We start from the raw sequence: 57,671 nt of genomic DNA, 5'->3' as shown, positions 1-57,671 counted from the left end.
AGCCGGTCGAAGCGCAGCTCACGCATCAGGCGTTCGGCACCGCCTTCGTCGAGGCAAACGAACTCGGCGCTGGCGCTCTGCGGCTTGCCCTTGGCATAGCCGGCCACGCCCAGGTGCGCGGCGTGTTCGCTGATTTCGGCGCAGACCTCGCCCTCGAAGCCGGGCCGGCAATGCATGAACAGGGTATTCATCTCTTACTCCACATCACTGGCGCAGACAGCGCCAGGGCGGCGAATGATAAAGGAAGTTCGGAACCTGCGACATGCCCCGCAGGTCCAGAACAACGTCAGGCCCGCCAAAGCGGTCTAACCTGATTGTTCAGCCTGGCCCGTGCCGTGCGGGCCGATATAGAGCGGTGATACCGGTAACCACGACTGCCGGGCACCGGAGCACAAGGAGTTGGCAATGCCCTCGCTCGATAGCCTGAAAACCCTCAAGACCCTCCAGGTGGCCGACCGCGCCTACCACTATTTCAGCCTCACCGAGGCCGCCAGCCAGTTGGGCGACCTGCAACGCCTGCCCATGTCGCTCAAGGTCCTGCTGGAAAACCTGCTGCGCTGGGAAGACGGTGAAACCGTCACCGGCGACGACTTGCGAGCCCTGGCCGGCTGGCTGCAAGAGCGACGCTCCGACCGCGAGATCCAGTATCGACCTGCGCGGGTACTGATGCAGGACTTCACCGGCGTGCCCGCCGTGGTCGACCTCGCCGCCATGCGCGCGGCCATGGCCAAGGCTGGCGGCGATCCCCAGCGGATCAACCCGCTGTCGCCGGTTGACCTGGTGATCGACCACTCGGTAATGGTCGACCGCTACGCCACCGCCGAAGCCTTCGAACAGAACGTCGACATCGAGATGCAGCGCAACGGCGAACGCTACGCCTTCCTGCGCTGGGGCCAGAGTGCCTTCGACAACTTCCGCGTGGTGCCACCGGGCACGGGGATCTGCCACCAGGTCAACCTGGAATACCTTGGCCGCACCGTGTGGACCCGCGAGGAAGACGGGCGCACCTACGCCTTCCCCGACACCCTGGTCGGCACCGACTCGCACACCACCATGATCAACGGCCTGGGCGTGCTCGGCTGGGGTGTCGGTGGCATCGAGGCGGAGGCGGCGATGCTCGGCCAGCCGGTGTCGATGCTGATCCCCGAGGTGATCGGTTTCAAGCTCACCGGCAAGCTGCGCGAAGGCATCACCGCCACCGACCTGGTGCTGACGGTCACGCAGATGCTGCGCAAGAAGGGCGTGGTCGGCAAGTTCGTCGAATTCTATGGCGACGGCCTGGCCGACCTGCCGCTGGCCGACCGCGCCACCATCGCCAACATGGCGCCGGAATACGGAGCCACCTGCGGCTTCTTCCCGGTCGATGACGTCACCCTCGACTACCTGCGCTTGTCCGGTCGCCCCGACGAGACCGTGCAACTGGTCGAAGCCTACTGCAAGGCCCAGGGCCTGTGGCGCCTGCCTGGCCAGGAACCGCTGTTCAGCGACAGCCTGGCGCTGGACATGCACGAGGTCGAAGCCAGCCTCGCCGGGCCAAAGCGCCCGCAGGACCGAGTGGCGCTGTCCAAGGTCAGCCAGGCCTTCGACGGCTTCATCGAACTGCAGCCCAAGCCCTTGGCCAAGGAGGTCGGACGCCTGGAAAGCGAAGGGGGTGGCGGTGTTGCCGTGGGTAACGCCGACCAGGCCGGCGAGATCGACTACACGCACAACGGCCAGACCCACAAGCTGCGCGACGGCGCCGTGGTGATCGCGGCCATCACCTCCTGTACCAACACCTCCAACCCCAGCGTGATGATGGCCGCCGGGCTGGTCGCCAAGAAAGCCATCGAGAAAGGCCTGGCTCGCAAACCCTGGGTCAAGAGTTCGCTGGCGCCAGGTTCGAAAGTGGTCACCGACTACTTCAAGGCGGCCGGCCTTACCCCCTACCTCGATCAGTTGGGCTTCGACCTGGTCGGCTATGGCTGCACCACCTGCATCGGCAACTCGGGCCCGCTGGACGAGGCCATCGAGAAAGCGATCGGCAGCGCCGACCTGACCGTGGCGTCGGTGCTGTCGGGTAACCGCAACTTCGAAGGCCGGGTGCACCCGCTGGTCAAGACCAACTGGCTGGCCTCGCCACCGCTGGTGGTGGCCTATGCTTTGGCCGGCAGCGTGCGCGTGGATCTCACCCAGGATGCCCTGGGCACTGGCAAGGACGGCCAGCCGGTATACCTGCGCGATATCTGGCCCAGCCAACAGGAAATCGCCGACGCGGTGGCCAAGGTCGATACCGCCATGTTCCACAAGGAGTATGCCGAGGTGTTTGCCGGTGATGCCCAATGGCAGGCCATCGAAGTACCCCAGGCCGCTACCTATGTCTGGCAGGACGACTCCACCTACATCCAGCACCCGCCGTTCTTCGACGATATCGGCGGCCCGCTGCCGGAAATAGCCGACGTGCACGGGGCGCGCATTCTCGCGCTGCTCGGCGACTCGGTGACCACCGACCACATCTCTCCAGCCGGCAACATCAAGGCCGACAGCCCTGCCGGTCGCTACCTGCGCGACAAGGGCGTGGAGCCGCGCGACTTCAACTCCTATGGTTCACGTCGCGGCAACCACGAAGTGATGATGCGCGGCACCTTTGCCAACATCCGCATACGCAACGAAATGCTCGGCGGCGAGGAAGGCGGCAATACGCTGCATGTGCCCAGCGGCGAAAAACTGGCGATCTACGATGCCGCCATGCGCTACCAGGCGCAAGGCACGCCGCTGGTGGTGATCGCCGGGCAGGAATACGGCACCGGCTCCAGCCGCGACTGGGCCGCCAAGGGCACCAACCTGCTGGGGGTCAAGGCAGTGTTGGCCGAGAGCTTCGAGCGTATCCACCGCTCCAACCTGGTAGGGATGGGCGTTCTGCCCCTGCAGTTCAAGGCTGGCGACGATCGCAAGCGCCTGGGCCTGACCGGCAAGGAGCGCATCGATGTGCTGGGGCTCAGTGGCGCGCAGATCCGCCCGGGCATGAACCTGCAGTTGCGCATCCTGCGCGAGGATGGCCAGCAACAGGAGATCGAGGTGCTGTGCCGGATCGACACGCTCAATGAAGTCGAGTACTTCAAGTCGGGCGGGATTCTGCACTACGTGCTGCGACAACTGATCGCCGGTTGAAGGGAAGGCATCGCGGGTTCGCCCGCGATGCCTCTGCAACGTGTCCTGGCGCCCTCGGGGTGAGTCAAAGCATCATATCGATTTGCCACCTACCGGATTTCCGATGTCGCCTGCCCACTGGATCGCCCTCGCCCTGCTTGGTCTGGGCTATGCCCTCGCCCTGTTCCACGGCCACCTGGGACTCGCCGCCCTGCCCGCCTTGCTCGCCCTGTGTTGTACCGCACTGCTGGTGCGACGACCCGCAGGCTGGCAACGAGTGCTCGGGCACGGCTTGTTCATCGTCCTGGCCCTTGCCCTGGCGCTGCACTGGTTGCCCGGTTTCCAGGGGGCAAAGGTCATCGACAAGGTGGTGTTCAGCGAGGGCGCGCTGCCGTTCTCCATGTACCTGAACCTGGACAAGCCGCTGATCGGCTTCTGGATTCTGCTGGCTTGCCCCTGGATCCTGAGCCTGCGCGGGCGCGGTCTACTGCCAAGCCTCGGGCTGGTCTTGCCGCTGACATTGCTGGCTTGCCTGGGTGGCGCCTGGTCGCTTGGGATAGTGGGTTGGGCGCCGAAATGGCCGGAACAGACCTGGATCTGGGCCCTGAACAACCTGCTGCTGGTCAGCCTGACCGAAGAGCTGCTGTTCCGGGGTTATATCCAAGGTGGGCTGCAACGCCTGTTCAGGCACCAGGGGCTTGCATTGATCGTGGCCGCGCTGTTGTTCGGCCTGGCGCATCTGGGGAGCGGCTGGCAGTGGTTCTACCTGGCAAGCCTTGCGGGTATCGGCTACGGCCTGGCGTATCGACTCGGCGGCTTGAGCGCTGCGGTCGTGTGCCATTTCGCTGTCAACCTGACCCATTTCGCATTGTTTACTTATCCGATGCTGGCCCCAGGCTGAACAACGAGTCATGATCGGACCATAACGTCATAAATCGTTAAAAATGCTGACATCTTGAGTGCAAATGCAACCAACGATCCGCTTCCCTAGCTGATGGCTCATGGCCACTTATTGCTCCAGATCAAGCAAGTTAAATATTCATTCAATAAAACCATGGGCTTGCCGATACCTGTCGAAAGCCTTGCGGATTGAACAGCCAATGCGTAACAACCAGCCGATTACCCAGAGAGAACGGACTTTCCCTGCCCAGCAGCGGTTGATTTCCACCACCAACGCCAAAGGCGTGATCACCTACTGCAACGATGCTTTCATCGAAATCAGCGGTTTCTCACGCGAAGAGCTCACGGGAGCGCCACACAATCTGGTACGCCACCCTGACGTGCCCCCAGCAGTGTTCGCCCACATGTGGCAGACCCTCAAGCAGGGCCTGCCGTGGATGGGGATCGTCAAGAACCGCTGCAAGTCGGGCGACCATTACTGGGTCAATGCCTACGTCACGCCGATCTTCGACAACAACCAGGTGGTCGGTTTCGAGTCGGTGCGGGTCAAGCCCACGGCCGAACAGATCCGTCGCGCCGAAGCGCTTTACCAGCGTCTGAACCAGGGCAAGCCGGCGGTGCCGCGTCGTGACAAGTGGTTGCCGGTACTGCAGGACTGGCTGCCGTTCATTCTCATCAGCCAGATCGGCTTCCTCATCGGCAACTGGCTCGGCCACTCCTGGGGCTTTGCCCTGGCTGCTGCCGTTTCTGTCCCCCTCGGCCTGCTTGGCCTCACCTGGCAGCAGCGCGGCCTCAAGCGCCTGTTGCGCCTGGCCGAACAGACCACTTCCGATCCGCTGATCGCGCAGATGTTCACCGACAGCCGTGGCGTGCAGGCACGCCTGGAAATGGCCATGCTCAGCCAGGAATCCCGCCTGAAAACCTGCCTCACCCGGCTGCAGGACAGTGCCGAGCACCTGAGCGAGCAGGCGCGCCAGTCCGATGTGCTGGCGCACAAGAGTTCTTCGGGGCTGGAACGCCAGCGCGTGGAGACCGAGCAAGTCGCCGCTGCCGTCAACCAGATGGCTGCTACCACGCAAGAAGTGGCCAACCACGTGCAGCGCACCGCCGATGCCACCCAGGAAGCCAATCGCCTGACCAGCCAAGGCCGTCAGATCGCCGGGGAAACCCGCGAAGCCATCGAACGCCTCTCCGCAGCGGTGGGTGAAACCGGCCAGACCGTCACCCAGTTGGCCAAGGACAGCGACGAGATCGGTGGTGTGGTCGATGTGATCAAGGGCATCGCCGACCAGACCAACCTGCTGGCGCTCAATGCTGCCATCGAAGCGGCCCGCGCCGGGGAAATGGGCCGGGGCTTCGCCGTGGTTGCCGACGAAGTGCGCCAGCTGGCGCAACGTACCGCCGAATCCACCGGACAGATCCACGGCCTGATCGCCAAGCTGCAGCAGACTGCCAGCAATGCCGTGCAAACCATGGAGACCGGCCACCGTCAGGCCGAGGAAGGCGTCGAGCGAGTGATGCAAGCCGACCAGGCGCTGGTAGGGATCAGCGAAGCGGTGGCCAACATCACCGACATGGCTACCCAGATCGCTGCTGCCACGGAAGAACAGACTGCAGTGGCGGACGAGATCAGCCGCAACATCAGCACCATAGCCGATCTGGCCGACCAGACGGCAGAGCAGGCGCAGCATTCGGCACTGCTCAGTGAAGAACTGACCAGTACGGCTGGAACGCAGTACTCGCTAGTGGAGCGGTTCAACCGCTGAGTGACAAAAAAGGGGCTGCCTGAGGCAGCCCCCTTTTTTTTACCAGTCCAGACTCAAACGGCTCTGGAAATACCGCTTTTCACCCGTCAGCGGATCGTCGAACCCTAGACTTTGCGCCAGCAGTTTCAATGGCCGCTCGTAGTCGTCCTCGCCCTCGAGCAATGTCGGATAGAACGGGTCGTTGCTGATCGCGGCGCCCAGTGCCGCCATGTGCACTCTCAACTGATGGGTCTTGCCGGTCACGGGCGAGAGCCCGTAACGCCACAGGTTACCGTTCTTCCCCAGGACTTCGGCCAGGGTCTCGCTGTTCGCCACCCCTTCGACCTCACGCATGCGAAAGAACGGCTCACCATGCTCCAGCCGACTACGGTGCACCAACGGAAACTCCCGCGTCGGCAGCGCAGCAGCGATGGCCTGGTAGCGTTTGTCGATGCGTCGCTCGGGAAACAGCCGCTGATAGGCGCTGCGCGACTGCGGACTGGACGAGAACAGCACCAACCCCGCCGTATGCCGGTCGATGCGGTGCAGCGGCACCAGATGGGGATTGTCCAGACGACGGATCAGGCGTCGAAGCAGGGTGTGCTCGACATACTCGCCCGTGGGTGTGACTGGCAGGAAATGCGGCTTGTCCGCCACCACCAGGTGCTCATCGCAATGCAGGATGGTTTCCTGGACGGGAATGGGCCTTTCATTGGGGACTTCACGAAAGTAATGCAGACGCATGCCACGGCGGTAAGGCAGATCGGCCGCCACTGCCCTGCCCTCGGCATCGAGCACTCGCCCTCGACTGAAGCGATCGAGCCATTGGTCACGACCAATGCCCTTGAAGTGATCGCACAGGCAATCGAGGACCGTGATCCAATCGCCAGGCGGCAAACAAACGGTACTGGCTTGCTGGTGAGCTGGGTCGAACGGCGTGGACATGGCAGGCTCTGTAATCAATGAGCGGGCATTATCGCCAATGCCCGCTCACTCAACCAGCCTCGCCAACTTGCTCACAACGCGACTTGAGCCAGCGCAACACCTGCACCGCCTCCCAGCGTCCGGCATCATAAAGGGCGTAGACCACCCCCTCGTAGCCAACGACATCCAGCGGGCGATGAAAGCCTGCGCGCTGGAACAGCGCCTCGATCTCGGCAAAGCAGGTATTGAAATGGACCTTGCCGAACGGAGTACGGTCGTCGGTCACCAAGCCCTCCATGCGCAGCTCAAGCACCGCATCGCACACCGCTTCCGGGGGCATGCGGTTGACGCTGTACTTCAGTTGCTCGACATTGTGCATCGCCTCACCCCAAATACTGTATCTTTATACAGCATACGAATACCGTGGCCATTCCGTCAATTCGCAACAGCTCATTGCAAGCCTGGCAGGTGGCCGGTCCCCTTGCGAACAGTCATTACCTGGCGCCTGGGGTTGTCGCGTGAAATGGCCAGGTGAACCCAGGTGTCGAACTCCAGGATCAGTTGATCGAACACAATGGAACTGTCGCGAATGCATTCGGCCAGTTGCCGGGGCGTCATCGTTTTTACGCACATGTCGGCGGCCAGGCCGAGGCAATGCGCACTGTTGCGCACGCCGCCCACAAGCTGGTTGACGGTTTCATTGCGAAAACCGCTGGTGATCTGGATCGGGGAGTCGATCAAGGCTCGCACCTCTTCGAGCACCCCGCACAGCAAGCGCAGATTGGCCAAAGCCTCGGGATCGGGATCGTTGGGTATAGCGTTGTGCGCGGCGGCCAGCGAAAACGTCATCTCTTCGAGCGTGAAGTTCGGCGTAAGAAACATGATGTGTCCCCGGGTGATCGGCTGTATCGGGCCAGCATCATCGACCAGGACCACACCGGACGGGATGAAGGAAACGCTCCCCCCTACCTGTCACTTGAGGAACGCCGCCACCTGCTGCGCGTCGAACGGCCAGAGCAGTTCGGTGCCGCTGTCGCAGCGACGCAAGACAGGGATGATCAAGCCGTAACGCTCGAACATGGCTTCATCATCGGCGATATCAACCAATTCGACCCACAGCCCGTGCTCGACGAACGGCATCAACACAGCCTCGGCGACTTCACACAAATGGCACCCCAAGGTGCCGAACAATTGGCATTCAGGCAGCATTATCAGTTCCCGGGCCCAGTGAAGAGACGCTCATTCTAGGCCCGCCGGGAGCCGCCTGCATCTGCTGCTCAATCCTGACTGGTAGCGCCGATACGGTGCAGGGACAGGTCCGCCCCCTGGAACTCCTGCTCATGGCTCAAGCGCAAACCATGTACCGCCTTGACCAGCCCGTACACGGCAAAGCCACCAGCCAAGGCCACCAGTACGCCTGCCAGGCTGCCAAACAACTGGCTCGCCAGGCTGACACCGCCCAGCCCTCCGAGCGCCGACTGGCCGAAGATACCGCACGCCAAACCGCCCCAAACGCCGCATACACCATGTAGCGGCCATACGCCAAGTACATCGTCGACTTTCCAGCGATTCTGCGAGGCAGTGAAGCACCCCACGAACAGTGCTCCCGCCACCAGCCCGGTCACCAGCGCGCCAACCGGGTGCATGAGATCGGAACCGGCACACACCGCCACCAATCCGGCCAGTGGGCCATTGTGCAGGAAGCCCGGGTCATTGCGCCCGACCAGCAAGGCCGAGAGCGTGCCGCCGACCATCGCCATCAGCGAATTGATCGCCACCAGGCCGCTGACACCCTCCAGGGTTTGTGCACTCATGACGTTGAAGCCGAACCAGCCGATGATCAGGATCCACGACCCCAGCGCGAGGAACGGAATACTGGAAGGAGCGAAAGCCACCAGCCGTCCATCACGGTACCGTCCTCGACGGGCACCGAGCAGGATGACGGCAGCCAGCGCCAGCCAGCCGCCCATGGCATGCACCACCACCGAACCGGCAAAGTCATGGAACGGTGCGCCAAACCGGGCTTGCAACCAGGCCTGGACGCCCAGGTTGCCGTTCCACACCGCCCCTTCGAAGAAGGGGTAGACGAAGGCCACGATCAGCGCGGTGGCACATAACTGCGGGGCAAAACGTGCACGCTCGGCGATGCCTCCGGAGATGATTGCCGGAATCGCCGCAGCGAAGGTCAGCAGGAAGAAGCACTTGACCAAGGCATAGCCATGATCGCTGGCCAACTCCGCAGCCGGCTGGAAAAAGCTGACGCCGTAGGCGATCCAGTAGCCGATGAAGAAATACACCAGCGCCGAGACGGCGAAGTCGCTGAGAATCTTGCACAGGGCATTGACCTGGTTCTTGTGCCGCACGGTACCGACCTCGAGAAAGGCGAAACCCGCGTGCATGGCCAGGACCAGAATGGCCCCCATGAGGATGAACAGGGTGTTGGAGCCATGGACGAGTGAGTCCATCGCGCTATGCATGTTTTCCATGGAATGGGCAGACCTGCTGAAAAGTGCACCAGGACAGTTCAGAAACCTTGCTCGCGCACCTGATCGGTGCCTGCCGTGCGCCCCGTTTTGGGGGAGCGGCTACATAGGGAGTGGTTTTTTCTTGGGTTTGTCGTGGATTGGGTTAAGGTTTATCGGTGTCGGCCAGGGCCTTGCGCGCATATGGGGCAGCGCCCGGCATCGACGCCCCGCGACCCGGCAGAACAAAGCAAACGCCGTACCAGCGACAAGTGGTGAACCTTCCGCCACACTCATCACTCGAAATAGCCACACACATCGACAGGGAGAGACCCCATGGCCAGCAAATCGGCAAAGACTGCACAAGAGATCTTGATGGCTGACTTCCAGGCACTGGTGCGCGACACCGAGAAATTACTCGCCGACACTGCCAATCTGGCGGGCGACCAGGCCGACGAGCTGCGTGGCCAGATCCACGACCGCCTGCAGCAGGCCCGCGAAAGCCTGCAACTGACCCAGGACTCGGTCCGCGAGCGCGGTCAGGCAGCGCTGGGCAGTGCCGAGGAGTACGTACAGGAAAACCCATGGCAGGCCATCGGCATCGCAGCCGGTGTCGGGCTGCTGGTCGGCCTGCTCGCCAGCCGCCGCTGAGGAGGACGCATGGACAACGATGCCATCGGCGCCGGCGTTTCCGGCAGACGCCTCGGCGCGGCCATCCTGGGGCTGCTGCACAGCCACATCGAACTGTTCGGCATCGAATTGCAAGAGCAGAAAGGCCGAACCCTTCGCCTGCTGCTGTTCGCAGGCCTGGCACTGGTATTCGCCCTGCTCCTGCTGACCGCGCTGTCCGGGCTGATCCTGGTACTGCTGTGGGACAGCTACCGATTGGCCGGCATCGTCGGCCTTTGCGTGTTCTACAGCGCCGCGGCACTCTATTGCGGCCTGCGCCTGAAGGCCGCAGTGTTCGATGAATCTTCACCGTTCAACAGCACCCTCGAAGAACTCGCCAAGGACCGGGAGCGCCTGTTGCCATGAGCCTGCCTGAACTGCCTAATACCCGTAATCCTCGCGAACTGCGCAAGGCGCTGCTACGCCTGCGTCTGGAAATGCACCGCCAGGAGATCCGCCACGAGTCTCGTCAACTGCTCGAGCCGGTCCAGCGCCTGCGCGGCATGGGCGCATCGGTCCAGGACGGCCTCGGCATCAAGCACGCTCCGCTGTGGGGCCTGGGTGTCGTGGTCGCCATGGGCTTTCTGACCGGAAAGGGCGTGCGCAGCGGCAACCTGGCGCGCCTGGTGCGCCTGGGTGGCAGCCTGGCCCCTCTGGTGCGCCTGTTCCTGCAGAACGGCCGTCATCGCTGAAACGAGGCGCCCGCCGCTTGCGCGGGCGCCCGTGACACGGGAAGCTATGGCCACCATCTGACGGGAGATCGAGCCTTGGACTGGCATACCCTGCTCAACCGCGAACGCCTCGGCAAAGCCTTGTACAGCCCCGAAGAACTGGGCCGCAGCCCATTCCACAAGGACCATGACCGCATCATCTTCTCCGGCGCCTTCCGCCGCCTGGGGCGCAAGACCCAGGTCCACCCGGTGTCCAGCAACGACCACATCCACACCCGCCTCACCCACTCCCTCGAAGTCAGTTGCGTAGGCCGCTCGCTGGGCATGAGGGTCGGCGAGACCCTGCGCGCCAACCTGCCCGACTGGTGTGCACCAAGCGACCTGGGCATGATCGTGCAATCGGCCTGCCTGGCTCACGACATCGGCAACCCACCGTTCGGCCACTCCGGTGAAGACGCCATCCGCCACTGGTTTCAGCAGGCAGCGGGCCGTGGGTGGCTCGACGACATGAGCGACGACCAACGTGCCGACTTTCTCAACTTCGAAGGTAATGCCCAGGGTTTTCGCGTGCTCACCCAGCTGGAATACCACCAGTTCGACGGCGGCACCCGTCTGACCTACGCCACCCTCGGCACCTACCTCAAGTACCCATGGAGCGCCCGTCATGCCGACGCGCTGGGGTACAAGAAACACAAGTTCGGCTGCTACCAGAGCGAACTGCCGCTGCTGCAGCAGATCGCTCACAAGCTGGGCCTGCCACAGCTCGAGGAACAACGCTGGGCTCGTCACCCGCTGGTGTACCTGATGGAGGCCGCGGACGACATCTGCTACGCGCTGATCGACCTGGAGGACGGCCTGGAGATGGAGCTGCTGCAGTACGCCGAGGTCGAGGCGCTGCTGCTGGACCTGGTCGGTGACGACCTGCCCGACACCTATCGGCAACTGGGCCCGGCGGATTCTCGTCGGCGCAAGCTGGCCATTCTGCGCGGCAAGGCCATCGAGCACTTGACCAACGCCGCCGCCGAGGCCTTCGTCGAACAGCAACAGGCACTGCTGGCCGGGCATCTGGCAGGGGACCTGGTCGAGCACATGCACGGACCGGCCAAGCACTGTGTGCTGCAGGCCAAGGATATCGCGCGCAAGAAGATCTTCCAGGACAAGCGCAAGACCCTGCACGAGATCGGCGCCTATACCACGCTGGAGATCCTCCTCAATGCCTTCTGCGGCGCAGCGCTCGAGCAACACGGTGGGCGCACGCCGTCATTCAAGAGTCGGCGTGTGCTGGACCTGATCGGCAACCACGCCCCCGACCCACACGGCACCCTGCACAACGCCTTCCTGCGCATGATCGACTTCATCGCTGGCATGACCGACAGCTACGCCAGTGAAATGGCTGGAGAAATGACAGGACGCTCCAGCCCTCATTGACAGACAACGAGGGACGGTCAGCCCCGGCTTGCCGTCCCTCTTGAAAGAAACTTCCTACGCAACCACTGCGCCATTAAATACTCAGAAGAATAATTTGAGATTTAGTGACTTTCTCGTCTTGACTCCTTACAAAACTCATACATATCCAAGCTGCGTGTAGTACTTGGACGTAGGTCTTTTCCCATATATGGCGTTACGCCTAGCCTCTCATGCGCGAAGGCGGTCAACTGCGATAAGGTTTTGTTTGCATCTGACAATCGCCGACTGGGAAGTTGATATGAGCTCCATATTTATTGTTGATGACCACCCCGTGATTCGCCTGGCCATTCGCATGTTGCTGGAAAATCAGAGCTACAAGGTCATTGGCGAATCTGACAACGGCGTCGAGGCCATGCAGATGATCCGTGAGACCCAGCCTGACCTGGTGATCCTCGACATCAGCATCCCCAAGCTCGACGGTTTGGAAGTCCTGGCACGTTTTCAGACCATGGGGCTGCCACTGAAAGTGCTGGTACTGACGGCACAGTCGCCTGCGTTGTTCGCGATCCGTTGCATGCACTCAGGCGCTGCCGGATTCGTATGCAAGCAGGAAGATCTGAGTGAATTGCTCAGCGCAGTCAAGGCCGTACTTTCTGGTTACAACTACTTCCCCAGCCAGGCAATGAACCCCCACCAGGAAATATCCGCTCGTGACATGGATCTTTTCCGACACGTTAACGACAGAGAGTTGATGGTTCTTCAACTTTTCGCACAGGGGCGCAGCAACAAGGAAATAGCCAAAGGCATGTTCCTCAGCAACAAGACTGTCAGCACCTACAAAAAACGCCTGATGCAGAAGTTAAGGGTCGATACCTTGGTCGACCTGATCGAAGTGGCCAAGCGCAACGCGCTGGTCTGAGGTGGATCATGCCGAGGTACATCGCCTGCGTGCTGCTGACCCTGCTCAGCCTGGGTTGCCAGGCTCAAACGAAGCAGGAGCCCGCCCCCAGGAAGCTCAACCTGCTGGTCCGCTCCACCTCCGAAGCAACCGTGCCAGCTTTTTCGACCGCGCAGCAGCAATGGCTGCAATGCCGCACCAGCCTGACACTGGGAACCTCCGCGCCCAACAATCCGCCCTTCGACGTTACCAATGGCAGCGAATATCAAGGCTTGACAGCGGAGTATGCCGGCCTGATCGGCAGGGCACTGGGGCTGGAAATAAAGGTGCTGCGCTTTAATCATCGCCAGGACGCAGTCCAAGCACTCAAGGCCGGGCGCATCGATCTGCTTGGCAGTGCAAACGGCTATGAGGCCGCGGTCGAGGGGGTGGCGCTGTCCAAACCCTACGCTGTAGATCGCCCCGTTCTGGTCACCCGCGAAGACGAGACACGCCCCCTCGACCTGGGGCTCGCCGACTTGCGCCTGAGCACGCTCTATCATTACCTGCCGCTCGAGGATATACATGCGCTTTACCCGCAAGCCCAGCTGAAAACCTTCGGTTCCACCTCCGAAGCGCTGAACGCTGTCGCATTTGGCCAGGCCGACGTCTTTCTCGGCGATACCATTTCGACTCACTTCCAGCTTACCCGCGGTCATCTGCCACAACTGCGCATGAGCAATTTCGGCAAGCACGAAGCCGTGGGCTTCAGCTTTGCCGTGCGTGCCCAGGATCAGCTGTTGATGGGCCTGATCAACACCATCCTGGACAGCCAGCCGGCCAGCGTCAGGAATTCGATCTTCAAGCGCTGGAGCGCGGGCAGCGACCTGCTGCTTACCGATCGTCGGCTGCAACTGACGCCGCGCGAGCAGCAATGGCTACATGATCACCCGAGCATGCGCGTGGTGGTAAACGATACCTCGGCTCCCCTGTCATTCTTCGACGGCAACGGCCATTTCCGCGGTATCACTGCCGACCTGCTGGAGCTGGTTCGACTGCGCACCGGCTTGCGTTTCGAGATCCAACGCGCTACCGGGATAAAGGAAATGATCCAGTCACTCGCGCAGGGCAGTGCTGACCTGATTGCTGCACTTGCCATCGCATCGCCTGCCCGAACAGACCTGCAACTCAGTCGCCCGTATCTCGAGAGCCCCTATGTACTGGTTACCCGCAGCGGCCGACCGTACACGTCGCTGGAACATCTGAATGGCCGCCGGGTCGCCGTTACACGACATACCTCCCCCTCCGTCCTGCTGGCGACGGCACACCCGAAGATCCGACTGATCGAGACCGAAAGCACTTTCTACTCCATGGCCCTGCTGGGCAGCGGCGCCGTGGACGCAGCCATCACCACGCTGCTGGATGCCAACCACGCCATCGCCGCCAACAACGATCTGGTGATCCGCAGCACCGTCGGCAACGACCCGGCCACCTTCTCCATGGCCAGCGTCAAGGACGCCAGCCCGCTGGCCTCCATCCTCGACAAAGCCTTGCTGAGCATCACGCCTGAAGAGCTGGGTGTCATCAACAGTCGCTGGCGCGGTTATGCATTGCACGATGGTGGCCAATGGCGCGAGTACCAGCGGCTGGTGCTGCAGGTCGTGCTGGGGATCGGCATCCTGCTGTTACTGGCGCTGGCCTGGAACGCCTACTTGCGACGCCAGATACGGCAGCGTCGCCGGGCAGAACGCGCCTTGAACGATCAGCTCGAGTTCATGCGCGCCCTGCTCAATGGGACCCCTCACCCGATGTACGTACGCGATCGCGAAGGACGGTTGCAAAGCTGTAACGACAGCTATCTGGAGGCCGTCGACGCGAGTGCCGACGCGGTCATGGGCAAACTGCTCCATGAAAGCCTGTTCAGCAACTGCGACTATACCCGGCAGATCCAAACCGACTATCTGCAAGTAATGGAAGCAGGCACGCCGCTGATCATCGACCGCCCCCTGCGCCTTAAAGACCGCGAACTGACCATCTACCACTGGATCCTTCCCTACCGCGACTCGCTGGGCGAAGTGCAAGGCATCATCGGCGGCTGGATCGACATCAGCGAACGCCGCAAGCTGATCCAGGACCTGCGCCTCGCGAAACAGCAGGCCGACGATGCCAACCGGGCCAAGAGCACCTTCCTGGCGACCATCAGCCATGAAATCCGCACGCCGATGAACGCCGTCATCGGCATGCTCGAACTCGCGGCCAGACGCGCCGATCAGGGGCAGTTGGACAAAGCGTCGATCGAGGTCGCCTATCATTCGGCCAGGGACCTGCTCGGGCTGATTGGCGATATTCTCGACATCGTCAGAATAGAGTCCGGGCATATGTCCCTGAGCCCCGAACCGATCGATCTGGCATCCCTGATCGAATCGGTACGACGGGTATTCGAAGGTCAGGCCCGAGAAAAAGGCCTGCTGCTGGAAGTGGTCATAGATCCCTCGGCACGTTGCCACGCCCTGCTCGATCCACTGCGTTTCAAGCAGGTGCTCTCCAACCTGGTCAGCAACTCGATCAAATTCACCAACGATGGCCATGTACGCATCAAAGCCTCGGTGCAGGAAAGCGAGCGCGACATGCTCGAGCTGGAAGTGCGCGACAGCGGGATCGGCATTCACGATGACGACTTGCGACGGTTGTTCACCCCCTTCGTACAGGTCGACCCACAGAGCGAAAGCGCCCGTGCCGGCACTGGGCTGGGCCTGGCGATCTGTCGCACCCTGTGCGAAATGATGGGCGGCCAACTGGCGATCAAGAGCCTGCAGGGCGTGGGTACCCAGGTACGACTGCTGATGCCGCTGCAGCGCGTGGCACCGCCCCCGGACAGCGTCGTGCGGCCCCCGCACATAGAGGCACCCGACACGCGGCTCAGGGTTCTTGTCATCGACGACCATCCCGCCAACCTGCAGTTGATGGCCCAGCAACTGACCTACCTGGGGCTCTGGCATGACAGCGCCCGCGACGGTCAGGAAGGGCTGGAAAAATGGCGGCACACAGACTTCGACGTGCTGATCCTGGACTGCAATATGCCGCGCATGAATGGCTACCAGCTGGCAGAAGTCCTGCGCAGTGAAGAACGTCAACGGGGCAAGACGCCTTGCACCATTCTCGGCTACACCGCCAACGCCCAACCGGAAGTGCGCCAGCGTTGCCTGAACGCCGGCATGGACGACTGCCTGCTCAAGCCCATCAGCCTGCAAACCCTCGGCTTGCATCTGGCCAGCGTGAGCCCCTCGCAACGGCGGCAATCACAAGAACCTTTCGACCTCGACGCACTGGCGAAGATCGTCGGTGACCGCTGCGAAGACCGGGCAAGAATGCTGGCTACACTGCAACTGAGTCTCGAGCAGGACCTCACTCTACTGATGGCCCTGGACCCCGAGCACGACGCACAGGCCATCGTCGAACAGGCGCACAAGATTCTTGGCGTGGCACGCATGTTGGATGCAAAGGGATTGATGGAGGCTTGTCAGGCGCTGGAAACAGAGGGTCTGTCGTCGACGCAACTGAAACTGCGTCGCCAGGCACTGGCGCGGCAGATGCGCCGCATAGAGAAGGCCTTGGCCGGTCAGCGTTGCCGACCAGCCAAGGCACAGTGACGCGGGATCAGGAAGCCGAGTTGATCGGCTTGTCCGGATACCAGGCATCCAGCAGCGGGCTGACTTCGATCTTGGTGAGCTCGCTGCGGCCCTTGAGCCACGCCTCGACAGTGGCGCGCTGCTCTTCGCTGACCGAGCCACGCTTGGCCAGGCAGACCAGGCCGAAGTCATCACCACCGACATAGTCCAGGCCGTTGGCGTCCATGGCTTCTGCCAGGAAGGCGTCGAGGAAGGCATCGATGGCTTCGTCGGACAGGTCTTCCTTGAAGTCCAGGTTCAGTTCGAAACCCAATTCCTGGAATTCATCCACGCACAGCTTCTTGCGCAGACGACGGGAACGGTTGGTAGCCATTGAAACAATCCTCTTGAGTAATTACGCGCGGCACTTTACCAGTTTCCGCGCCAGAGCGGCGCTTTTGTGTCGAACCTGCCCACAAACAGCACGCTTGGGGCATAATGCGCACTATATTTCGCCAAGGGGCCATCATCTCTTACAGCCCCGTCGTCCCTTTCCCTCGCCCGCAGGGTTACAGCACTCATGATCAAGACGCTTCGCCCACTGCTTTTCGCCGGCCTGCTCCTTCCCATCGCCTTGCCCAGCCAGGCTGCCGCCGTCAACACCAGCTTGCCACCGAAGGTGCAGCAGGCACTCAAGACCAACAAGCTGCAGGACAATGCCCTGTCGCTGGTGATGCTGCCACTCGATGGACCGGGCACGCCGACCATCTTCAATGCCGATGTCTCGGTCAACCCGGCCTCGACCATGAAGCTGGTGACCACCTACGCCGCTCTCGAATTGCTCGGCCCGACCTTTCAGTGGAAGACCGAGTTCTACACCGATGGCACCCTGAACAACGGCGTGCTCAACGGTAACCTCTACCTCAAGGGTGGCGGCGATCCGAAACTGAACATGGAAAAGCTCTGGTTGCTGATGCGTGACCTGCGTGCCAACGGTGTGCGCACCGTCACCGGGGACCTGGTACTGGACCGCAGCCATTTCGTGCAACCCACCCTGCCGCATTTCGACGACGATGGTGGTGACGTCAACAAGCCCTTCCTGGTCAAGCCGGACTCGCTGCTGGTCAACCTCAAGGCCCTGCGCTTCGTGGCCCGCAACGATGGCGGCAAGGTCGTGGTTTCGGTCGAGCCGCCCATCGCCAGCATCCGCATCGACAATCAGGTCAAGGCCGTGGCCTCGAAGCAATGCACCGGCGATGTACGCTACAACCCCGTGGTTCAGCCCGATGGCGTGAGCGTCACGGTCAGTGGCCAGCTCGGCGACGGCTGCAACTCGCAAACTTATCTGGCCCTGCTCGACCACCCCGCCTATGCGGCCGGTGCGGTCAGAGCGATCTGGAACGAGCTCGGCGGCAGCATCCAGGGCCGTGACCGCATCGAAAACGTGCCCAAGAGCGCACGCCTGCTGGCCCGGGCCTTCTCGCCAGACCTGGTCGAGGTGATCCGCGATATCAACAAATACAGCAACAACACCATGGCCCAGCAACTGTTCCTCAGCCTGGGCGCGCAATTTCGCACCGATGCCGACGGCGACGATGCCCGCGCGGCACAGCGTGTCGTGCGCCAGTGGCTGGCCAAGAAAGGCATCACCGCACCGCACCTCGTGATGGAAAACGGCTCTGGTCTGTCACGCGCCGAACGTGTCAGCACACGTGAAATGGCGGCTTTGCTGCAAGCCGCGTGGAAGAGCCCCTATGCGGCCGAATTCATCAGCTCGATGCCATTGGTGGGCATGGATGGCACCATGCGCAAGCGCCTGAAGCGCACCGCCATGACCGGCGAGGCGCACATCAAGACCGGCACCCTCAATACCGTACGCGCGATCGCAGGCTTCAGTCGCGACAGCAACGGTCATACCTGGGCCGTGTCGGCGATTCTCAATGATCCAAAGCCGTGGGGCGCCTCCCAGGTACTGGATCAGGTGTTGCTGGAGCTCTACCGCCAGCCCAAGGTCGGCACCGGGACTGTCGGCGTAGTGCCCTGACAGAAACGGACAAACCGGGGCTGTCACGCAGCCCCGACCACCTCAAGGCAACTCCGCCTCCACGCGATCGCGTCCGGCCTGCTTGGCCGCATAGACCCCCGCATCCGCTCGCAGCAACAAGGCATCGGCCCCTTCACCGACACGCCATCCCGCTACGCCGAAACTGGCCGTCACTCTGCCGACCCCCTCGACCGGCACACCGCGCACTCCCTGCCACAGCTCCAACGCAAGCTTGCGGGCCTGCTCGGCATTGCTGCCCGGGCAAAGCACCATGAACTCCTCGCCTCCCAGCCGGCAGAACACATCGGTCCGCCGCAAGCGATGGCCAATCCGCTGGCAAAGGCTGCGCAACACGCGATCGCCGACAGCATGGCCAAACTGGTCGTTGATGCATTTGAAGTGGTCGATATCGAGCATGATCACTGCCAGGTCCAGATCATCACGCTGGGCCCGCTCCAACTCGACCTTGAGTCGCTCCTGGAAGTAACGCCGATTGTGGATGCCGGTAAGGACATCAGTCACCGACAATGCACGCAACTCCTCCTCCACCCGCTTGAGATCGGAGATGTCCGTCAGATAGCCATGCCAAAGGGTACAGCCCTCCTCCCCGATCTCCGGCGTTGCCTCCCCACGCACCCAACGCAGACCGGCGCGGGGCAGGCAGACGCGGTACTCCTCGCGCCAGGGCGTCAGGCGCACGGCCGACTCGCGCACCGAACGGCGCACCCGATCAAGATCGTCCGGATGAATGCGCTCGAACACCTTCGATGCGTCTTGGCGCAGCAGCTGCAGATCCACTTCATAAATGTCCAGCAGCCCGGCGCTGGCGTAGGGAAAACACGAATGGCCGTCGGCATCCAGACGATATTGGTAGATGCCACCCGGGACCTCGGCACTGAGCTTCTCCAGCAGCCGATCACGGGCGGCCAACGCTTCATGAACACGACGACGCTCGGTGACATCGATGCAGATGGCCAGGTAACCCACCCACAAGCCTTGCTCGTCGAGCACCGCCGTCACCAGCATGTTGGCCAGCAAATGACTGCCGTCCTTGCGCACCAGGGTCCACTCACCGGGCTCCCCTGCACCCTCCTGCACGGTTTCGGCGAACATCGCCTGGCCTGCAGTGATCTCGCGCCCGTAGCGCAGGCTCAAGGCATGGGCACGCTGGCGCAGTTCGTCCGGCTGGACCAGATCCTCCAGCGCCAGGTGACCGAGCGCTTCGTCGGCCGAGTACCCCAGCATGCGCTGGGCTCCTGCATTGAAGGTGCTGATAACGCCCCGCAGGCTGGTGGCAATGATTGCTACCTGGGTCGCGGCATCCAGCACGCTGCGTAGCTGGTTGTGAGTCTCACGCAGCGACTGCTCGCTCACGCGCAGTGCCGCCGTGCGCTGCTCTACCAGGGTCAAAGCACGCTGACGCTGGCTGAACAGGCTGTAGAGCAAGGCGCTGAGCAACAGGCTCAACAAACCACCGAGCAGCGTCACGGTGAACACCGCCGAGGAACGGTTGGCCTGGAGGAAGGCTTCGCTGGGGCGAATATCGAGCTGATAGTGATGGTCGGCCAGATGCAGCAACTGGCTGCTGGTCAAAGGCAATGGCGCGCCAAGGTTGCCCGAATCGTACAACGTCTCATGGCCCTGGCTGCCCGACAGATCGAGGATACGTACCACCAGGTTATCGTCCGACGCGGTCGGCAGCCCCTCGCCAATCAGCTGACGCATGCTCAACAAGGCCATGACATAACCGGCAGGCGGCCCGCTCGGCGCCGACGCGGTGAACACCGGTGCGACGATCAGCAGGCCACGGGTGTAGGCCGGCTCGACATCGATCATGTCCAGTGGGGAGGAGACCGCCAGGCTGCCGGGCGTGGTGGCGCGGTCCAGCGCATCCTGGCGCTGAGGCTGGCTACGCAGGTCGAGCCCGTAAGGCTGGTCGTGCTGATGGGTGGCCTGGGTGTAGAGCACCGGGTAATAGAAGGCCCGTGACGGCGATGCCTGCCAAAGGCCTTGGGCATCGAAATCACGAATCTGATAGGGGCGCCCCAGCCAGGTGCTGGCGCGGCGCTCGAAGGCATCGCGCTCGTCGGCTTCGACCCGCGGCGCCCAGGAATATGCCTGGGTACGGTGCAACAAGGGGCGGGCGTAACCGTCGAACTCCTCGGGGAGAATGTCACTGGAATAGGTGAAGAAGCGCCGCAGACCGTCCAGGCGCTGTTCCTGATCCTCGAAGCGTTCGGCGATACGGCTGTAGCGCTCACTGGCCAGCAGTTCGAAGCGCTGACGCAACTGCTGCTTGTAGAAGGCGTGGGCGGCGAAGGCCAGCGCAGCAGTGAGCAACCCGCCGGCCACCAGCGCGAACAGCGCAACGGCCCAGGCCGAGAGCGCCTCGCTGATCAGGCCGAACATCTTCGCACGCACCCTCGACATAGAGCATTCTCACCACGTCAGCGTCCTGCGAATTGTTCGGCCCTGAGCTGATTTATAGCCATTAGCCATCAGCCCTGCAATGCACTTCTTCTCTTCAGCGTAGCTGCAGGCGCCAGGCGCGGTGGATGCGGTTATTGCGGGCAAAATCCGGATCCAGGGTCTGTGCGCTGATCTCTTCCACCGCATAGCGCTCGAGCAGGTGCTCGTCGAGCTGGAACTTGCGGAAGTTGTTGGAGAAGTACAACACGCCCCCCGGCGCCAGACGCGCCATCGCCAGGTCGAGCAGACGCACGTGGTCACGCTGCACGTCGAACACCCCCTCCATGCGCTTGGAGTTGGAGAAGGTCGGTGGGTCGATGAAGATCAGGTCGTAGCTGTCCTGGGCATTCTCCAGCCAGGCCATCACATCGCTCTGTTCCAGGCGGTTGCGCTCGGAGAAGCCATTGAGCGACAGGTTGCGCCGCGCCCAATCCAGGTAGGTTTTCGACAGGTCGACGCTGGTGGTACTGCGCGCACCACCCTTGGCCGCATGCACGGTGGCGGTAGCGGTGTAGCAGAAGAGGTTGAGGAAGCGCTTGCCCGATGCTTCGCGCTGGATACGCAGACGAATCGGACGGTGATCAAGGAACAGGCCGGTGTCCAGGTAGTCAGTCAGGTTGACCAGCAGCTTGACGCCGCCTTCGCTGACTTCCTGGAAGCGCCCTTCCGTGGCCTGACGCTCATACTGGCGTGTACCGCCCTGACGCTCGCGGCGCTTGAGCACCACGCGCTGAGGATCGACACCCAGAGCCTGGGGAATCGCCGCCAAGGCATCGAGCAGGCGCGCCTGGGCCTTGTCCGGGTCGACCGAACGCGGCGCCGCGTACTCCTGAACGTGCACCCAATCATGATACAGGTCGACCGCCAGGGCATATTCGGGCATGTCGGCATCGTACAGACGGTAGCAGTCGACCTGCTCGCGGCGGGCCCACTTGCCCAGCTGCTTCAGATTCTTCTGCAAGCGGTTGGCGAACATCTGCGCGCCTTCGGAAAGGCGTGCCGGTTCATGGGCCACGGCCGGTGCCGCACGCGAGTCGCCGGCCTGATCATCGGTCGGGCGACGCTCACCCGTCACGAACTGGTCGGGCTGGACCTTGAACAGCAACAGCTTGCACGGCAGCGCACCGTTCCAGAACGCATACTGCTTGTGGCTGCGGATGCCCATGCGCTTGCCCAATTCGGGTGCGCCGGTGAACACCGCCGCTTCCCAGCCCATGCAGGCCTGGCGCAGGCGCTCGCCGAGGTTCTGGTAGAGGTAGAGCAGGCTCGCCTCGTCCCCCAGACGCTCGCCATAGGGCGGGTTGCTGATGACCAGGCCTTTCTGGTTCTGGTCCGGGCGCGGCTCGAAGCTGGCGACTTCGCCCTGGTAGATCTTCACCCAGTCACCCAGGCCTGCGCGCTCGACGTTGTTGCGTCCGGGCTGAATCAACCGCGGATCGGCCTCGTAGCCGCGAATCCACAAAGGCGGCTTGGCCAGGCCCGCCTGGGCACGGGCCTGGGCCTCGTCATGCACCTTGCGCCACAGCGCTGGGACATGGCCCTGCCAGGCACTGAAGCCCCAACGCTCGCGCTTGAGGTTCGGTGCAATATCGGCGGCAATCATCGCAGCTTCGACGAGGAAGGTCCCGACACCGCACATGGGGTCGGCCAGCGCGCCGCCCTCGGCGGCAATACGCGGCCAACCGGCGCGGATCAACACCGCGGCAGCCAGGTTTTCCTTGAGCGGTGCAGCACCCTGCTGCAGGCGATAGCCGCGTTGGTGCAGGCTGTGGCCGGAAAGGTCGATGGACAGGATGGCTTCACCGCGGTCCAGGCGCAGGTGTACACGCAGGTCAGGGTCGATCTTGTCCACGGATGGGCGCTGGCCTTCACGGTTGCGCAGCTTGTCGACAATGGCGTCCTTGACCTTGAGCGCACCGAAGTGGGTGTTGTCGATGCCCGATCCATGGCCACTGAACTCCACCGCCAGGGTGCCGTCGGCGGCCAGGTGGTCCTGCCAGTCGACACCGTGCACGCCATCATAGAGGTCGTCGGCGTTTTTCATGGCGAAGCGCTTGACCACCAACAGCACGCGGTTGGCCAGGCGCGACCAGAGGCACAGCCGGTAGGCAGTTTCCATGTCGGCCGCGCCGCGGATCGCCGAGGTGTGCTCGCGCACGTCGGCCAGGCCCAGGCCGCGGGCTTCTTCCGCAAGCAGCCCTTCCAGGCCTTTGGGGCAGGTGAGATAGAGTTCGAGTGAGTCCGACATGTAGATTCCAGAGCCTCTGGGCTGTGTGCTGGCAACGCGACGCATCGCTGTTGCCTGAGTTTGCCGGATACCCTTCCAGCAGGTATCCGGGTGGCGTGCCGATCATTCGGCAAACCGGGCCACCCGATCGACATCCAGCGCCGGCTGGCGCAAGGTGGTTGGATCGTCGGGCAGTGTGAAAATTTCGTCTAACGAAGGCATCGATGTGACCCTTCGTCGCATTACCAGATGTTGCGTCAGTTCGATGGCGCCAATGGCCAAATGATTTCAATCATCGGCAAACCCTCATCATAGCGGGACAAAACCTAAACAAGGTTGAGTCGCATTTATTTACTTATCCCCTCACCCCTGGAAAGGTTACGTCCTTATGACAAATTGATCATTCACACTGTGACCCGCATTGGTTAGAACTGACCTCAGGCCGCTTCGCAACGAGGCGGCACTTTCAGCTCGCCACGCCGGCAGCGAGCGCAAAACCGGCAGAAAGATTCTGCCCGGCCTCGGAGAGGCCGACGGGACATTACAGTCAACAAGTGAGGGCAACACCCTATGAGAAGACTTAAGCGTGATCCGTTGGAAAGAGCATATTCACGTGGCTACCAATACGGGGTAACCGGCAAATCCCGCGAACTTTGCCCCTTCAATCTGCCATCCGTTCGCCAGGCATGGATCAACGGTTGGCGTGAAGGTCGCGGCGACAACTGGGACGGCATGACCGGCACCGCTGGCATCCAGAGACTCAACGAAAATCACGCCGTTGGCTGAACGAGGACACTGAATTCGAGTCACCATGCACGCCCCATCCGGGCGGCGGGCTGCGGCCCAGGGGCCCCTTGAAGGGGCCCTTTTTATTGGGCCGCGTCTTTGTTAGCGGGGCAGCGCCGCAATTGCATCCACCGCTTCGCGAATCAGTGCAGGGCCCTTATAGATGAAGCCTGAATAGATCTGCACCAGGCTCGCACCGGCTGCGATTTTCTCGGCGGCATGGCGACCTTCGGTGATCCCGCCCGCAGCGATGATCGGCAACTTGCCGCCCAGCTCAGCAGCCAGCACCTTGACGATGTGAGTGCTCTTCTCCAGCACCGGCGCGCCGGACAACCCACCCGCCTCGCCCCCGAACGGCAGCCCTTCGACCCCTTCGCGACCCAAAGTGGTATTGGTCGCGATTACCGCATCCATGCCCGACTCGACCAGGGCTGCCGCCACCAGCGCGGTTTCCTCATCGCTCATGTCCGGTGCGATCTTGATCGCCAGCGGCACGCGTTTGCCGTGCTCGCTCGCCAGCTGTTCACGACGCTCGGCCAGCGCGTCGAGCAGTTGCTTGAGCGAATCACCGAATTGCAGGCTGCGCAGCCCGGGAGTGTTGGGCGAGCTGACGTTGACCGTGATGTAGCTGGCCTGGGTGTAGACTTTTTCGAGGCAGATCAGGTAGTCGTCCTGGGCACGCTCGACTGGCGTGTCGAAATTCTTGCCGATGTTGATGCCCAGCACGCCGTCATAACGCGCCGCGCGCACCCGTTCCAGCAGGTGATCCACACCCAGGTTGTTGAAGCCCATGCGGTTGATGATCGCAGTCGCTTCCGGCAGGCGGAACAACCGTGGCTTCGGATTGCCAGGCTGGGGTCGTGGGGTGACAGTGCCGATCTCGACGAAGCCGAAGCCGAGCTGGGCGAAGCCATCGATCGCCGCGCCGTTCTTGTCCAGGCCTGCGGCAAGGCCCACGGGGTTGGCGAAGTTCAAGCCCATGACGGTCACCGGCACCGAGGCCGGGCGCTTGCACAGCAGGCCATTGAGGCCAAGGCGGCCACCGGCGCCGATGAGGTCGAGCGACAGGTCGTGGGAGGTTTCCGGGGAAAGCTTGAACAGCAGCTGGCGGGCCAGGGTATACATGGGCAGGCAGGACTCGGGGGTGAGTGAGGGATGCGATTATAGCCAGCGCGCCGTCCGCGCGACAGGGCCTTGGCACATGGGTTGCTTCGAAGCGCTGGCAACCCGATCGGTACGGGTGAGGATATTTCGTGAACACAGCCCCTCCGACAACACCCTTGGCCTGGGTCAACGGCAGCGATGCCCCCGAGAAACCCAGCCTGAACATCGGTTTCATGGCCCTGACCGACTGCGCCTCGGTGGTGGTCGCGGCCACGCAGGGCTTCGCCCAGCTCCAGGGTCTGACCCTCAATCTGCAGCGTCAGGCCTCCTGGGCCGGGACCCGAGACAAACTCGCCAGCGGCGAACTGGATGCTGCCCACTGCCTGTACGGGCTGGTCTACGCCATGCACCTGGGCATGGGCGGTGCCGTGGCCAATGATATGGCGGTGCTCATGGGCCTGAATCAGAATGCCCAGGCCATCAACCTTTCCCCGGAACTGCAGCGCAAGGGCGTGACCAGCCCTGAAGCACTGGCACGGCTGGTGCACCAGCGTGGCGCACGCCTGACCTTCGCCCAGACGTTTCCCACCGGCACCCACGCCATGTGGCTGTACTACTGGCTGGCCAGCCAGGGCATCCACCCGTTGCACGATGTCGACAGCGTGGTGGTGCCACCGGCACAGATGGTCGCGCACCTGCAGGCCGGGCGCATTGATGGCTTCTGTGCCGGCGAGCCCTGGTCGGCAGACGCCGTGGGGCAGAACCAGGGTTTCACCCTGGCAACCAGTCAATCGATCTGGCCGGACCATCCAGAAAAGGTTCTGGCCAGCACCCGCGCTTTCGTCGAGCACTACCCCAACAGCGCCCGCGCACTGATCAAGGCGATACTCGCCGCCAGCCGTTTCATCGAGCAAAGCGCGGAAAATCGCCGAGGCACGGCGCAACTGCTCAGCGGCAGGGCCTACCTGGATACGCCAGCCAGCAACATCGAACCGCGCCTGCTCGGCGACTACCACGACGGGCTGGGCAACCGCTGGCAGGATCGTCACGCCCTGCGCGTGCATGACCAAGGTCGGGCGAACCTGCCCTATCTGTCCGACGGCATGTGGTTCATGACCCAGTTCCGACGCTGGGGCCTGCTGCGCGAGGATCCGGACTACCTGGCGGTGGCCACGCGTGTGCAACAACTGGCGCTGTACCGTGAAGCAGCCCAGGCCGTGGGCGTACCCTGCGCCGATGCGCCGATGCGCAGCAGCCTGCTGATCGACGGCATCCGCTGGGACGGCAGCGACCCCCATGCCTATGCCCGCAGTTTCCGCCTGCACGCCCTGGATGACGCCCCGCACATGCGGGTTGGTTCGTGAAGGTGGCCACCATGCTGCGTATTCTGCTGATCGATGATACCGAGAAGAAGGTCGGTCGCCTCAAGGCCGCCCTGATCGAAACTGGCTTCGATGTGATCGAGGCGCCGGGGCTGACCATCGACCTGCCTACCTGCGTCGAAACGGTGCGTCCGGATGTCGTGCTGATCGATACCGAGTCACCGGGTCGAGATGTGATGGAACAGGTGGTGCTGGTCAGTCGCGACCAGCCACGGCCCATCGTGCTGTTCACCGACGAGCATGATCCGGGGGTGATGCGCCAGGCGATCCAGGCCGGCGTCAGCGCCTACATCGTCGAAGGCATCCATGCAGCGCGCCTGCAGCCGATCCTCGACGTGGCCATGGCCCGCTTCGAGAGCGACCAGGCGCTCAAGGCGCAGCTGCTGGCTCGCGACCAGCAATTGGCCGAACGCAAGCGCATCGAACAGGCCAAGGGCCTGCTGATGAAGATGAAGGACTGCAATGAAGAGCAGGCCTACACCCTGATGCGTCGCCAGGCCATGAGCCGTCAGCAGAAGCTGATTCAGGTGGCCGAGCAGATCATCGCCATGTCCGAGATGCTTGGCTGAGTCGATGTTGGCCCGGCTCTTGCTCAGCCAATAGCTCAGGTAGCCAACGGCGGTTGCCACATCATCCCGACAAAGACGTCGCTCTCCCCTCCACGCTGATGGACCGGGTAGCGACGTCTTTTTCATTTGCGCCCTGCGCAGGCAGGGCATGACAACCGTTGCAAGCCGCGCGAGGTGTTCAATGAATACGAGCTTCTGGAAATCCGGGCATGTGCCTACGCTGTTTGCTGCCTTCCTCTACTTCGACCTGAGCTTCATGGTCTGGTACCTGCTCGGTCCCTTGGCGGTGCAGATCTCCGCCGACCTGCAGCTGACTGCCCAGCAACGGGGCCTGATGGTCGCAACACCGATCCTGGCCGGTGCCATATTGCGCTTTATCATGGGCATGCTGGTCGACCGACTGTCTCCCAAGACTGCCGGGCTGATCGGCCAGGTCGTGGTAATCGTCGCCCTGGCCTGCGCCTGGTTCATGGGCATCCACAGTTACGAACAGGCGCTGCTGCTGGGCGTGTTCCTCGGCGTTGCAGGTGCCTCGTTCGCCGTGTCGCTGCCGTTGGCGTCGCAGTGGTATCCACCTCAGCACCAGGGCAAGGCCATGGGCATCGCCGGTGCGGGTAATTCCGGAACGGTGTTCGCGGCCCTGCTCGCGCCGGTGCTGGCCGCAGGTTTCGGCTGGAACAACGTGTTCGGTTTCGCCGTCATCCCGCTGGTGATCACTCTCGTGGCCTTTGCCCTGCTGGCACGCAACGCCCCACAGCGCCCCAAGCCCAAGGCGATGGCAGACTATTTCAAGGCACTGGGCGACCGAGACAGCTGGTGGTTCATGTTCTTCTACAGCGTCACCTTCGGTGGCTTCATCGGCCTGGCCAGCGCCCTGCCGGGCTACTTCAGCGACCAGTATGGCCTGAGCCCGATCACCGCCGGCTACTACACGGCGGCCTGCGTATTCGCCGGCAGCCTCATGCGCCCGCTGGGCGGGGCCCTCGCCGACCGTTTCGGTGGCATCCGCACCTTGCTCGGGATGTACAGTGTGGCGGCGGTGTGCATCGCCGCGGTCGGCTTCAACCTGTCCAGCGCCGCGGCAGCCCTGGCCCTGTTCGTCAGCGCCATGCTTGGCCTGGGCGCTGGCAACGGTGCGGTGTTCCAATTGGTGCCGCAACGCTTCCGCCAGGAAATCGGGGTCATGACCGGCCTGATCGGCATGGCCGGTGGTATCGGCGGCTTCCTGCTGGCGGCAGGCCTGGGTGCAATCAAGCAGCACAGCGGCGACTATCAGCTTGGCCTGTGGCTGTTCGCCAGCCTGGGGTTGCTCGCCTGGTTCGGCCTGTATGGGGTCAAGCGTCGCTGGCGCACCACCTGGGGTTCGGCTGCCGTAACGGCGGCGCGGGTCTGACCGCATGAGCTTGCAACTGGCGTTCGCCCAGGCCAGCGCCACCGGCCCGCGCCCGGAAAACCAGGATGCCCTGCGCCTGGTCACCCCGGCCGCAGAGCTGGCCGCCAGCAAGGGCTACCTGTTCGCCCTCGCCGACGGTGTCAGCCAGTGCGCCGATGGTGGCCTGGCCGCCAGGGCCAGCCTGCAGGCCTTGGCACTGGACTACTATTCCACCCCCGCCACCTGGGGGGTGGCCCAGGCCTTGGATCGGCTGCTGCTGGCGCAGAACCGCTGGCTGCGTGCCCAGGGCAACGGTCAACCGCTGATGACCACGCTGACCGCCCTGGTGCTGCGCGGCAAGCGGTTCACCCTCGCCCATGTCGGCGACTGCCGCGCCTACCACTGGCACGACGGTCGCCTGTCGTGCCTGAGCGATGACCATGTCTGGGACCAGCCAGGGATGCATCATGTGCTCAAGCGCGCCTTGGGTCTGGACCAACACCTGCTGGTCGATTACCGGGAGGGTGAACTGCAGCCAGGCGAGTGCTTCGTGCTGCTCAGCGATGGTGTCTGGTCAAGCCTGAGCGATCAGCAGATCCTGTCGATCCTGCGTGAGCAGCCTGACTTGCAGGTGGCCGCCGATACCCTGGTCGCCACCGCGCACCTGTGTGGCAGCCAGGACAACGCCAGCGCATTGCTGGTCAGGGTCGAACAACCGGGCTCCGCGAATCTGGGCGACACCCTTGCGCAGTTGCAGGAATGGCCGATACCAACCGCCCTGCGTACGGGCCAGCGCATCGATGGCTGGTGTGTTGAGGGGCTGCTCGCCCAGAGCCGACAATCCTTGCTCTACCAGGTCAAGGATGCCCAGGGCCAGACATGGTTGCTCAAGACCCTCCCACCGGCCCGCGAAACCGATCAAGGCGCCGCCCAGCGGCTGCTGCTCGAAGAATGGTTTCTGCGCCGGGTTGCTGGCCGACACTTCCCCGAGGTGAATGCCGCCAGCCAGCGCCAGCACCTGTACTACCTCATGCGCCAATATCCCGGTCAGACGCTTGCCAGCCTGTTCGCCGAGCATGGGCCCTTGCCACTACCACAATGGCTGGAACTGACGCGCCAGTTGCTGCAGGCGGTGGGCGTGCTGCACCGGCGCAACCTGCTGCACCGCGATATCAAGCCGGAAAACCTGCACCTGGGTGAAGATGGTCAACTGCGCCTGCTGGATTTCGGCCTGGCGTATTGCCCAGGGCTGTCAGAGGATCAACCGCACGATCTGCCCGGCACACCTTCGTTCATTGCCCCGGAAGCCTTCGATGGTGAGCCGCCGACACCCCGTCAGGATCTCTATGCCGTTGGCGTGACCCTGTACTACCTGCTGACCGGGCACTATCCGTACGGCGAAGTCGAGGCGTTCCAGCGCCCACGCTTCGCAGCGCCAGTCAATGCTGCGCGCTATCGTCCCGACCTGCCGGAATGGTTGCAGCGCAGCCTGGAAAAAGCTGTCTCGGTGGACCCTGCACAACGTTTCGAAACTGCCGAACAATGGCTGCTGCTGCTCGAACGCGGTGACCGCCAGGAGTTGGCCATGCGCCCTCGCCCCCTGCTGGAGCGCGAGCCGCTGAAGGTCTGGCGAACCTTGGCGCTGTTGTCGATGGTGTTGAACCTGGTGCTGCTGTACATCCTGCTTAAAAGGTAAGCCTGAGCGAACCTCTTCGCGGGCAAGCCCGCTCCCACAGATGCACGCCCGTGCGGCACACCCAAATCCCAGGCAAAGAAAAACCCGGCCGAGGCCGGGTTTTTCGTGAAGCTTCAAACCAATTACTTGGCCTGAGCTTCTACCTGAGCTTCTACGCGACGGTTAACGGCGCGGCCAGCTTCGGTGGCGTTGTCAGCAACTGGACGGGTCTCACCGTAGCCAACCGAGTCAACACGGTTGGATTCGATGCCGTACTGCTGGGTCAGAACCTGCTTGACAGCATTGGCACGACGCTCGGACAGCTTCTGGTTGTAAGCGTCTGGACCTACGGAGTCAGTGTGACCTTCAACCACGGTGGTGGTTTGTGGGTACTGCTTCATGAAGTCAGCCAGGTTCTTGATGTCGCCGTAGCTGTTAGGCTTGACGACCGACTTGTCGAAGTCGAACTTCACGTCCAGCTCAACGCGGACGTTTTCAGCGGCAGCCGGGCAGCCGTCGGCGTCAACGGTAACGTTGGCCGGGGTGTCAGGGCACTTGTCGACGTTGTCGCAGACGCCGTCGTTGTCGCTGTCGGTGCAGACTTCGGCAACCGGAGCAGGAGCAGGAGCTGCGGACTGCTTCGGGCTACCGCCGAAGTTCAGGCCAACGCCGACGCTCGGTGCCCACTCGGTGTCACCTTTGTCGATGTTGTATTGGGCTTCAACGCCGGCACGGGCGTAGAACATGTCGGTGATGTACCACTTGGCACCAGCGCCCAGGTTGGCGAAGGTGGAGTGGTCACGACCGCCACGGCCGGTCTGGCCCAGCGACTGGTGGGAGAAACCAGCCGAAACGTACGGACGGATAGCGTCGTACGGGTTGTTGAAGTGGTAAACGGCATCCAGGGCGGTGTTCGAGCCCTTGATGTTCTTGCCGTCGTCGCCACGAGCGTTGTGAACTTCGTCGTAGCCCAGACGCAGTTCAACGTCGTCGGTCAGGAAGTAACCGATCGAGCCGCCGAACAGGTTGCCGTCGTTCTTGAAGTCGCGCTGGCTGTCGAAGAACTCCTTCTTGTAGAAGATCTCGGTTTCGACGGCGCCTTGGCCTTGTGCCATAGCGCCAATCGAGGTGGCGGCTACGAGCGAACCAATGGCCAAGCCCAAGGTATTTTTCAATTTCATCCGTTAAATCCCCATCTGGTGATAGTTAAGCAGCCCCACCAAAATCCGGGGGGACAACTCGACGGCAAGTCTAGCAGACCTTGCCGATTCGTTTGAGCCATTTGCATAAGACTAAGTTTCAGCCGAGTCCGCAAATTTCTCACGAAGCTTGTCGAGCGCACGCTTGTAACGCATTTTCGTGGCGCTCAGGCCCATGTGCATGATGTCGGCGATCTCCTGAAACTCCAGCTCTGCGACAAAACGTAGCACCAGAATCTCCCGGTCGATCGGGTTCACATACACCAGCCATTTATCCAGCCCGCCTTTTTCTTCAGGTTTCGGAGCCTTGTCCTCGGACGCCTCTTCGACGGGGTCCAGGCTCAGGGCATCCATCAACCTTCTCTTGCGACGCTCCTTGCGGTACTGGGTGATGCATTCGTTGTAGGTGATGCTGTAGAGCCAGGTCTTGAACTTCGATTTGCCCTCGAAATTCTTCAGGCCGTACAACACTTTCAGCATGACCTCCTGACAGACATCGTCAGCATCCCGATCGTTCCCCAGATAACGTGCACAGACGTTGAACAGGGTCCGCTGGTAGCGCCGCATGAGTTCCTCATAGGCGCGGGTAACATGAAACAGCTCCTCATGCGAACGCGCCACCAACTCCTCGTCGGTGAGCTCGCGGGGGTCGTAACGCATGGGCGGCGAATAGACTTTATTCAAAACGGATCTGGCCGACAGTCAGGTCAATGTCGCCGCTCAGCCCTTGGGCCGATTTTTGCGGCGGCATACATTAACAGCTTTGTGCGGTTAGCGGCTATTGACGCGCTGCTCGAGCAGCACCCGATTGGACAGCGACACCAACTCGCCATCATCGGTCAGCAGCGTCGTCTTGACCGTCCCGATCTCTTCGATATGCCCTTCGACCTCTCCAATCCGCACCTGCTGGCCAACCTGATACAACTCGCGCACGTAGATCCCGGCAAGGATCTGTCCGGCGATTTCCCGGCTGCCCAGGCCCATTGCCAGGGCCACGGCCAGACCAACGGTAATCAGTCCGATGACGATCACATGGTTGAGCAGGTCGGTCTTGACCTCAAGCTGGCTGATCGCCACCGAGATCGCGATGATGATGACCAGCCCCTGGGCAATGCGCCCGACGCCCGCTGCGTATTCCAGGCCGATGCCTTCGGCAGCGCCGCGCACCAGGCCGTTGACCAGTTGCGCCAGCAGTACACCGGCCAGCAATACCAGCGCCGCACCAAATACTTTGGGCAGGTAGAGGGCAAGCATGTCGAGGGTGGCGGAAACCCGCTCCAGGCCCAGCGATTCGGCGGCGGAAACCAGGAAGATCAGCAGGATGAACCAGTAGACGATCTTGCCGATCAAGGTCGAGATCGGCACCTGGATACCGACTCGGCCGAGCATCTTGGTCAGCCCGGTCCCGCTCATCAGGCGGTCAAGACCGAACTTGGCGAGCAGCTTGGACAGCAGTGTGTCGAGCAGCTTGGCCACCACGAAACCGAGCAGCACCACGACCAGCGCGCCGAACAGGTTGGGGATGAAGTTCGCCACCTTGGTCCAAAGGGCAGTCATGGCGGTGACCAGGCTCTGGGTCCAGAGATCGAGTTCCATATTCAATCGGCCTTATCAGCTTTCTGTCTGCCAGCGGCAGGGGTACGGCGCACCGGCGCGACATGCGCCGAGCCATTGTTGACAGCGATCAGCAGCGCCTGGCTCCAGCGGCCCAGCAGGCTGAACAGATCGCCCGCGCCAACCTGACGGTTGGCGGTTTTGAGCACGCGCCCCAGGCAGGCATCGTCATCTCGGTCATGGCCGGACGGCGACGCCTTGAGCAGGTCGCGCAGGGATTCTTCAAACGGATCGTGCATGGGCACCTCGCGTGATGTCAGTCAAAGACGAGAGCTCTGGCCAACGGGTCACACAGCGATGTGGGACGAATGTTTCAAAATACATACGTGATCGTCGCTCAGACCCAGCGCAACTTGCGCAACAACCACCATTGCCCTGCGGCCAGCCCCAACACCACCAGGCAGGCGAACAGGAAGCCGTAGGGGTTCTCGGCCCCTGGAATACCACCGACATTGATGCCGAGCAGGCCGGTGATGAAGCTCATCGGCAGGAAGATGCAGGTGATGATGCCGAAGCGGTACATGGTCCGGTTCATCCGCTCGCTGCGCCGCCGGTCCTCGCCTTCCAGCACCAGCGCAGCGCGCTCTCGGGCCAGTTCCAGCTCCTCGAGATAACGGATCAGGCTGTTGTTCAGCTCGTTCCAGTAATCGGCATCGGCGTCGGCGAACCAACTCCACTTGTTGCGCGAAAGCTGAGCATAGATGTCACGCTGCGGCGCCAGGAAGCGACGCAGGCCGGCGGCACGACGACGAATCTGCTGCAGGCTGCCCTGGGCCGGGCTATACCGTTCGTCGGATTCTACCTTTTCTTCCTCGAGATCGACCGCTTCGGACAGGTCGCTGACCAGTGCCTGGACCTTTTCGGTCAACAGTTCACCCATCAGCAGCAGCAGTTCGGAGGCCGATTTCGGCCCCCTGCCCTCATCCAGTTGCTGCAAGACTTCATCGCTCGCGCGCAAAGGCCGCAGCCGCAACGAAATGACGCGCTGCGCTTCGGCAAAGATGCGCACCGAGACCATGTCTTCCGGCTCTGCGCCAGGGTTGAGGTTGACCCCGCGCAGAAACAGCAGCAACTGCTCGTTGGCCAACGGCAGCAGGCGTGGGCGAGTGTTCTCCTCGAGCAGCAGGTCGCAGGCGAACTCGCTCAGGCCGCTGTCGTGCAGCAGCCAGGTGCGGGTTTGCGGATGACTGCGGTCCCAGTGCAACCACAGGCTCTCTTGCGCCTGCAATTGCAGGTTGTCCAACTCGGTACGGGCAATGGCGCGCGCGCCTCCCTTGCCGTCGAGCACCAGGGCATGGACCAGCCCCCACTGCGCGTTGTCTTCCTCGAACATCAATGCTCCATCAGCGCGCGCGGCGCATCACTCCGGCATTTTCAGGGGGCTTGGCGAGACGATCACGCCATTGTTGTCGGCGTAGATGTATTCGCCGGGGCGAAAAGTGACGCCGGCAAAGCTGACCACGACGTCGAGGTCGCCAATGCCGCGCTTGTCGGTCTTCATCGGATGGCTGGCCAGGGCCTGCACGCCGACATCGGTCTGCACCAGCACATCCACGTCACGCACACAGCCGTAGATCACCAGGCCTTCCCAGCCATTCTTCGCCGCTTTTTCCGCGAGCATGTCGCCCAGCAGCGCCCGGCGCAGCGATCCGCCGCCATCGACCACCAGGACCTTGCCCTTGCCGTCGAGCTCGACCTGCTCCTTGACCAGGGAGTTGTCCTCGAAGCACTTGATAGTGACGATCTGGCCGCCGAAGGAATCGCGGCCGCCGAAATTGCTGAACATCGGCTCCAGCACCTGGACCAGGTCCGGGTAGGCGTCGCACAGGTCGGGCGTTACGTAATGCTGCATGAGAAGCTCCTGTCAGTCACAACGAAAGCGGGTATCGGGCAAGGCTACACCCTGAAGGCCGTTGCAGTCATCCGGGACCAGGCAGTCAGTTCGGCGCTACGACTTGCCCGCGAATGACCTGCTTACTCAATTGTGGCGGGCGGCGCCTGAACGTCGCTCAGCCAGCGCGCCACCAGCGGCCACACCTGCGTCTGCGCCGCCTTGCTCACCAGCATGTCGACATGCCCGAAGGCTTCGAAGCCCTCTTCACGGCCCAGGCGCAGGAACTGCTTGCGTTCATCGCCCCACTGCTCGAACAGTTTGCGACAGGCCCAAGCCGGATCCTGGAAATCCGCCGCACCCGCGACTGCCAGCAGCGGTACATCCATCTGCGCCAGCCCGGCCCACCAGTCTCGGTCCTTGACCCCGAAACGGCCGAACAGGCCATGCCAACGCAAGCTTTCCAGGGCCAGCCCGATCGGCTCGTCCTCCGGCCCACGCTTCAACCTGGGGCCGGAGAGCTGGGCAAAACGCTTGACCAGCAAGCGCGCACCCCACGCCACTGGCGGCACTTTCAACGGCCAGTAGACCCGGCTGACCTGGGTGCCGAACAACGCCACGCTGGCCACGCAGGCGCTGTCCAGGTAGCCGCCACCCAGTGCGGCCGCCAAGGTGGTGCCGCCCAGCGAATGGCCAATCCAGTGCGGCGCCTGGCCGGCCATTTCCTGGACGAAGGCGCCGATCACCGGCAGGTCGAAACGCACGTAGTCGGCCACGGTGTTCTGCCGCCACTGGCGGTTGCGCGGCGACAGGCCATGCCCGCGCATTTCCGGAATCCACACGTCGAAACCGGCACGTGCGAGGAAAGCCCCCAGGCCAATGCCCTTGGGCGAATACCAGAAACGACGATTGGAGAAACTGCCGTGCAGGAGAATCACCGGCACTCCGGGGGTGGAGTGTTGATCGGCAAGCCCGAGACGGGTCAGGGCCAGTTCGACACTGGCGTCGGGGCTGTTGCCCGCCTTGATCCGGTAAACGTCTTCACAGAGGTCGCCGCGGCGCTCGGCACTGAGCAGGGCCACGGGAAAAAGGGTGCTGCTGCTTTGCATGGATTCACAGAATGAAAAGGGGAAACAGGAAGGGGAAATGCCACGCTGAACCTGGTCTGCAGCGCATTCGCGGGCAAACCCGCTGCCACAGGGCTCGGTGGCAGCGGGTTTGCCCGCGAAAAGGCAGAAACGCGGAGCGCGTCAGGACGCGCCCCGCGCCGGTTACATCAAGCGGCGCCCTGACCTTCGGCCAGGAAGAACCAGGTCTCGAGTACCGAGTCCGGGTTCAGCGAGACGCTCTCGATGCCCTGCTCCATCAGCCACTTGGCGAGGTCAGGGTGGTCCGATGGGCCCTGGCCGCAGATGCCGATGTACTTGCCGGCCTTGTTGCACGCGGCGATGGCATTGGCCAGCAGCTTCTTGACCGCAGGATTTCGCTCGTCGAACAGGTGGGCGATGATCCCCGAGTCGCGGTCCAGACCCAGGGTAAGCTGGGTCAGGTCGTTGGAGCCGATCGAGAAGCCGTCGAAGTATTCGAGGAATTCTTCCGCCAGGATGGCGTTGGACGGCAGTTCGCACATCATGATCACGCGCAGGCCATTGTCGCCGCGAGCCAGGCCATTCTCGGCGAGCAGGTCGACGACCTGGCTGGCTTCACCCAGGGTGCGCACGAACGGCACCATGATCTCGACGTTGGTCAGGCCCATCTCGTTGCGCACGCGCTTGAGGGCGCGGCACTCGAGTTCGAAGCAGTCACGGAACGACTCGCTGATATAGCGCGAGGCACCGCGGAAGCCCAGCATCGGGTTTTCTTCTTCAGGCTCGTAGAGCTTGCCGCCGATCAGGTTGGCGTACTCGTTGGACTTGAAGTCCGACAGGCGCACGATCACCTTTTTCGGGTAGAACGCTGCGGCGAGGGTGCTGATGCCCTCGACCAGCTTCTCGACATAGAAGCCCACCGGATCGCTGTAGCCAGCGATGCGCTTGTCGACGCTCTCTTTCAGCTCAGGCGGCAGGCCGGCGTAGTTGAGCAGAGCCTTGGGGTGCACGCCGATCATGCGGTTGATGATGAACTCCAGGCGCGCCAGACCCACGCCCGCATTGGGCAGTTGGGCGAAATCGAAGGCGCGGTCGGGGTTGCCGACGTTCATCATGATCTTGAACGGCAGCTCCGGCATGGCATCCACCGAGTTCTGCTTGACGTCGAAGCCCAGCTCGCCCTCGAAAATGAAGCCGGTGTCGCCTTCGGCGCAGGATACGGTCACGCCCTGGCCATCTTTCAACACCTGGGTGGCGTTGCCGCAACCGACCACGGCCGGGATACCCAGCTCACGGGCGATGATCGCGGCGTGGCAGGTGCGTCCGCCACGGTTGGTGACGATGGCGCTGGCGCGCTTCATGACCGGTTCCCAGTCCGGGTCGGTCATGTCGGAAACCAGTACGTCACCTGGCTGCACCTTGTCCATCTCGGACACATCGTGGATCACGCGGACCTTGCCGGCGCCGATACGCTGGCCGATGGCGCGGCCTTCGACCAGTACCGTGCCCTTCTCTTTAAGCAGGTAGCGCTCCATCACATTGGCGCTGGCGCGGCTCTTCACGGTCTCGGGGCGAGCCTGCACGATGTACAGCTTGCCGTCGTCACCGTCCTTGGCCCATTCGATGTCCATCGGGCGCTGGTAGTGCTGCTCGATGATCATCGCCTGCTTGGCGAGTTCGTTGACCTCGGCGTCGCTCAGGCAGAAGCGCGCACGCTCGGCACGGTCGACCTCGACGGTCTTGACCGAACGACCGGCCTTGGCTTCGTCGCCGTAGACCATCTTGATCGCCTTGCTGCCCAGGTTGCGGCGCAGGATGGCCGGGCGGCCTGCCTGCAGGGTGTTCTTGTGCACGTAGAATTCGTCAGGGTTGACCGCACCCTGCACGACGGTTTCACCCAGGCCGTAGGCGCCGGTGATGAACACCACATCGCGGAAGCCCGACTCGGTGTCGAGGGTGAACATGACGCCAGCGGTGCCGGTTTCCGAACGCACCATGCGCTGCACGCCGGCCGACAGGGCGACCAGCTTGTGGTCGAAGCCCTGGTGCACGCGGTAGGAAATGGCGCGGTCGTTGAACAGCGAGGCGAACACTTCCTTGGCCGCGCGGATCACGTTGTCGACGCCACGGATATTGAGGAAGGTTTCCTGCTGGCCGGCGAACGAAGCATCCGGCAAGTCTTCGGCGGTCGCCGAAGAGCGCACGGCCACGGCCATGTTGTCGTTGCCGGCAGCCATTTCGGCGAAGGCGGTGCGGATTTCGGCGTCCAGACGTGCCGGGAAATCGGCCTCCATCACCCACTGGCGAATCTGTGCGCCGGTCTTGGCCAAGGCGTTGACATCGTCGACATCCAGCGCGTCGAGCGCGGCATGGATGCGGTCGTTCAGGCCACTTTGTTCGAGAAAGTCGCGATACGCCTGAGCCGTAGTGGCAAAGCCGCCCGGCACCGATACGCCGGCACCGGCAAGATTACTGATCATCTCGCCCAGGGATGCGTTCTTGCCCCCCACATGCTCCACATCATGGACGCCGAGCTTATCGAGGGAAACTACGTACTCTACCAAGGTGATCTCTCCACTAACTGTATTGGAAAAGCTCAAGGGCGCCCGCCTGTCGACTCTGCGGCTGGGCCGGGACGCTTGTGGCCTGGACCTGGAAAATAAGTGAGAATGCCGAACGACCGCGTTCGGCAAACCGAACCTATCATATCCAGAAACATTCGGCAGCTTAAGGCCTCAGGTGCAAATGAAACGATCCGCGTTCTTCATCTCCGACGGTACCGGCATCACGGCCGAAACACTGGGCCAAAGCCTGCTGGCGCAGTTCGAAAGCATTCCCTTCGCCAAATTCACCCGCCCCTACATCGATACGCTGGACAAGGCGCGCGCCATGGTCCAGCAGATCAATGCCGCGGCCGAGCGCGACGGTGTGCGCCCCATTATCTTCGATACCATCGTCAACCAGGACATCCGCGAGGTCATGGCTACGTCCAATGGCTTCATGATCGACATCTTTTCGACGTTTTTATCCCCGCTCGAGCAGGAATTGACCGCCCATTCGTCGTATTCCGTGGGCAAATCACACTCGATCGGTGGCAATTCCAACTACATGGAGCGCATCGAGGCGGTCAACTTCGCCCTGGACAACGACGATGGTGCGCGCACCCATTACTACGACAAGGCCGACCTGATCCTGGTGGGTGTGTCGCGCTGCGGCAAGACACCAACCTGCCTGTACATGGCCATGCAGTTCGGCATCCGCGCCGCCAACTACCCGCTGACCGAAGACGACATGGAGCGCCTGCAGTTGCCAGCGGTGCTGAAAAAGCACCACAACAAGCTGTTCGGCCTGACCATCGACCCCGACCGCCTGACCGCCATTCGCCACGAACGCAAACCCAACAGCCGCTATTCGAGCTTTGCCCAGTGCGAATTCGAAGTGCGCGAGGTGGAGAACCTGTTCCGCCGGGAGAACATTCCCAACATCAACTCCACGCATTTTTCGGTGGAAGAGATTTCGGCGAAGATTCTCGTGGAGAAAGGCGTGGAGCGGCGGTTCAAGTAAGATCGGCGGAAGCCTTTTAGCGGGCAAGTCGCAGCGGCGAGCCACAGCCCACAGGGCCGCTAGAGACGAACAAAAAAAAAGCCCCGGCATTGCTGCCGGGGCTTTTTCATTTCAGGGCCAAGGTCAGGATGGAATCACCACCGACTGCCCACTCAGCGCCAGGTCGACCAGCTCGCGGTTGGCCACCGCGTACATCGCATAGTCGGTGCCTGTGGCGTTGCGCAGGTCGTCCAGCATGGCGCGCCAGCGCTCGACCATCACCCGGTGCTGCTCGGCCCACAGGGCCACGCGGGCGTCCATGTCGTCCGGTGCATCGGCCATCTGCAACACGGAAATGGTGATCGCGCGCTGCTGCAGGTCGATGTCGTCGCGGAACGCCTCGCGGGCCAGGGCCTGCCAGTTGTTCTCCACTGGCAGGTTGCTGATTTCCTGCAGGTACCAGGTCAGGTCGAGCGCGCTGCCCACGGCGAAGAACGCCTTGGCCACCTGCGCCGGATCGTGACCGGTGACATCCGAAGCTTCGATGATCGGCAGCAGAGTGTACAGGTGAGTAGTGCCTGCCACCATGCGCGCCAGCAACTCCGGCACCCCGGCTTCGACGAAGCCCTGGTAGCGCGCCTGCCAGCGTTCGCGGGTCGGCCCTTCCAGCAGTTCGTCGAGCTTGAGCCCCAGTTGCGCGATCTTCGGCCCGAAATGGGCAGCGTCACGACCGGCATCCTGCTCGTTGCGACGGCTGCGCAGGAACCAGCGGGTGGCACGACGTCCCAGGCGCATCAGCTCGTCCATGAGGGTCAGCTGGATCTCGGCGGGCACCTGGTAGTCCAGGGCCTCGATCTGGCGGAACCAGTGCGGCAGGTGGAAGATGTCGCGCACGATCACATACGCACCGGCAACGTTGGCCGGGCTCATGCCGGTGGACTCCTTCAGGCGCTGCACGAAGGTGATGCCCATGTTGTTGACCAGGTCGTTGGCGATCTGGTTGCTGACGATCTCGCGCTTGAGGCGGTGACGGCGCATGGCCTCGGCGAACTTGCTGACCAGTGACGGCGGGAACGCCGTCTCCATGTCACGGGTCAGGTAGTCGTCGTCCGGCACCAGCGACTTGAGCAGTTGCTCCTTGAGGTCGATCTTGCTGTACGAAATCAGCACCGACAGCTCGGCACGGGTCAGGCCCTGGCCAGCCGCCAGGCGTTCGGCCAGTTGCTCTTCGGTCGGCAGGAACTCGATGGCGCGGTCCAGCTTGCCCCGCGACTCGAGGTCGGCCATCAGGCGCTTGTACTCGGCGATCCGCTCGCGGGCGCGGCGGGCCGCCAGCGACAGGGCCTGGGTCTGCTTGTAGTTGTTGCCGAGCACCAGCGAGGAGACTTCCTCGGTCATGCTGCCCAGCAGCTGGTTGCGCTGCTTCTCGGTCATGTCGCCAGCCTGCACCACTTCGTTGAGCAGGATCTTGATGTTGACCTCGTGGTCGGAGCAGTCCACGCCACCGGCGTTGTCGATGAAGTCGGTGTTGGTGGCGCCGCCCTGCAGACCGAACTCGACGCGGCCGAGCTGGGTCATGCCGAGGTTGCCGCCCTCGCCCACCACCTTGCAGCGCAGCTCGTTGCCGTTGACGCGCAGGGCGTCGTTGGCCTTGTCGCCGACATCGGCGTGGCTTTCGCTGCTGGCCTTGACGTAGGTGCCGATGCCGCCATTCCACAGCAGGTCGACCGGCGCCTGCAGCAGTGCATGCAGCAGTTCGGTCGGGGTCAGGCGGTCGGCTTCGATGGCGAAGCGTTCCTTCATCTGCGGGCTGATGGCGATGCTCTTGGCGCTACGCGGGAAGATCCCGCCGCCTTCGGACATGATCGCGCTGTTGTAGTCGGTCCAGGCAGAACGCGGCAGCTCGAACAGGCGCTTGCGCTCGGCGAAGCTGGTGGCCGGGTCCGGATTCGGATCGACGAAGATGTGCAGGTGGTTGAATGCGGCCACCAGTTGCAGCTTGTCGGACATCAGCAGGCCGTTGCCGAACACGTCGCCGGCCATGTCGCCGATGCCGACCACGGTGATCGGGTCTTCCTGCACGTTGATGCCGCGCTCGCGGAAGTGGCGCTGCACGCCCACCCAGGCGCCACGGGCAGTGATGCCCATGCCTTTGTGGTCGTAGCCAGCCGAACCACCGGAGGCGAAGGCATCGCCGAGCCAGAAGCCGTAGTCGTTGGCGATGCCGTTGGCGATGTCGGAGAAGGTCGCGGTGCCTTTGTCTGCGGCCACCACCAGGTAGGGGTCGTCGTCGTCATGACGCACCACATTGGCCGGCGGCACCACGCCCCCGTCCTTGAGGTTGTCGGTGATGTCGAGCAGGCCACTGATGAAGATGCGGTAGCAGGCGATACCCTCGGCGGCGATCTCGTCGCGGCCGCCACCCAGTGGCAGGCGACGCGGCAGGAAGCCACCCTTGGCGCCGACCGGCACGATCACCGAGTTCTTCACCTGCTGCGCCTTGACCAGGCCCAGCACTTCGGTGCGGTAGTCTTCCTCGCGGTCCGACCAGCGCAGGCCGCCGCGGGCGACGTTGCCAAAGCGCAGGTGCACGCCTTCGACCCGCGGCGAATAGACGAAGATCTCGAATTTCGGTACGGGCTTGGGCAGCTCGGGAATCAGGCGCGGGTTGAACTTGAAGCTGAAGTACGACTTGCTCTGGCCAGCGGCGTCGGGCTGGTAGAAGTTGGTGCGCAGGGTGGCCTTGATCAGGTCCAGGTAGCGACGCAGGATGCGGTCCTCGTTGAGCACCTGGACGTCGTCCAGGGCGGTGAGGATCGCCTGCTCCAGGCGCTGCTGCTTGTCGTCCAGGTCATCCTGGCCGAGCTTGCGCGCGAGGTAGAAGCGGGTCTTGAACAACCGCGTCAGCTCGCGGGCGATGTCGGTGTGGTTGTTCAGGGTGCTGGCGATGTAGCCCAGATCGAAGCCCAGGCGGATCTGCTTCATGTAGCGGGCATAGGCGCGCAGCAGTGCCACATCGCGCCATGGCAGGCCAGCGGTGAGCACCAGGCGGTTGAACGCGTCGTTCTCGGCGTCGCCCTTGACGATGTGGATGAAGGCATCCTGCAGGGTGTCGTTGAGCTGCTGCAGGTCCAGGTTCAGGCCTTCGCTGTAGGTGAAGGCGAAGTCATGGATCCAGAACTCGCGACCGTTGGCGTGGCGCAGGCGGTACGGGAATTCACCCAGCACGCGCAGGCCGAGGTTCTCCAGGATCGGCAGCACGTCGGACAGCGCCAGCGGCGTGTCGGCGTGGTACAGCTTGCAGTGCAGCTGGCGCTCGCCCAGTTGGGTGAGTGGCTGGTAGAAGCTCATGGCCAGCGGCTTGGCTTCGGACAATGCCAGCACATGCTGCATGTCCACCACCGCCGAATGCGCGGCGAAGCGCTCGCGGTAACCGGCCGGGAAGCCCTTGGGGAAGTCGGCGAGGATGTTGGTGCCCTGGGCTTCGCCGAAGTTCTCCACCACCAGCGCGGAGAAGTCGTCCTGCCACGAGCGGCAGGCCTGGATCACTTCGTTTTCCAGCTGCTGCGGGTCGATGTCGATGCGGTTCTTCGGGTCGACCCGCAGGATCAACTGCACACGCGCCAGCACCGACTCGGAGAAGAAGGTCCAGAACTCGCAATCGGTAGCCTTCAGGCGCTCCATCAGCACCTGCTGGATCTTCTGGCGCACTTCGGTGGAATAGATTTCACGCGGCACGTAGGCCAGGCAGTAGCAGAAGCGGCCGTACGGGTCCTTGCGCAGGAATACGCGGATCTTGTTGCGTTCCTGGATCTGCACGATCGACATGGCGGTGTTGAACAGCTCGTCGATCGGGGTCTGGAACAGGTCGTCGCGCGGCAGCACTTCGAGCACCTGCGTGAGTTCCTTGCCCAGGTGCGCCTTGGGGTCGAAGTGCGAACGGCGCTCGATCTCGGCGACTTTCCCGCGGATGTACGGGATGGTGTACACGCTTTCGCCGTACACCGTCGAGGTGTACAGGCCCATGAAGCGGCATTCCTTGATGACCTTGCCATCGGCATCGATCTGGCGGATCGACACGTAGTCCGGGTAGGCCGGACGGTGTACGCGGCTCGGTTGCGAAGCCTTGGCGAACGACAGCAGGCGCGGCTCGCGCAGGTAGCTGACGGCGTAGTCCTCGATGCGCAGGTCTTCATTGCTCAGGCCGCTGCGCAGCACGCGCGGCAGGCCGAGGAAGGACGATTCGTCGTAGACCAGGCTGCCGCCGGCAGCGTCGGACTCGACCACGAACTCTTCATAGCCGAGGAAGGTGAAGTGGTTGTCCAGCAGCCAGGTGAGGAAGCTCTGCACCTCGGCCTTGTCGTTCTGCGCCGGGCCGAAGGCGTTTTCGCCCACCAGCGCCAGCAGGTCGCGGACCTTGGCCTTCATCGGGTCGAAGTCGGCGACGACGACGCGCACATCGGCCAGTACCAGCTCCAGCTCGCGGGTCAGGCTGGTCAGCTCGGCGGCATTGGCGCAGCGGTCGATCTCCAGGTACATCAGCGACTCGTGGCTGACGCCTTCACCCTGGGTGCCCTTGGGCAGCAGTTCGAGCAGCTCGCCCTTCGGCCCGCGGCGGGCGCTGAGCACGGTGGTCTGCAGGGTGTGGATGCTGTAGCCGCGGCGGTTGAGTTCGGTGCGTACCGAGTCGACCAGGAACGGCAGGTCATGGTGCAGCACTTCGACCACGGTGTGCGTGGATTGCCAGCCATGGCGTTCGTAGTCAGGGTTGTAGACCCGCACTTGCGCAGTGTTCGGGTCGAAGCGCTCGATGGTGCGCCAGGCAGAGAGGGTGCAGCCGGCCAGGTCGGACAGCCGACGCTGGGTGAGTTCGTCCAGAGAGATGATGCCGAAGAACTGTTCGGCGAACAGCGCCACTTGTGGCAGGGACTGCTCGCTGATGTGCTGCGCCAGGGCCGCCTGCAGTTGATGCTGGAAGTCGGCTTTGCTGGCTGCGGTGAAAAACGCCATCTGTGGTACTCCGCTTGGGCTTTGTTATAGGTGAAGCGTCGTGTACGTGCGCCATGTACGGATCAACGATAGCCAACCCGTAGCAGGAAGACGGTAAAACCAAGGCGTAGGACGCTTCCTTCGCGTCCATGTTCCAGGGATGGGCAGCTGCAAAGACGACTGCCGGTGGCTGTGTCTTTACGGTTGTCCATCAACTGGGCAGCTTAACGACTGAGCGGTCATCCCGGCTTGCAGCGCTGCGACATATTCGGTCAAAGGGCGGTAACATTGCGTTTATGCGCAAGGCCCAGACTGGCACAATCGCATTTCATTTCCTTGAACCGAGCTGCCCATGCAACTGAAAACCGCCCTGCTCTTCGCCACCCCCTGCGATGACGAGGAAGACAACATGGCGACCCTGTGCTGCCACAGCGACAAGGGCCAGATGTTCCTGCTCACCCGCTATCCGGACGAAGACACCGTCGATCTCACGCTGGACGACGAACCGTCGACGCTGGACGGGCTGAAAGTGACCTTGAGTGCCGAGCGCCTGCTGATCGAGGTTTCACCGGGGGATCGGGATGCACTCAGGGGTGATGAATCGCTGGAGATCCTGCTTACGTCGGCCGGAAGCGATCTGGAGGAAGTGGCGCTGACGCTGCGCAATATTCTCGAGGGAACGGGGACGTTCGTTTCCGAGATCTGAGACGGCGCCCCGTTGCGGGTTAGCCCGCACAGGGGCAAGGAAGCGTCGACAGCGCACACAACAAAGGCGACCCAAGGGTCGCCTTTGTGTAGTTGCCGATCAGCGCGACAACCTCACCCATTTGATTTAGCGAGAACAGTCCACATGCAGCCAGTCATACAACACCCTTGGGATATAACCCCAAGCGAGGCTATCGATCTACAGATACGACTATCTAAACTTGTAGTCAAGCAAGATCAGCTTGGGCCTATTTCTAGTATCGCAGGCATTGATGTCGCCTACCACAAAGAAAACGATACACTCATAGCCTCTATTGTTGTGGTTGACGCAGAAAGCCTGGAAATCATCGAAGAGCATGCATGGTCGGGTACGACTTCGTTTCCCTATGTGCCTGGTCTTTTTTCGTTTAGAGAACTGCCTTCTATCGTAAAGCTCTTATCGGCTATAACCCACCGACCTGACCTGATCATCTGCGACGGGCAAGGTATAGCTCACCCTCGTCGGTTTGGCTTGGCATCGCATTTGGGGGTACTTTATGACATACCCACTATTGGATGCGGAAAAAGTCGCTTCATTGGTGAATACGCACCTCCGCTTAATGAAAGGGGATGCCAATCAGGCCTGTTCGACGGCGACAAACTAATCGGGGCCGCGCTCAGGACTCAAAAAAATGTAAAACCCGTGTTCGTTTCAATCGGCCACCGAATCTCCCTTGAAACTGCCTGTCACTGGGTATTGAATGCAACACGCCACTATCGACTACCAGAAACGACCCGGCTTGCAGATCGATATGGAAGGCAGTTCTACGAACAGAACAAACACCCCATCACCCCTCCAAACTAACCTTCCGATTATTTAAATATACGTCACATTCGGGACAAAGTACCTGAAACTGGACGCACCCTTCACGCCACCAGTCAACGCAATCCTTAGCAGCCACAACTTTCAATACACTCAACTGCTGATAATTTTTCAAACACTGCAGAATTTCCGGTGTACCATTGACACCATCCAGCTCTAACTCTCTGATACAGCGCTCATTGCCCCCCATAAAAATGTAATCAACCACAGCCTTGTCAATACCATCTCCAATGAGTGAAACCCGGGACGCATACTTAAGAGACGAGAGCTCCGCTTTATCACGCAACACAGGAAACCTTATGCACCCGATCACTTGCGGTAGTTTAGAAAAATAGTCACCCAACAGAGTCAACCGCGTCAGACCTTCCAATGAAAATATCAAGGAAAACATGAAAATATTATTCTGGTGAACCGTCATCGCTTCCAGTCCACCGCCTTCGAACCACCCATAACTCTGTGGAACATCCTCCCCGATCTCGACAGTTCGCAACTGTCCATCTGGGAAATATGTTACTTCCTCTATCACCCAGCCATATTCATACAAGCGCTCGCTGACACATACATCACCACTGAACTCATAGGAAAATCCATTGTAGACACTATCCCCCCAATAAAACTGCTCCCCCGTATAGTCTCGCTCCATTTCGATACTATTACGCACCTCCCCAATAATAAACTCGCTGCGGTAGACATCAACATAGCGGCCATCTTCATACATACCTCCTCCAACCACATGACCATTCGAGAACTCCAACACTCCCCCGGTGTAGGGTACGCCCCGAAAAGTCCACAATCCGCCCTGGTTGCTTATCGCATTTCTTTTGATAATCATCAGAGCTTCCTTCCGGTAATCACATCGGCATCCTTCAGTAAACCGCTACAGTTTGAGCACGCCTCGAATTTATCCACCTGCCCCTGCTTCGGTGCCAGCTTGTAGGTGGCCACTTTCACATCATCAATTGATACCTTGGGGTACCGAGTCCTTATTCCCACTAAACTGAAAGGGATCTTTTGACCAGATTACGCTGTTGAGTAAGACGGAGCTCTGCGGGCGAAACCAATCTTTGAATTTATTAAGCCCAATTGAATCAAGGGCAATAAATTTCATCTCACCTTTTCGATACGACACATTCGAAGTCTTTAGCTTTCCAAACCCTTGAACTACATCTCCACGCTCTATTCTTGCGTCTACAAGCAACTGATCCGACCAAATACACAATTGGCATCCTAGATAATTTTAGCCCCCACAAATTACGCCTCTCTAAAGCCCAGAAAAACCCAACACAACCACAAATTAAAAATCAGTCGCTGCGCTTTTTTTTAACCTCTACCACCTTTGACTTCACCCATATCCCTAAAGCAACTGGAACCCCGCAAGACAATCCAACAATAATAGACTTATGAATCTCCTTCCAACCAAATACCCAACAATCAAACTTATAATAACCAACAATCGACCCTACAAGGTGCCCCACCACCCCAACTCCAAAAAAAAGCAATACAGAATACACCAACAACACAGCCATCAAAAAAAAAACCAACTCTTTCCAGCTTCACTTTTTATCCCCTACAGAACTGACTTGTCCCCCGACGACTTCGGAAAGTACAGAGCCAGATACGTTGCCATATATATCCGCTGCTTCTCCGACAATTGGCTTTAACTGACCAGACACTACTTGCCCTCCCTTGAAACCCATCAAGCCACCCAGAACTACTCCCAGAAGTGAATACGTCGGATCTTCACCCTTGATCAAACTTCCTAAATAAGACCCACCCGCCCCAGCGCCGAGAGTGAACCCTAACCCTCTGCCTTGAGTGGCCCCGCCAACAGTAGCAGCAATTGATGCATCCACGTAACTAAACGGCTTATCGGTGGATAACTGATCACCGATATTCGCTCCGTCGGCTGCTGGGCGCCACAAACACACCTAATGTGCCAGGAGCGTAAACCCAACCGGCGACATAATCATGACCTGGTTCCTGATGCCCATAGCTTCTTGTTAGGGGCTGTCTGAAATGTGTCTGCTCGAAAGCCAGACAAGGCGAAACGGAGCGAGAAACGGCCGGGGCTGCGCCCGACTGTACTGGAATACGTGAACGTTCCGAGCCCATTTCAATATAGCATGAGTGAGCCCAGATATATTCAGGCAGAGCTTAGATATCATTTGTTTTATTTTGATGATCAAGTTTATTCAAAAGCGCCTTTCTTTTGTTATCTTTACGCTGAGCCCTGCTATTCTCTCTCATTTCTTCTACTGAAAAACCTATGCGCCCCCCCATTTCCTGATATAGCAGGCAAGCAGCCTCCCCCTCAGCAACATATTCAACCAAAAAGGGCGTAGGAGGGGCATCTTTATTGCGAACTCCAGATTTTAAAAAGCTCACATATTCGCTCAGCACATCAGTGGCTTGTGCCACCGTCATAATGACTTGAAGTCCATCGCTATACTCACACTCCAAATACAGGTGGCCTTCAGCGTATCCCATATGGTGCGCATTTCCAAACCCCAAGTATTCGGCATGCCCTTGAAGCCCACATGCACTCAAACGATCGATCAATGCTTGAGCACTGGCCGTACCACTCACATCATCACTCAACCAACCAACAATTTCGCGCACCCCTACAGGTATTTGCTCGATGCGCGCTCGCTCGCCATGTTCAGACGCGCCCAGATCATAAAATCCAAATATCGACCAATGAGGATATACGATACCTAAATTCATATTTTTCTATCCTTTCCATACACAGGCCACGCTGTGGCCCCCGTACCATCCGGCTTACCGTAGTATCCCTCTATTCTCACGCCACTAGGTGAAATCCCTCGCCACCGTTCAGTACCAGCTATAGGAGATGAATTCCTGAATGCACCCTCGATCTCTACCTGAACTTGCCGCTTGCTCCACTGCTCAGGGAAAAATGTTGTCTCTGCTTTCTTCGGGGCCCAGCTATTCGTCAGAGGATCGCGTATAGAGACATACCCTTTTGAAACACCAAATTCATCAACTTGACCAGTGATTCGAGTCACATTGACATCAGGAGACCTTAAATAATGACCACCCGTCCCAACCCTCTCACCACTCCTCAACGTATTTACTCCACCGTCGAGGATATGATCAAAGCGTATAAACGCCGTTGCGTATAACGTCTCTGTCTGTTGCCGCACCAGCTCCAGTGGGGTAGGCGACGGTTTGAAATCTTCTAGGTATTTTCCGGTATTTGGTGAAACTGCAAGAGCTGGGTCATTCCTGATAACGCCCGGGTTTCCTGGTCGTGTGGAGGCAGCGTCGCCGATTGCAACCGCCCCACCCTTGATGGCAGGAATCCCCAGTGTAGCCATCCCCAGCAGGCCGGCCACCATATTACCAGCGGCATTCCATCCATCACCATCAACCGCTTGCTTGGCACCCTGGGTAAACTGCAGCGCCCCGTTGGTCGCCGCTACAGCCCTGATCGTGCTGCCGATAGAGCCGGTCAGGAAGTAGATCGCAGGATCACCCAGGTTGGCCAAACCTTGCTGCTGCTCGCCAATGCGCAGGCTGGACTTGGCATCAAGGTAGGTCTGCTCGTCGACGCTACGGTCCCGGGTCCAGGCCAGGTTTTCAACCAGTCCCATTTGGCTGCGCTGAGCATCTGCCCACGCGAGCTTGTCCTGGCTGCTACCTGCATAGGGATAGCCATAGCCCAAGGTCTGCTCACCACTGAGCAAACTGGCGACACTTGCCTGGACGGTTGCCAAGCTATGGCTGATACCCAAGCCATTTTGGGCATCCAGTTTCCTGACGGCATCCAGTCTCTCGAAGGCATAAACCTGCAGGTATGCCGCGAGCTCGACCTTGTCATCCTGGCTAAGCAATGAGGGATCGCGCTTGTAGAGTTGCAACAGCTTGTCGCTACGCTGATCCGCGCCTTCCAGGTTGACCAGATCACGCGCGGCGTCCATTCCGCCGTCTTTGCGATAATTGTCCCTTGCCTCGTCTCGCTGCTTAGCCGAGTGGTCTCCGAGGAAGTTGTATTGCGTGCCGTTTTTGGCTACCCATGCCGCTTTGTTCAACGAGCTGGCGTCAGCATCCTCCTGACTAGCCGCCGCCAGCACCCCGACGATCTGCGAGCTCATGGTCAGCAGGTTTTCATTTCCCCCAACCAGCTTGTTGAGCTGTACCACCAGCGCTTCATTCGCGCCGGCCGCCAAGGCACCCGTTTTGAAGTCACCGCCAGTGGCCTTCGACAGCAAGCCACCCACCATCGCATGGATGGCAATCTTGGGAAGGCTGCCGTTCTCGATGCCGAACTGCTTGGTGTAATCCCCCACCGCATTGAAACTGGCTGCCGCCAGCGTATTGAACAGCGCGCTTTTCAACGCATCGCTGGCACTGCCGCCCTGCCCAAGGGCTTTGCTCAGCAGCAGGGAGGTGCCATTCTGCAACGTCTGGTTGGCTGCGAACTGACCTACGCCTTTGATCGTGTACAGTTTCGGCCCCAGGACTTTGCCCGTGACTGGGTCAGTTTTCGTTCCCGTCCAGCCATCGAAATAGGCCGCTGTCAGACCTGCAGCCACACCCGAAATGACATAGCCTTTCATCGCATCGGAGGAGGTCACATCCTTGACCACAGCCCCCAGATTGCCTCGATTATTGACGACGCTTACCGAAGCATTGGTCGCAGCGCCCGTGGCAACGGCCCCGACGGCGGCGCCAGCGACACCGCCGTTGGCCCAGGCCGCTGCGGCAGGGCCCACGACGGCCGCCATGACGATCGCAATCGCGAGCTGAGCAGCCGGCCCCAGCCCGGAATTGCTGTACTTGAACGAATCGTGGATTTCTTTGACCTGACGCCAGTCCACGCCACCTTGTGCTTCGACCTGCTTGAGCCAGGCCAGCTTGGGATCAGCCTTGACCATGGCATCGATGGACTCGCTCACCGTCTGCTGGTTGACCTGGCGCACATCCACATGAATCTTGCCAACAGCATTGATCACCAGGTCGCCTTTAGCGACCAGCTCGCTCTGGCGAACCGTTTCATCCGTACGGCCCTCGCCCTTCATGCTGAACCAGCCAACGTTGGACTTGCTCTTCTCGTGACTCTCCTGATGCAGGTCCTTGACCGCCTCGAACGTCACCGCGCCGCCACTATCGATGGTCAGGTCAGCACCCGAGGCGAGCTTCGCCCCCTGGTACAACTGATCACCACCGCTCTTGAGCGTCAGATCACCACCGCTGCTGACTTCGCTGCCCACCGCCTTGATGTCGGTGACTTCGTCGCGCTGGGTCTGCTTGCTGCCCCAGCCGCCTTTCTTGCTCATGTCGTACAGCGAGTACTGGCTGTCGTTGGCCGCCAGCAGCTCCAGCTTGTCGCCGGCCACCAGGTAGGCTTCCTCGCCGGCGCTGACTTTGCTCGCCACCAGGCGCAGGTCACGTCCGGCGTCGATGGCCAGGTCGCCACCGGCCTTCACCACGGCAGACTGCTGCTCGACGTCATCCTCCTGCCGCTCGTACTTGGTCTTGCCCTTCTTGCCCTTGGCGTAGCTGTGCTCCTCGTTCGCCGCAGCAGCCAGGGTCACGTCGCGGCCGGCCTGCAGGGCCAGGTCGCGGCGTGCCTCGACTTCGCTGGCGACGATGCTCAGGTCCTGGCCTGCCGTGGCGGTGAGATTGCCGCCTGCGCTGATCTCGCTGCCATACTGGGTGATGCTCGTGTCGTGGCCGCTGACACGGCGGCGTTGATACTCGTGGCTGTCGACGCCTTCCTGGCTGACGATGGACAGGTCGCGACCGGCATCCAGCCTGATATCGCCACCCGCCTTGAGCACCCCGCCCACGTTGCCGATATCGCGCCCAGCGGTGATGGTCAGGTCGTTCGCCGCCTCGATGCGTGCTGCAGTGTCGACCAGGTCCTTGGTCACATGCTCGCCACCGGCCCGGCCTTCCAGGCGGGTGACGCTGCGCTCGTTGATCACATCGCCGGTCAGCGCGGTCAGGCTCACTTCACGACCGGCGATGATCCCGCCCTGGGCGTTGCGGATCGAGTCGGTGGCGAGCATGTCCAGGCGCCCGCCTGCTTCGATCAGCCCGCTGTTGCTGATGTTGGTGGCGCTGGCGGCGAGGTTGTTGGTGGCACGCAGGGTGCCGACGTTGACCAGGTCGCCGCCGCTGATCAGGTTGACGTCACGGCCCTGGATCAGCGCGCCGTTGGGGGCGACGCGACCGTTGGCGTGGGCCAGGTACAGCACTGGGGCCAGCACCTTCTCGCCGTTGACCTCGACCTGCTCCATCCAGACGATGTCGTGGGTCAGCGCGGCGACCTGCTCGGCGCTGAGCGACACGCCTACGCTCAGCGACAGCTTGTCCTTGCTGGCGATGGCGTTGTCCATCAGGTAGCGGAACAGCGTCTCGTCGCTGGTCATGCCATCGATGTAGCGCTGGCCGGTGCGGGCCACCACGGCTTCGCGGATCAGGCGTTGTTCGTAGAGGCCGTCGCCCAGGCGCTTGATGGCCTGGTCCGGATTGACGTCGAGCTGGCCAAGCAGGTAGTCGGAGCTCAGGAACTGCTTGAGGTCGGTCAGGGCCGGGTTGGTCTCCACCAGGTATTTGTGCGAGGTGCTCGGCACGCTGCGCTCAGGGACGCCCTGGACCAGTCGAACACCCGCTGCCAGGCCATCCAGCGCCACACCGGCGCCGCTGACGGCGCCTTGGGCCGCAGCCGAGCCTTGGGCGGACAGCGTCTGCGCCGCACGGTTGTCGGCATTGGTGGTGCTGGCCAGCGGTGAGATGAAGGTGCCACTGCCTGCTTGGGTATGGTCGGCGGTGGCGCCCAGGGCATCGCCGCTGATCGCGGCCTGACCGGTCTGGGTGCTGATGCGGAACAGGCCGTTGCTGCCTTGCGGCAGGCTGAAGCTGGGCAGCGTGACCGGGTTGACCTGGCGCTGGGCGAGGTCGGGCGGCAACTGCGGGTTGAGCGCGCGCACCTGGGTCTGGGCCTGGCGCGGATCAGCCGTGGCATCGCCACGGGCCCCGATGGTACCGGCGCCGGCCTGATTGACGCGCACCACGCTGTTGTCGATGCGCTGGGTGGCGTTGATGGTCACGGCGCCAGCTGACTGCACGACCGCCGGGGCAACCACGGCGCCAGCGATCGGCGTCCTGTTGTCGATGACGTCGTAGATGCTGTACTGCGGATACCCCGCAGCGGCCATGACCTCGTCGAGGGTCAGCGAGCCGGGGTTCTGGTTGAACTGGTTCTTGGCCTGGATGAACGCGTTGTACTGGCCGCGATCACGGGTATACATGCTCGCGGTGAGGTTGCGCTGCTCGCCTCCACCGGCGCCCTTGTTCTCGAACACCGCCGTGTTGATGGCGATGTCACCCGCCGCCGAAACGCTGCTGTAGTGGTTGCGGAATGCGTCACCGGCGAAGGTCAGCTTGCTGCCGGTGGTGATGAAGGCGGTGGGGGTATCGCGGTCGATGACGTCTTCCCAGCTTTCCGTTGCCGAGAAGTACAGCTCGCAGCCCTTGCCCTTGCAGCGGTCGTCGGAATAGACGTTGACGTTGCCGGCGACCAGTTTCTTGGTCGAGCTCAGGAATTCCTTGCGGTTGAGCAGCGTGTCCACCGCCAGGGTCATGTTGCCGGCGCTTTCCACGCTGCCGGAGATGTTGTCCAGCAGCACCGCGCGGGCACTGGCGTTGCCGGCAAGATCAAGGCCACCAAGGCTGTAGATATCGCCGTAGTAGTTGCTCAGGCTGCCGACGCGCAAGGTCATGTCATTACCGCTGAACACCAGGCCGCGCTGGTTGCTCAGGCTGTTGGCGGCGAGCTTCACCGCCGCAGCGCCACCCAGGGTGCCGCGGTTTTCGAGGCTGGCGGCCGTCACTGTCAGGCCGCCCAGGGCGGTCAGGCGACCGTCGTTGCTCAGCAGGTTGCGCGCGGTCACCGCTGTGTCGGCGCCACCGGCCAGGCTGGCGGTACTGGACAGGCGGATATCGTTGGCGCCCAGCGTCAGTGCGCCAAGGCTGCTCAGGCGACCATTGCCGTCATAGTTGCCGGTCAGATCCAGTTGCAGGCTGCCATCGCTGGCCAGCAGGCCATGGTTGGTCCAGTCGCCGCCCCGGCCCTTGAGGCTCTCGACTGCCAGCAGCTTGCCGCTGGCGGTCTGGACGAAGCGACCGATGTCCAGCTCCAGGCGCCGGGCTTGCAGCACGCTGCTGTTGGTCCAGCTGGCAGCGGCGATGCTCAGCAGGCCATCGGTGTGCAGTACGCCACCGGCCTGGGTGACCTTGTCGGAGGCCAGGCCGAAGCTACCCTGGCCGGTGTGCAGCAGTTGCCCGCCGCTGTTGCTCAGGCCACCGATCTGCAGGTCGAGGTCTTGGTTGGCGGTGGCCAGCACGCCGTTGTCGTTGAGCAGGTTGCCCGCGACGATGAATCGGCTGGTACCGGTCTTGCCAAGGGCGCGCAGATTGCCGCTGCGGTTGTCGAGCTCGCTGGCGCGCAGTTGCAGCTCGCTCTCGCTTTCCAACTGGCCGAGGCTGTTGTAGAGCGCGCCGCTGAGGCCAAAGTCGATGCGCCCGGCGCCGATCTTGCCGCTCTGGTTGAACAGTTGCTGGCCCTGCACCTTCAGCAATCCGGCGGCGTACAGGCCACCGCCGCGGTTGTCGAGATCGGCGGTGACGATCTTGCCGTCACCGCCCAGCGCCGAAATGTAGCCGCCCTGGTTGTTCACCTTGGCGTCGGCTGCAATGTCCACGGACTGCGCCTGGGCGGTACCGCCAGCGTTGTCGAACAGGTCGCTGAAGACGCCCTTGAACAGGCCTTTGGCCGCGCTGAGCATGCCATTGCCACTGTTGTCGAGGCTCGCCGCGTGCAGTTCGAGGTTGCCTGCCTGGCTCTCCAGACGACCGCCGCGGTTGTCCAGGCGCTTGTCCAGGCGCACATCGATATCGCCTTGGCTCTTGAGCGTGCCGGCCTGGTTGTTCAGGGCAACGGCATGGATGTCGAGCTTGCCGTGCTCACTGAACAACAGGCCATCGTTGCCGTTGAGCAGATCGCCGCTCAGGCGCAACACCAGGTTCTGCTGGCTGGCCAGATTGCCACCGTGGCTGTTGTCCAGCGTGCCCGAATCGACATGCAGCAACCCATGGCTGATCAGCTTGCCGCCTTGGTTGTCGACACGCACGGCCTTGAGCAGCAGGTCGGCGCCACTGACCAGGCGCGCATCGTCGGTATTGAGCAGTGCATCGGCCAAGGTCAGGTCGAGCGCCGCGCGGCTGACGAGCTGGCCCTTGCCGTTTTCCAGACGCTTGCCGGCGACGCTGATCGCCTGGCCGTTGATCTGCCCGCCCTGGTTGTCGATGACGGTGCTGTCCTGGTCGAGCGTCAGGTCACCTGTGGCGGAAATGAGGCCGCCGCTGTTGTCCAAACGATCGCCGACACTGAGGGTGATCGCCTGCTCCGAGGAGACGATGCCCTTGCGGTTGTCCAGGCTGGCCGCCGTAACCTGCTGGCGGCCCTTGCTGACCAGAGCGCCCTCGTCACGGTTGTCGAGGGCGCCTGTCAGGGTCACGGTAAGATCGCCGTCCTTGCTCGACAGTGTGCCCTCGGCGCTGTTGTTCAGGTCGCTGCCGGTGACCTGCAAGCCTTGAACGCCGGACATCAGGCCCTTGGTGCTGTTGTCCAGCTGTGCCGCCTCTAAGGTCAGCCCGCCGTCGCTGAGGATGCGGCCCTGCTGGTTGTCGATGCGCTTGGCGAGCAGGCTGAAGGACTGCTGGCTGGTGACTTCGCCAGCGCTGTTGTCGAGCTTGCCCAAGCGCTGGATGATCAGCGGGCCATTGGCACTGATCAGGCCGCCCTGGTTGGTCAGGTCGCCGCCGTTGAGGTCGAGGTCGAGTTTCTGTTCACCGATCAGACGCCCCTGGCGCTGGATCAACGCACTCACCCGCAGCAGCAGATCGCCCTTGGCGGAGATCTCGCCGCCCTCGCTGGAATCGACCTGCCCGGCCACCAGTGTCAACTCGGCATCGCTGTGGATGCGACCGCCGCGCTGAAGGGCATCGGCGCCGTTGCGCACGTCGCCCGTGGTCAGGGTCATGGCCTGCTTGCTGCTCAAGGCGCCGCCACGGTTGTCGAGGCCGTCGCTGGTGACGGTCATCGCCGCCTGGCTGATGAGCTGGCCGCCCTGGTGGTTATCCAGTTGTCCGGTCGTGACGGTCAGGCCGGTGTTGCCCGACAGCAGGCCGCGCTCGCTGTTGAGCACACCTGCACTGGTGACGGTCAGCGCTGCGGCGGCAGAAAGGATGCCCTGGTCGTGGTTGTCGAGTTGACCGTCGATCACGGCCTTGAGGGCCTTGCCGCTGGCCAGGGTGCCGCCGCTGAAGTTATCGAGGCTGGCAGCCTCGACGTCGAGATCGTGGCTAGCCGACAACACGCCCTTGAGGCTGTTGTCCAGAACACCGGCAATGCGCAGGGTCAGGTCCTGGGCGCTGATCAGGCGTCCGCCACGGTTGTCGAGGCTGTCGGCAATCAGGCTGAAGCCGCGGTCGCTGGAAATCTCTGCGCCGTTGCGGTTGTCCACCGCGCCGATCTGGCGCAACAGCAGGCTGCCTGGCGAGCGCAGCAAGCCACCGTCGCGGTTCACCAGTTGGCCGTGCTGCAGGTCGAGGTCGATGCCGGTCCCGCTGACCAGTTGCCCGTGGTCATGCTGGTCAAGGCCGGTCAGCGTCGCATCGATCTGGCCGGAGGCACTGATGCGACCACGGGCGCTGTTGTCGAGCTGGGTGACGACCAGCAGCAGGCTGCCGACACCGATGTTGCCCTTGGCGCTGTTGTCGATGGCGCCGCTGCGCAACTGGGCATGGCCAACTGCACTGATGGCGCCGCCCTGGCTGTTGTCCAGGCGGGCGGCGTCAAGCACCAGCCCGGCATCGGTCACCAGAATGCCGCCCTGGTTATCCAGCAGCCCTTGGCTGGTCAGGCCCATGGCAGCGATGGCCGAGACCTTGCCGCCCTGGCGGTTATGCAACGTGCCGGCGTTCAGCGTGAGGGTGCCGTCACTGACGATGAGGCCGGCGTCGCTGTTGTCCAACTGGCCGTCCAGGGCCAGCTCGATATGCTTGTGGCTGCTCAACCGGCCGCCGTTGTTGAGCAGTTCGGTGCCTTTCAGGCTCAGGCTGTCGTAGCCGCTGAGCAGGCCCTTGTTCTGGTTCAGCAGGCGCTGGACGGTCAGGGTCAGGCCACGGTCGCCAATGACCTTGCCAGCCTGGTTGTCCAGCAGTGCGCTGGCGTCGAGCACGACCTTGCCTGCGCTGGAGATCTCACCCTGCTGGTTGAGCACGCGCGCCGCGCGGATGTCGACCAGATTGGTCGCGCCAATCCCGCCGCCGTTCTGGTTGTCGATCGTGTTGGCGGTGAGCAGCAGGCTGCCCAGGCTGGTCAGCCTGCCGCCCTGCTGGTTCAAGGTGCCCAGGTGGGCTTCGAGGTCACCCTTGGCCGTGATGTTACCCAGGCGTTGATTGTCGACTTTGTCGGCGATCAGCTCGAGGCGGCCATCGCTCTGCAGGTGGCCGGCATCGCTGTTGGCCAGGCTGGCAACTTCGATGTGGGCCTTGCCCTTGGTGGTGGCTACGCCCTTGTCGCGGTTGTCGAAGTCCCCGCCGGTGACGGACAGCGAGCGGTCGGCAAGCACCAGACCGCCACGGTTGTCGAGGCGTTCGCCATGCAGTGAGAGATCGCCGACGCTCGACAGCATGCCGTTGTCGCGATTGTTCAGGGTGGCCACTTTGACGGCCAGTGTGCCGTCGCTGAGCAGGTTGCCCTTGCCGCTGTTGTCCAGGCCCACGGCT

General features: G+C 62.0%; 41 protein-coding genes (2 of these 41 cut by a window edge). 18 read left to right on the top strand and 23 right to left on the bottom strand.

Annotation, left to right across the window (positions count from 1 at the left end; translation table 11 throughout):
- Window positions 1-191: the 5' portion of a 23S rRNA (cytidine(2498)-2'-O)-methyltransferase RlmM gene (gene rlmM, locus ACTYOL_RS08955; RefSeq protein ID WP_054892446.1), read on the bottom strand. 874 nt of this gene lie to the left of the window's left edge; 191 of the gene's 1,065 nt are visible here — the first part of the coding sequence; its start codon is at window positions 189-191; the stop codon falls past the left edge of the window.
- Between the two features lie 214 nt (window positions 192-405).
- On the opposite strand from rlmM, the gene acnA reads away from it, so the two are divergent.
- From acnA to ACTYOL_RS08940, 3 genes are all read left to right on the top strand, one after another.
- Complete coding sequence (gene acnA / locus ACTYOL_RS08950) at window positions 406-3,147, top strand: aconitate hydratase AcnA (RefSeq protein ID WP_444757797.1); 2,742 nt, start codon at window positions 406-408, stop codon at window positions 3,145-3,147.
- A 103-nt stretch (window positions 3,148-3,250) separates the two neighbouring features.
- Window positions 3,251-4,027, top strand: coding sequence for a lysostaphin resistance A-like protein (locus ACTYOL_RS08945; RefSeq protein WP_444757796.1), 777 nt, complete (start codon window positions 3,251-3,253; stop codon window positions 4,025-4,027).
- Between the two features lie 199 nt (window positions 4,028-4,226).
- Window positions 4,227-5,792 (top strand): methyl-accepting chemotaxis protein, encoded by a 1,566-nt coding sequence (locus ACTYOL_RS08940; RefSeq protein WP_054892449.1) that lies wholly within the window; start codon window positions 4,227-4,229, stop codon window positions 5,790-5,792.
- 39 nt (window positions 5,793-5,831) lie between these two features.
- Here the strand turns inward: ACTYOL_RS08940 and ACTYOL_RS08935 are convergent, their stop codons facing one another.
- From ACTYOL_RS08935 to ACTYOL_RS08915, 5 genes are all read right to left on the bottom strand, one after another.
- Window positions 5,832-6,716: a pseudouridine synthase gene (locus ACTYOL_RS08935; protein WP_444757795.1), complete on the bottom strand. Its 885-nt coding sequence runs from the start codon at window positions 6,714-6,716 to the stop codon at window positions 5,832-5,834.
- A 49-nt stretch (window positions 6,717-6,765) separates the two neighbouring features.
- Complete coding sequence (locus ACTYOL_RS08930; protein ID WP_054892451.1) at window positions 6,766-7,074, bottom strand: hypothetical protein; 309 nt, start codon at window positions 7,072-7,074, stop codon at window positions 6,766-6,768.
- A 71-nt stretch (window positions 7,075-7,145) separates the two neighbouring features.
- A complete protein-coding gene (locus ACTYOL_RS08925; RefSeq protein ID WP_200603215.1) occupies window positions 7,146-7,577 on the bottom strand; it encodes a D-Ala-D-Ala carboxypeptidase family metallohydrolase in 432 nt (143 codons plus the stop codon).
- A 90-nt stretch (window positions 7,578-7,667) separates the two neighbouring features.
- Window positions 7,668-7,904: a glutaredoxin family protein gene (locus tag ACTYOL_RS08920; protein ID WP_063544014.1), complete on the bottom strand. Its 237-nt coding sequence runs from the start codon at window positions 7,902-7,904 to the stop codon at window positions 7,668-7,670.
- A 68-nt stretch (window positions 7,905-7,972) separates the two neighbouring features.
- Complete coding sequence (locus ACTYOL_RS08915; protein ID WP_444757794.1) at window positions 7,973-9,181, bottom strand: ammonium transporter; 1,209 nt, start codon at window positions 9,179-9,181, stop codon at window positions 7,973-7,975.
- 312 nt (window positions 9,182-9,493) lie between these two features.
- Between ACTYOL_RS08915 and ACTYOL_RS08910 the strand changes: the two genes are divergently transcribed.
- From ACTYOL_RS08910 to ACTYOL_RS08885, 6 genes are all read left to right on the top strand, one after another.
- Window positions 9,494-9,808 carry a DUF883 family protein gene (locus tag ACTYOL_RS08910; RefSeq protein ID WP_054892453.1) on the top strand — a complete coding sequence of 105 codons (315 nt, stop codon included), beginning with the start codon at window positions 9,494-9,496 and terminating at the stop codon, window positions 9,806-9,808.
- Between the two features lie 9 nt (window positions 9,809-9,817).
- On the top strand, window positions 9,818-10,192 hold the full coding sequence (locus ACTYOL_RS08905; protein WP_200603205.1) for a phage holin family protein: 375 nt from the start codon (window positions 9,818-9,820) through the stop codon (window positions 10,190-10,192).
- Complete coding sequence (locus ACTYOL_RS08900) at window positions 10,189-10,518, top strand: hypothetical protein (RefSeq protein WP_054892455.1); 330 nt, start codon at window positions 10,189-10,191, stop codon at window positions 10,516-10,518. Before ACTYOL_RS08905 ends, ACTYOL_RS08900 begins: the two co-directional genes overlap by 4 nt.
- A 75-nt stretch (window positions 10,519-10,593) precedes the next feature.
- Window positions 10,594-11,925 carry a deoxyguanosinetriphosphate triphosphohydrolase gene (locus ACTYOL_RS08895; RefSeq protein ID WP_125930368.1) on the top strand — a complete coding sequence of 444 codons (1,332 nt, stop codon included), beginning with the start codon at window positions 10,594-10,596 and terminating at the stop codon, window positions 11,923-11,925.
- A gap of 277 nt (window positions 11,926-12,202) precedes the next feature.
- Window positions 12,203-12,823: a response regulator gene (locus ACTYOL_RS08890; protein WP_444758136.1), complete on the top strand. Its 621-nt coding sequence runs from the start codon at window positions 12,203-12,205 to the stop codon at window positions 12,821-12,823.
- An 8-nt stretch (window positions 12,824-12,831) separates the two neighbouring features.
- Window positions 12,832-16,431 (top strand): ATP-binding protein, encoded by a 3,600-nt coding sequence (locus tag ACTYOL_RS08885; RefSeq protein WP_444757793.1) that lies wholly within the window; start codon window positions 12,832-12,834, stop codon window positions 16,429-16,431.
- A 7-nt stretch (window positions 16,432-16,438) separates the two neighbouring features.
- Here ACTYOL_RS08885 and ACTYOL_RS08880 read toward each other — a convergent pair whose 3' ends face one another.
- Window positions 16,439-16,783 carry a YggL family protein gene (locus ACTYOL_RS08880; protein WP_054892459.1) on the bottom strand — a complete coding sequence of 115 codons (345 nt, stop codon included), beginning with the start codon at window positions 16,781-16,783 and terminating at the stop codon, window positions 16,439-16,441.
- 186 nt (window positions 16,784-16,969) lie between these two features.
- Between ACTYOL_RS08880 and dacB the strand changes: the two genes are divergently transcribed.
- Window positions 16,970-18,433: a D-alanyl-D-alanine carboxypeptidase/D-alanyl-D-alanine endopeptidase gene (gene dacB, locus ACTYOL_RS08875; RefSeq protein WP_054892460.1), complete on the top strand. Its 1,464-nt coding sequence runs from the start codon at window positions 16,970-16,972 to the stop codon at window positions 18,431-18,433.
- 42 nt (window positions 18,434-18,475) lie between these two features.
- Here dacB and ACTYOL_RS08870 read toward each other — a convergent pair whose 3' ends face one another.
- Entirely contained in the window at window positions 18,476-20,863 is a 2,388-nt protein-coding gene (locus ACTYOL_RS08870; protein ID WP_444757792.1) for a sensor domain-containing diguanylate cyclase, read from the bottom strand.
- A gap of 94 nt (window positions 20,864-20,957) precedes the next feature.
- Window positions 20,958-23,150: a bifunctional 23S rRNA (guanine(2069)-N(7))-methyltransferase RlmK/23S rRNA (guanine(2445)-N(2))-methyltransferase RlmL gene (rlmKL, locus tag ACTYOL_RS08865; protein WP_063543997.1), complete on the bottom strand. Its 2,193-nt coding sequence runs from the start codon at window positions 23,148-23,150 to the stop codon at window positions 20,958-20,960.
- 549 nt (window positions 23,151-23,699) lie between these two features.
- Between rlmKL and rmf the strand changes: the two genes are divergently transcribed.
- A complete protein-coding gene (gene rmf / locus ACTYOL_RS08860) occupies window positions 23,700-23,915 on the top strand; it encodes a ribosome modulation factor (RefSeq protein WP_080642046.1) in 216 nt (71 codons plus the stop codon).
- A gap of 102 nt (window positions 23,916-24,017) precedes the next feature.
- Here rmf and ACTYOL_RS08855 read toward each other — a convergent pair whose 3' ends face one another.
- Window positions 24,018-25,040 (bottom strand): quinone-dependent dihydroorotate dehydrogenase, encoded by a 1,023-nt coding sequence (locus ACTYOL_RS08855; protein WP_063543995.1) that lies wholly within the window; start codon window positions 25,038-25,040, stop codon window positions 24,018-24,020.
- A 128-nt stretch (window positions 25,041-25,168) separates the two neighbouring features.
- On the opposite strand from ACTYOL_RS08855, the gene ACTYOL_RS08850 reads away from it, so the two are divergent.
- The 4 genes from ACTYOL_RS08850 (at window position 25,169) to ACTYOL_RS08835 (ending at window position 30,038) form a co-directional block, all read left to right on the top strand.
- A complete protein-coding gene (locus ACTYOL_RS08850) occupies window positions 25,169-26,383 on the top strand; it encodes a CmpA/NrtA family ABC transporter substrate-binding protein (RefSeq protein ID WP_197892499.1) in 1,215 nt (404 codons plus the stop codon).
- Window positions 26,384-26,394: 11 nt separating this feature from the next.
- Entirely contained in the window at window positions 26,395-26,970 is a 576-nt protein-coding gene (locus ACTYOL_RS08845) for an ANTAR domain-containing response regulator (protein WP_054892484.1), read from the top strand.
- A 181-nt stretch (window positions 26,971-27,151) separates the two neighbouring features.
- On the top strand, window positions 27,152-28,363 hold the full coding sequence (locus ACTYOL_RS08840) for a nitrate/nitrite transporter (RefSeq protein WP_054892465.1): 1,212 nt from the start codon (window positions 27,152-27,154) through the stop codon (window positions 28,361-28,363).
- Window positions 28,364-28,367: 4 nt separating this feature from the next.
- Window positions 28,368-30,038: a bifunctional protein-serine/threonine kinase/phosphatase gene (locus ACTYOL_RS08835; RefSeq protein ID WP_200603201.1), complete on the top strand. Its 1,671-nt coding sequence runs from the start codon at window positions 28,368-28,370 to the stop codon at window positions 30,036-30,038.
- A 122-nt stretch (window positions 30,039-30,160) separates the two neighbouring features.
- Here the strand turns inward: ACTYOL_RS08835 and ACTYOL_RS08830 are convergent, their stop codons facing one another.
- The 8 genes from ACTYOL_RS08830 to ppsA all read right to left on the bottom strand — a co-directional run bounded on the left by ACTYOL_RS08830 (window position 30,161) and on the right by ppsA (window position 38,313).
- Complete coding sequence (locus ACTYOL_RS08830) at window positions 30,161-31,198, bottom strand: OmpA family protein (protein WP_054892467.1); 1,038 nt, start codon at window positions 31,196-31,198, stop codon at window positions 30,161-30,163.
- Window positions 31,199-31,309: 111 nt separating this feature from the next.
- The gene (gene sigX, locus ACTYOL_RS08825; RefSeq protein ID WP_054892468.1) at window positions 31,310-31,876 is read right to left on the bottom strand and encodes an RNA polymerase sigma factor SigX; all 567 of its coding nucleotides are present in this window, start codon (window positions 31,874-31,876) and stop codon (window positions 31,310-31,312) included.
- A gap of 111 nt (window positions 31,877-31,987) precedes the next feature.
- Window positions 31,988-32,812: a mechanosensitive ion channel family protein gene (locus tag ACTYOL_RS08820; protein ID WP_054892469.1), complete on the bottom strand. Its 825-nt coding sequence runs from the start codon at window positions 32,810-32,812 to the stop codon at window positions 31,988-31,990.
- A gap of 2 nt (window positions 32,813-32,814) precedes the next feature.
- A complete protein-coding gene (locus ACTYOL_RS08815) occupies window positions 32,815-33,069 on the bottom strand; it encodes a hypothetical protein (protein WP_054892470.1) in 255 nt (84 codons plus the stop codon).
- 98 nt (window positions 33,070-33,167) lie between these two features.
- Window positions 33,168-34,163, bottom strand: coding sequence for a zinc transporter ZntB (locus ACTYOL_RS08810; RefSeq protein ID WP_444757791.1), 996 nt, complete (start codon window positions 34,161-34,163; stop codon window positions 33,168-33,170).
- Window positions 34,164-34,190: 27 nt separating this feature from the next.
- A complete protein-coding gene (rraA, locus tag ACTYOL_RS08805) occupies window positions 34,191-34,682 on the bottom strand; it encodes a ribonuclease E activity regulator RraA (RefSeq protein ID WP_054892472.1) in 492 nt (163 codons plus the stop codon).
- Between the two features lie 122 nt (window positions 34,683-34,804).
- Window positions 34,805-35,770, bottom strand: a complete 966-nt coding sequence (locus ACTYOL_RS08800) for an alpha/beta fold hydrolase (RefSeq protein WP_444757790.1) — start codon at window positions 35,768-35,770, stop codon at window positions 34,805-34,807.
- Between the two features lie 167 nt (window positions 35,771-35,937).
- Window positions 35,938-38,313, bottom strand: a complete 2,376-nt coding sequence (gene ppsA / locus ACTYOL_RS08795) for a phosphoenolpyruvate synthase (protein WP_054892474.1) — start codon at window positions 38,311-38,313, stop codon at window positions 35,938-35,940.
- A 181-nt stretch (window positions 38,314-38,494) separates the two neighbouring features.
- On the opposite strand from ppsA, the gene ppsR reads away from it, so the two are divergent.
- The gene (gene ppsR / locus ACTYOL_RS08790; protein ID WP_054892475.1) at window positions 38,495-39,313 is read left to right on the top strand and encodes a posphoenolpyruvate synthetase regulatory kinase/phosphorylase PpsR; all 819 of its coding nucleotides are present in this window, start codon (window positions 38,495-38,497) and stop codon (window positions 39,311-39,313) included.
- A gap of 123 nt (window positions 39,314-39,436) precedes the next feature.
- Here the strand turns inward: ppsR and ACTYOL_RS08785 are convergent, their stop codons facing one another.
- Entirely contained in the window at window positions 39,437-44,302 is a 4,866-nt protein-coding gene (locus tag ACTYOL_RS08785; RefSeq protein WP_444757789.1) for an NAD-glutamate dehydrogenase, read from the bottom strand.
- 331 nt (window positions 44,303-44,633) lie between these two features.
- Between ACTYOL_RS08785 and ACTYOL_RS08780 the strand changes: the two genes are divergently transcribed.
- Window positions 44,634-44,987 carry a hypothetical protein gene (locus ACTYOL_RS08780; RefSeq protein WP_063543983.1) on the top strand — a complete coding sequence of 118 codons (354 nt, stop codon included), beginning with the start codon at window positions 44,634-44,636 and terminating at the stop codon, window positions 44,985-44,987.
- A gap of 144 nt (window positions 44,988-45,131) precedes the next feature.
- The gene (gene nfi, locus ACTYOL_RS08775) at window positions 45,132-45,830 is read left to right on the top strand and encodes a deoxyribonuclease V (protein WP_082420915.1); all 699 of its coding nucleotides are present in this window, start codon (window positions 45,132-45,134) and stop codon (window positions 45,828-45,830) included.
- Here the strand turns inward: nfi and ACTYOL_RS08770 are convergent.
- The 4 genes from ACTYOL_RS08770 to ACTYOL_RS08755 all read right to left on the bottom strand — a co-directional run.
- Window positions 45,814-46,680: a hypothetical protein gene (locus ACTYOL_RS08770; protein ID WP_444757788.1), complete on the bottom strand. Its 867-nt coding sequence runs from the start codon at window positions 46,678-46,680 to the stop codon at window positions 45,814-45,816. The genes nfi and ACTYOL_RS08770 overlap by 17 nt on opposite strands.
- Window positions 46,681-47,149: 469 nt before the next feature.
- Window positions 47,150-47,374, bottom strand: coding sequence for a hypothetical protein (locus ACTYOL_RS08765; RefSeq protein ID WP_444757787.1), 225 nt, complete (start codon window positions 47,372-47,374; stop codon window positions 47,150-47,152).
- A 628-nt stretch (window positions 47,375-48,002) separates the two neighbouring features.
- Entirely contained in the window at window positions 48,003-48,572 is a 570-nt protein-coding gene (locus ACTYOL_RS08760) for a hypothetical protein (protein ID WP_186711736.1), read from the bottom strand.
- Window positions 48,569-57,671: the 3' portion of a two-partner secretion domain-containing protein gene (locus ACTYOL_RS08755; protein ID WP_444757786.1), read on the bottom strand. 1,661 nt of this gene lie beyond the right edge of the window; the window shows 9,103 of its 10,764 coding nt (coding positions 1,662-10,764); the start codon falls outside the window, past its right edge; its stop codon occupies window positions 48,569-48,571. The genes ACTYOL_RS08760 and ACTYOL_RS08755 overlap by 4 nt, the downstream gene beginning before the upstream one ends.

This window comes from Pseudomonas sp. A014, from assembly GCF_052378495.1.
GTDB lineage: Bacteria > Pseudomonadota > Gammaproteobacteria > Pseudomonadales > Pseudomonadaceae > Aquipseudomonas > Aquipseudomonas machongensis.
Note: the sequence above shows the minus strand (reverse complement) of the source record. Positions and strands in the feature narration are given on the sequence as shown.

What these genes read in the sequence shown, in the direction of transcription:
- acnA (WP_444757797.1), top strand. Translation starts at nt 406, where the DNA reads ATGCCCTCGCTCGATAGCCTGAAAACCCTCAAGACCCTCCAGGTGGCC.
- ACTYOL_RS08945 (WP_444757796.1), top strand. Translation starts at nt 3,251, where the DNA reads ATGTCGCCTGCCCACTGGATCGCCCTCGCCCTGCTTGGTCTGGGCTAT.
- ACTYOL_RS08940 (WP_054892449.1), top strand. Translation starts at nt 4,227, where the DNA reads ATGCGTAACAACCAGCCGATTACCCAGAGAGAACGGACTTTCCCTGCC.
- ACTYOL_RS08935 (WP_444757795.1), bottom strand. Translation starts at nt 6,716, where the DNA reads ATGTCCACGCCGTTCGACCCAGCTCACCAGCAAGCCAGTACCGTTTGT.
- ACTYOL_RS08930 (WP_054892451.1), bottom strand. Translation starts at nt 7,074, where the DNA reads ATGCACAATGTCGAGCAACTGAAGTACAGCGTCAACCGCATGCCCCCG.
- ACTYOL_RS08925 (WP_200603215.1), bottom strand. Translation starts at nt 7,577, where the DNA reads ATGTTTCTTACGCCGAACTTCACGCTCGAAGAGATGACGTTTTCGCTG.
- ACTYOL_RS08920 (WP_063544014.1), bottom strand. Translation starts at nt 7,904, where the DNA reads ATGCTGCCTGAATGCCAATTGTTCGGCACCTTGGGGTGCCATTTGTGT.
- ACTYOL_RS08915 (WP_444757794.1), bottom strand. Translation starts at nt 9,181, where the DNA reads ATGGAAAACATGCATAGCGCGATGGACTCACTCGTCCATGGCTCCAAC.
- ACTYOL_RS08910 (WP_054892453.1), top strand. Translation starts at nt 9,494, where the DNA reads ATGGCCAGCAAATCGGCAAAGACTGCACAAGAGATCTTGATGGCTGAC.
- ACTYOL_RS08905 (WP_200603205.1), top strand. Translation starts at nt 9,818, where the DNA reads ATGGACAACGATGCCATCGGCGCCGGCGTTTCCGGCAGACGCCTCGGC.
- ACTYOL_RS08900 (WP_054892455.1), top strand. Translation starts at nt 10,189, where the DNA reads ATGAGCCTGCCTGAACTGCCTAATACCCGTAATCCTCGCGAACTGCGC.
- ACTYOL_RS08890 (WP_444758136.1), top strand. Translation starts at nt 12,203, where the DNA reads ATGAGCTCCATATTTATTGTTGATGACCACCCCGTGATTCGCCTGGCC.
- ACTYOL_RS08885 (WP_444757793.1), top strand. Translation starts at nt 12,832, where the DNA reads ATGCCGAGGTACATCGCCTGCGTGCTGCTGACCCTGCTCAGCCTGGGT.
- ACTYOL_RS08880 (WP_054892459.1), bottom strand. Translation starts at nt 16,783, where the DNA reads ATGGCTACCAACCGTTCCCGTCGTCTGCGCAAGAAGCTGTGCGTGGAT.
- dacB (WP_054892460.1), top strand. Translation starts at nt 16,970, where the DNA reads ATGATCAAGACGCTTCGCCCACTGCTTTTCGCCGGCCTGCTCCTTCCC.
- ACTYOL_RS08870 (WP_444757792.1), bottom strand. Translation starts at nt 20,863, where the DNA reads ATGTCGAGGGTGCGTGCGAAGATGTTCGGCCTGATCAGCGAGGCGCTC.
- rlmKL (WP_063543997.1), bottom strand. Translation starts at nt 23,150, where the DNA reads ATGTCGGACTCACTCGAACTCTATCTCACCTGCCCCAAAGGCCTGGAA.
- rmf (WP_080642046.1), top strand. Translation starts at nt 23,700, where the DNA reads ATGAGAAGACTTAAGCGTGATCCGTTGGAAAGAGCATATTCACGTGGC.
- ACTYOL_RS08855 (WP_063543995.1), bottom strand. Translation starts at nt 25,040, where the DNA reads ATGTATACCCTGGCCCGCCAGCTGCTGTTCAAGCTTTCCCCGGAAACC.
- ACTYOL_RS08845 (WP_054892484.1), top strand. Translation starts at nt 26,395, where the DNA reads ATGCTGCGTATTCTGCTGATCGATGATACCGAGAAGAAGGTCGGTCGC.
- ACTYOL_RS08840 (WP_054892465.1), top strand. Translation starts at nt 27,152, where the DNA reads ATGAATACGAGCTTCTGGAAATCCGGGCATGTGCCTACGCTGTTTGCT.
- ACTYOL_RS08835 (WP_200603201.1), top strand. Translation starts at nt 28,368, where the DNA reads ATGAGCTTGCAACTGGCGTTCGCCCAGGCCAGCGCCACCGGCCCGCGC.
- ACTYOL_RS08830 (WP_054892467.1), bottom strand. Translation starts at nt 31,198, where the DNA reads ATGAAATTGAAAAATACCTTGGGCTTGGCCATTGGTTCGCTCGTAGCC.
- sigX (WP_054892468.1), bottom strand. Translation starts at nt 31,876, where the DNA reads ATGCGTTACGACCCCCGCGAGCTCACCGACGAGGAGTTGGTGGCGCGT.
- ACTYOL_RS08820 (WP_054892469.1), bottom strand. Translation starts at nt 32,812, where the DNA reads ATGGAACTCGATCTCTGGACCCAGAGCCTGGTCACCGCCATGACTGCC.
- ACTYOL_RS08815 (WP_054892470.1), bottom strand. Translation starts at nt 33,069, where the DNA reads ATGCACGATCCGTTTGAAGAATCCCTGCGCGACCTGCTCAAGGCGTCG.
- ACTYOL_RS08810 (WP_444757791.1), bottom strand. Translation starts at nt 34,163, where the DNA reads ATGTTCGAGGAAGACAACGCGCAGTGGGGGCTGGTCCATGCCCTGGTG.
- rraA (WP_054892472.1), bottom strand. Translation starts at nt 34,682, where the DNA reads ATGCAGCATTACGTAACGCCCGACCTGTGCGACGCCTACCCGGACCTG.
- ACTYOL_RS08800 (WP_444757790.1), bottom strand. Translation starts at nt 35,770, where the DNA reads ATGCAAAGCAGCAGCACCCTTTTTCCCGTGGCCCTGCTCAGTGCCGAG.
- ppsR (WP_054892475.1), top strand. Translation starts at nt 38,495, where the DNA reads ATGAAACGATCCGCGTTCTTCATCTCCGACGGTACCGGCATCACGGCC.
- ACTYOL_RS08785 (WP_444757789.1), bottom strand. Translation starts at nt 44,302, where the DNA reads ATGGCGTTTTTCACCGCAGCCAGCAAAGCCGACTTCCAGCATCAACTG.
- ACTYOL_RS08780 (WP_063543983.1), top strand. Translation starts at nt 44,634, where the DNA reads ATGCAACTGAAAACCGCCCTGCTCTTCGCCACCCCCTGCGATGACGAG.
- nfi (WP_082420915.1), top strand. Translation starts at nt 45,132, where the DNA reads ATGCAGCCAGTCATACAACACCCTTGGGATATAACCCCAAGCGAGGCT.
- ACTYOL_RS08770 (WP_444757788.1), bottom strand. Translation starts at nt 46,680, where the DNA reads ATGATTATCAAAAGAAATGCGATAAGCAACCAGGGCGGATTGTGGACT.
- ACTYOL_RS08765 (WP_444757787.1), bottom strand. Translation starts at nt 47,374, where the DNA reads ATGGCTGTGTTGTTGGTGTATTCTGTATTGCTTTTTTTTGGAGTTGGG.
- ACTYOL_RS08760 (WP_186711736.1), bottom strand. Translation starts at nt 48,572, where the DNA reads ATGAATTTAGGTATCGTATATCCTCATTGGTCGATATTTGGATTTTAT.